The following is a 57671-nucleotide window of genomic DNA, read 5'->3' on the forward strand; positions in this document are numbered from 1 at the left end:
TCGGATAGCTCCAGTTCGCGACGATATTCATTTCGTGACCTTCTTCAGGTGGTAGGATTTCGGGCGAGTCAGGTTATGGAAGCCGAGGACGGAGAGCGAGCCGCCCCGCCCGGTTTCCTTGACGCCGGTCCAGACCAGCGCCGGGTCGAGATAATCGGCGCGGTTCATGAACACCGTGCCGGTTTCGAGCTGGCTGCCGATCCGGTTGGCGCGATCGACGTCAGGCGTCCACAGCGACGCCGTCAACCCGTAGCGGCTGTCGTTCATGTAGCCGATCGCCTCATCATCGGTCTTCACCTTCATGATGCCGACGGCCGGGCCGAACGTTTCTTCGCGCATGATCTCCATGGAGTGGTCGACATCGACCAGGATTTGCGGCGCAAGATAAGCGCCGCCGTCATCGGCCGGGAAAAGCTTCGGATCAACGAGCGCCCTGGCGCCGCTCGCCACCGCGTCAGTGATCTGCTGGCGCACCACCTTGGCGAAGCGCTTGTTGGCCATCGGCCCGAGCGTCGTTTCCTTGTCGAGCGGATTGCCGAGCTTATAGTTCGACACCCAGGCAACCGACTTCTCGACGAAGGCATCGTAGAGCGATTCGTGCACGTAGATGCGCTCGATGCCGCAGCAGCACTGGCCGGAATTATAGGTCGCGCCGTCCATCAGCGTATCGACGGCTGCGTCGAGATCGGCGTCCTCCATCACATAGCCCGGGTCCTTGCCGCCGAGTTCGAGGCCGATGCCGGTGAAGGTGCCGGCAGCGGCGCGCTCGATCGACCGCCCGCCTTCGACCGAGCCGGTGAAGTTGATGAAGTTGAACAGCCCCTCGGAAATCAGCTTGGCCGTCGTCGCATGGTCAAGGAAGACGTTCTGGAAGACGTCTTCCGGAACGCCGGCCTCGACAAAGGCGCGCACCATCCGCTCGCCGACGAGCAGCGTCTGCGAAGCGTGTTTGATGACGACGGCATTGCCGGCCATCAGCGCCGGCGCAACCGTGTTGATCGCCGTCATATAAGGATAGTTCCAGGGCGCGATGACCAACACGACGCCATGCGGCTCTCGCTCGATACGCCGCTCGAATGAGGCGCTGTCCTCGACGCGCAGCGGCGCCAGCGCATCGGCGGCGATCGACGCCACATAATTGGAGCGCTCATTGAACCCCTTGAACTCGCCGCCATAGCGCACCGGCCGGCCCATCATCCAGGCAAGCTCGGGCACCACTTCGTCCACCATCTCGTTGAGCCGCGCCACACCCCTGAGCACGAGCTGGACACGCTCCTCGAGCGGCCGTCTCGCCCAGGCCTTCTGCGCCGCGCGGGCGCGCCCGACAGCTTCCGCTGCGGCCTCCGGCGACATGGCCGGCCGCTCGGCGTAAACCGAACCGTCCACCGGCGAGATACATTGGATCATTGTCATCTAATCATACTCCAGGAATTCAACAGGCAAGCGTGCGGACATGCCCCGCCGCACCATAGGAAAGGATCGCGCGGTCGCGTGTGATGATGGTCAGGTCGTGTTCGCGAGCGGTGGCGATCAGGATTCGGTCGATCGGGTCCTTGTGGATGGGATGGGGCAAGATACAGGATGCCATGAAAAGGTCGGCAGTCACCGACTTTTCGGCAACCTCTGTTTCCTGCCTGAAACTGTCGTACCAGCGTTTGGCATCCCTTGTCTCATGGATACGCCCTCGGGCCACCAGCATGGACATTTCCCAAGCCGTGGCAGTGGATACATAAACAGGAATGCCCATGGCTTTGGAGCCGTTGACGGCATCGGCAGCCCTGGCGGCGAGGAGTTCGTTGTGGGTCATCCATATGACCGCACATGTGTCGAGCAGATAGGACTCACTCATTGTAGAGCTTCTCGCCCCATTCATAATCCCAGTCCATCGGCGCCGTCAGGTCGACGCCGGGCATGACCGTGATCGTTCCCTTCATGCTGCCGAATATGGGATGCAGTTCGATCAGCGTACCGTCCTCCCGCTCCATCCAGCGCTTGCCTTCCTTGTAGATGATGTCGTCTTCCGTGAACATCTTCTCGGATGGATCGGGCATAGGGGAACCGCCCTCCGCCAGATAGGCGTCCTGCTTCTTTTCGGCAAAACCATAGGCCCCACCCTCCCCTCTACGGTGAATAGCAACCACGTCCAGAGGAATACCAAGAAAGGCCGAAACCCCGTCCTGCTCGTCCGCGCTCATCTTTCGCTCGCCTTTGAGCATGCGGGAAACTGAGCTTGGGTCGAGCTTCAGGAACCTGGCAAGTTCGACATTGGACGACCCCATCTCCTTCAGCTTTTCGTAGAACCAGTCGCTGTCGATCTCAGCCATGACATCAGCCCTCAATGAACCAATTCAACCTAGCCGATTATTGATTAAATCTCAACAACCGAAAGATCGATTGCGATTATCTCAAGCTCTCTCGAAACCGCGTGCCACTTCCCAGTCGGTCACGCGACGGTCGTATTCCTCCTGCTCCCACTGGCCGGCACGGACATAGTGGTCGATGACATCGTTGCCGAAGGCGGAGCGCAGCAGTTCCGAGCCGTCCATGAGCTCGATCGCGTCACGCAGCGTTCGCGGGATTTCCCGAACACCCTTGCCGCCATAGGCGTCACCGACGAAAGCGGGTTCCAGCGCCATCTTCTTCTCGATCCCGTCGATGCCCGCCGCAATCAGTGCCGCCATGGCGAGATAGGGGTTGAGGTCGGAACCGCCGACGCGGCATTCGATGCGAATCCCCTTGCTGGCCTCGCCACAGAGACGGTAGCCCGCGGTGCGGTTGTCTTTCGACCAGACGGCCTTGGTCGGCGCGAACGTGCCAGCCATGAAACGCTTGTAGGAATTGATGTAGGGCGCCAGGAAGAAAGTGATCTCGCCAGCATGGCTAAGCAGCCCGGCGACGTAGTGTCTCATCAGTTCCGACATGCCGTGCTCGCCGTCCTCGTCGAAGAACAGCGGGGTCTTGCCGTCGGCGCTCCACAGCGACTGGTGGATATGCGACGAACTGCCGGCGGCCGCATAGTTCCACTTGGCGAGGAAGGTGATCGCCTTGCCCTTGCCCCAGGCGATTTCCTTGGCCGCATTCTTGATGATCACGTGCCGGTCGGCCATGGTCAGCGCGTCGGCGTAACGAACGTTGATCTCCTCCTGGCCGGCAGACGCCTCGCCCTTGGAATTCTCCACCGGAATGCCGGCGCCCTGCAGCCCGGTGCGGATCGCCCGCATCACCTCCTCTTCCTTGGTGGTCTGGAAGATGTGGTAATCCTCGTTGTAGCCGCTCGCCAGTTTGAGGTTGCGGTAGCCGCTTTCGCGGGCCTGGTCGTAGGTCTGGTCGAACAGGAAGAATTCGAGTTCCGTCGCCATGAAGGCGCTCATGCCCATGTCCGCAAGCCGCTGGACCTGCCTCTTGAGAATGGCGCGTGGCGAATGCGGCACTTCCGCATGGGTGTGGTGGTCGAGCACATCGCAGAGAACCAGCGCCGTGCCTTCGAGCCAGGGCAATTTCCGCAATGTCGAGAGGTCCGGCTTCATCGTATAGTCGCCGTAGCCCTGTTCCCAGCTCGTCGCCTTGTAACCGGAGATGGTCTCCATCTCGATATCCGTCGCCAGCAGATAGTTGCAGCTATGGGTCTCCTTATAGGCGCTCTCGACGAAATATTCCGCCTGGAACCGCTTGCCCATCAGGCGGCCCTGCATATCCACCTGGGCGGCGATGATCGTATCGATGCGGCCGTCGGCGACATCGCGTTTCAGATCGTCGAAAGAGTAAATCGGGGTCATGCCTCACATCCGTTTCAAAAGGGTGAACCGCCACAACCCTGCGAAGGTCGTGGCGGCGGGATCATTGGGCCGTCAGCCCGGTCGCGCTTACGTTTCTCCGACAGCCGCTTCCGCAGCAGCGATCTCGGCCTGCCGCTTGGCGATGGCATCGCCGATCGGCGGCCCCATGAAGCGGCGGTTCTCGAAGGCGAACCAGACGATTCCGGTCAGCACCAGGAAACCGACGGTGATTTCGAGCGCCCAGTCGTTCGGCGGCTGGATACCGATGAAGAAGATGACGATCATCAAGATGATCGCCAGGACGGCGACCAGCCTGTAGACCGGAATACCCATGTTCCAAGGTCCCATATTCGGCCATTTCGCCGTGCCGATCGTGAACAGCCCGAGCGCGATCGGCAGGGCGAAGGACAGGAACAGGAAGATGACCGTGCAGGACACCACGATCGAATAGGCCGGCGTGCCGGCAATGGTGATCGCCGAGGTGAACCAGACGAACAGGACGGCGAGGATGGAGCCGGTCCAGATCGCCGCGACGGGCGAACGGTATTTCGGGCTGACCTTGGCCAGCACCGACGACGCAGGCAGGCCCTTGTCGCGCGAGAAGGCGAAGATCATCCGCGATAGCGAGGTGACGGTAGCCAGTCCGCAAAGCAGCTGAGAAATGAAGATCAGGAAATACAGGATGCTCTTCACGGTCGGGTTCATCTGCGCGTCCATCGCCCAGAAGAACACGTTCCAGCCCTGCTTGGCCGCATCGTCCATGTTGGGGATCATCAGTACGAAGGCGCACAGCATGATGTAGCCGAACACGGCGGACCACACGACGGCGGAGACCATGCCGCGCGGCACCGATTCCGCCGCCTTGACGGTTTCCTCGGATGTATGGGCCGAGGCGTCATAACCGGTGATCGTATAGATCGGCAGGAGCAGGCCGAGAAGGAATGCCATTACGCCGGAAACGCTGTTCGGCCAGACGAGCGCCGCCCCTTCCGTGCCGGTATAGTTGGCGAAGGTGAAGAGCCGCGCGAAATCGAAGCCCGGGGCTGCGATAAGGCACGCGATCGTCAGGAGGATCGCGGTCGCGAAGATCAGATAGCCGGAAAAGTCGGTGAGCTTAGCCGTCAGACCTATGCCGAAATGATTGATGCCGGCCTGCAGCCCGGTGATGAGGGCAACGAAAACCACGCGGTGCGTTAGCGTATCCTCGATGCCGAAAGCCGGCCCGAAGGCGCCGAAGAAGAAATAGAATGTCCCGACATTGATGGCGCCGAGCACGGTGACGAGGCCGAGCAGGTTGAGCCAGGCGGAAAGCCAGCCGGTGAAGCGGTTGCCGAGGATCGATCCCCAGTGATAGAGGCCGCCCGCCGTCGGATAGGCCGAGCCGATCTGCGCGAGCCCGAGCGCGAAGATGCCGGAAATCAGGCAGCCGAGCGGCCAGCCGATGCCGATTGCCGCGCCACCAGCGCCGGCGGTCGCCTGGCCCAGCGAGTTGATGCCGCCGGAGAGAATGCAGATGATGGAAAACGAAATTGCAAAGTTGGAAAACGAGCTCATGCGGCGCTCGAGTTCCTGCGCATAGCCCATGGAATGCAGGATATGAATATCCTGCTTTTTGTCGCCTTCGGTATACTCGGACATGACTTCCCCCTGTTGGCAGAAAGACCGCGCCATGCGGCCATCCGGTTTGTCCTTCCCGCGGCAATCCACCGCGGGCATGCGAGCTGCTGCTCCCCGGGTCTTATCTTTGGATGTCTGCGAGGCTTTCCCGCAGCAATCCTGTCAGAAAATCGGCCACGACCCCCTGGCCGGTTTCGTCTGTTATGAGATCGTTCCTGATTTCAATCATCACGTTGAGAAGCCCTGCCGGCAAGGCGTGGACCTCCAGCGTATGCGTCACGCCGTCCGCCGGCCCGTAAGGCTCGTTGCGCTCGACGCGGTAGAGATGCGTATCGGATGCGGCCTGCAACATCCGGTCGGCAAGCCGGCTATCGGTATCGTGAAGCACGCCGATCTCAACCGGCCGCTCCTTCCCGAAATAGACCGGCGTGAAGCTGTGAATGGTGACCAGCACCGTCTTCTGCCCCCTTGCCCGGCGCGCCGCGATCTCCTCGCGTATGCGGCCGTGGAACGGCATGTAGAGCGCCGTGGTCCGACGGGATTTCTCTGCCTCGGACAGGTTCTCGTTGCCGGGGATCCGGAAGATCTCGGACACGTCGCGGATGGCAGCAGGTGATTCCGGCGGCCGGTTGCAGTCGTAGATAAGGCGCGAAAACCGCTGGTGGATCAGCGTCGCGCCGAGGCTCTTCGACATCAGCCGGGAGACTGCAAGCGCCCCCGGATCCCAGGCGATATGCGAGGCAAGCGCATCCTTCGAAAGCCCGAGATCGCCGTAACGTTCCGGCAGGCGCCGCGAGGCATGTTCGCAGACGAGAAGCACCTCTCCGCGGCCGCCGGCATTGTCCACGGCAACGGGCTCGCCATCCGCCTCCGAGAAGAATTCCGACTGGACCAGCATGAACGCGTTCCGGGAAAAATTGTTTAAATTGGATTAAGAAGAGAATTCTTCACTTTCCGGCTGCCGTCAACGTGATTCTGAAAATTTCTCTTCAAAGGCACCGTTGACTTCTCCGCAGAAACGATTGTTAATCTTTTCTATAACCGGCGAAGACCGGAGGGAACAGCTTTAGTGCCACCAACTGCGCGCACCGTATCCGATGTCATTCGTGTTCGTTACGACAGCCTTACGCGTGCGGAAAAACAGTTGGCGGACAGCCTATTGGAGAACTATCCGGTGTCGGGGCTCGGCAGCATCACTGTGATCGCGGAGAATGCCGGCGTTTCCACGCCGACGGTTGCGCGCATGGTGCAGAAGCTTGGCTACAAGGGTTATCCGGAATTTCAGTCGCATCTGCACCACGAGCTGGAGGCAACGATCTCCAACCCGATCGCCAAGCATGACCGCTGGGCGTCCAATGCGCCTGGCACCCATATTCTCAACCGTTTCGCCGACGCGATCACCGCCAATCTGCGCGATACGCTTTCCGCTCTCGACACCACGACCTTTGAAGGTGCGGCTGCACTTCTGCGTGATCGCGACCGCAGCATCTATTTCGTCGGCGGCCGCATTACCGGGGCACTGGCAGAGTACTTCTTCACGCATATGCAGGTCATCCGCCCCAGGACGACCTTGATCTCAACCAATTCCAGTTCCTGGCCGCAGCATGTTCTCAACATGAGCGCCGGCGACGTACTGGTGATCTTCGACATCCGCCGCTACGAGCAGGAGATGGCGACGCTGGCGGAGGCCGCACGGGCCAACGGCGTCGTCATCATCTTGTTGACCGACGTCTGGGCCTCGCCCGTTGCCAAACATGCGCAGCATACATTCAAGGTGCGGATCGAAGCGCCGTCGGCCTGGGACAGCTCCGTCATTACTCTCTTCGTCGTCGAGGCGCTGATCGAGGCGGTCCAGAGCGCGACCTGGGAGGAGACCCGCGAACGCATGAACTCTCTGGAAGGTCTTTTCGAGCGGACGATGCTGTTCCGCCGGCCGGGCCGCCAGAGCCGTCCCGACTGACTTGTCGGGGTTAAGAAATATGCCGGCAATCCGGGAACAACATGAGCAAATGCTCATCCTCCGGGCTGTCACATACGATACATGAACTGGCTCTACGAGTCGCGCCGAAACGATCCGGACTACACGACCTGAACCCTCAAGGAGGATACCGTGCTCAACAAGACCCAACGTCTTCTTTCCCTGACGACCGCCCTCGTCATCGCCTCCACCGCCATCGCCGCCGCCGAGCCGAGCGCCGAGCTGATCGCAGCCGCCAAGAAGGAAGGCACGCTGACCACGATCGCCCTGCCCCATAGCTGGTGCGGTTACGGCGACGTCATCGCCGGCTTCAAGGCGAAGTACGGCCTCGAAGTCAACGAACTGAACCCGGATGCCGGTTCGGGCGACGAAATCGAAGCGATCAAGGCCAACAAGGGCAACAAAGGCCCGCAGGCTCCCGACGTCATCGACGTCGGCCTGTCGTTCGGCCCGTCCGCCAAGACCGAAGGCCTGATCCAGCCCTATAAGGTCTCCACCTGGGATTCGATCCCGGCCGACGCCAAGGATGCAGACGGCTACTGGTACGGCGACTATTACGGCGTTCTGGCCTTCCTGGTAAACAAGGACCTCGTCAAGACCTCGCCGAAGGACTGGCCTGATCTCCTGAAGTCAGACTACGCCAATGCCGTCGCGCTCGCCGGCGACCCGCGCAGCGCCAACCAGGCCGTCCAGGGCGTTTTCGCCGCCGGCCTTTCCGGCGCCAAGGGCGACTCAGCCAAGGCCGGCGACGAAGGCCTGAAGTTCTTCGCCGAACTCAACAAGAAGGGCAATTTCGTTCCGGTCACCGGCAAGGCCGCGCCGTTCGCGCAAGGGACGACGCCGATCATCATCGCCTGGGACTATAATGCCCTGTCCTGGGGACAAAGCCTGAAGGGCAACCCGCCCTTCGAGGTCGTGGTTCCGGCAAGCGGCGTCGTCGCAGGCGTCTACGTCCAGGCGATCTCCGCCTTCGCGCCGCATCCGAACGCTGCGAAGCTGTGGATGGAATACCTCTATTCCGACGAAGGTCAGCTCGGCTGGCTGAAGGGATATTGCCACCCGATCCGCTTCAACGACCTTGCCAAGAACAACAAGATCCCGAAGAACCTGCTCGACGCCCTGCCCCCGGCAGCGGCCTACGAGAAGGCCGTATTCCCGACGCTCGCCCAGCAGGCCGCCGCCAAGGAAACCATCACCAAGAAATGGGATAGCGTGGTCGGCGCCAACGTCGCAAAGTAATCGGAACAAGACTGACCTCCCGCGCCACCCGGCGCGGGAGTTTTCCCGTTTTTCCCTGGATGGCCAGCATTCATGACCACCGCTTCCACGTCATTCATCGATCGCCGGACAGTCATCGACTGGCTCGGCATCGTGCCGTTCATGGTGTTTGCACTCGCCTTCCTGATTGTTCCGACGCTCTATCTGATCGTCGGCGCCTTCTTCAATCCGGCCGGCGAATTCACGTTTCAGAACATTGTCGATCTCTTTTCGCCTTCCATCCTCGGCGCCTACTGGATCAGTATCCGGGTATCCGTCGCGTCCGCGCTCGGCGGCGCATTGATCGGCTTTTTCCTCGCCTGGGCTGTCGTGCTGGGCGGCGTGCCGTCCTGGATACGCTCCAGCCTGCTGACATTTTCGGGCGTTGCCTCGAATTTCGCCGGCGTTCCGCTCGCCTTCGCCTTTCTGGCGACGCTCGGCCGGACCGGGCTCGTCACCGTCTTGATGCGTGACTGGCTGGGCTTCAATCTCTATTCGACAGGCTTCAACCTCCTCTCGTTCTTCGGCCTGACGATCACTTACATGTTCTTCCAGATCCCGCTGATGGTGCTGATCCTCACCCCCGCGCTCGACGGGTTGAAAAAGGAATGGCGCGAAGCATCCGAGATCCTCGGCGCGTCCAGCTGGCAATATTGGCGCATGGTGGTGCTGCCGATCCTCTGGCCGAGCCTGATGGGCGCCACGCTTCTCCTTTTCGCCAACGCGTTTGGCGCAATCGCCACCGCCTTTGCGCTGACCGGTGCCTCGCTCAACATCGTGCCGATCCTGCTCTACGCCCAGATCCGCGGCGACGTGCTGCATAATCCGAACCTCGGCTATGCGCTTGCTCTCGGCATGATCGTCATCACCGGCATTTCCAACATCCTCTACATCTGGCTGCGCACCCGCGCCGAACGGTGGCAGAAATGAAGGCGCACAAGATCTTTGCCTGGCTCGCGATCGCCATCGGCGCCATCTATTTCTTCGTGCCCCTGATCGGCACGTTCGAGTTCTCGCTGCGCATGCGGCGCGGCGTCTATTCCTTCGACGCCTATCAGTCGGTCTTCACCGACGCCCAGTTCCGCGCGACCTTCGGCTTCTCCATGCTGATGGCAATGGTGACGATCGTCGTCGGCATGCTGCTCATCGTGCCGACTGCCTATTGGGTGCGGCTGCGGCTTCCGCAGATGCGGCCGGTCGTCGAATTCATCACGCTTCTGCCGCTCGTCATTCCGGCGATCGTCATCGTGTTCGGCTACCTGCGCCTCTACAATTCCTCGTCCTGGATCCCGTTCACGGGCTCGACGCAGGGCACCAACATCCTGCTGACCTTCTCCTACGTGACGCTGGCGCTCCCCTACATGTACCGTTCGGTCGACACGGCCATGCGGACCATCGATGTGCGGACGCTGACGGAGGCCGCCGAAATCCTCGGCGCCAAGTGGCCGACGATCATGTTCCGCTGCATTTTCCCGAACGTCATGTCGGGCGTGCTCTCGGGCGCCTTCATCACGTTTGCGATCGTCATGGGCGAATTCACCATGGCGGCCCTTCTCAACCGTCCGGCCTTCGGTCCCTACCTCCAGCTCGTCGGCGCCAACAAGGCCTACGAGCCTTCGGCGCTCGCCGTCATCGCCTTTGCGATCACCTGGCTCTCCATGGGTCTGATCCAGCTCGTTTCCCGCTTCAGCAAATTGACGCCTTCCAGGCCTTAAGGAATTTTTATGTCGTTCCTCGTTCTCGACAGTATCAAGAAGAGTTTCGGCCAGACCCAGGTCGTCAAGGACTTCAACATGTCCATCGAGAAGGGCGAATTCGTCTCCTTTCTCGGACCGTCGGGCTGCGGCAAGACGACCGTGCTGCGCATGATTGCCGGCTTCGAAAGCCCGAGCGATGGCGCCATTTCGATCAACGGCAAAAACCAGAACACGCTGAAGACCAACCAGCGCAATATCGGCATGGTCTTCCAGGCCTATGCGCTGTTTCCCAACATGAACGTCTTCGACAACGTCGCCTTCGGTTTGAAGGTGGCCGGCAAGTCCAAGACGGAGATCGAAACGCGCGTCAAGGAAATGCTGAAACTGATCAGCCTCGACCATCTGGCCGACCGCTACCCCTACCAGATGTCCGGCGGCCAGCAGCAGCGCGTGGCGCTCGCCCGCGCGCTTGCGCCGAAGCCGCAGGTCCTGCTGCTCGACGAGCCGCTGTCGGCGCTCGATGCCAAGATCCGTGTTTCATTGCGCGAAGAGATCCGTGAAATCCAGCGCCAGCTCGGCATCACCACCGTCTTCGTGACGCACGACCAGGAGGAGGCCCTGTCGATCTCCGACCGCGTCGTCGTCATGAATGCCGGCCGCGCCGACCAGATCGGCACGCCGTCGGAAATCTACAATCGTCCGACTACCCGCTTCGTCGCCTCCTTCGTCGGCACGCTCAACATCATCGAAGCGACCGTCATCGATCCGGCCGCCAATACCGTCAAGGTCGGCGAAAACACCATCCGGTTGCGGGAATCGATCGGTGCCCTGAAGGGCGGTGACAAGCTGTCGATCGCGCTGCGCCCGGAAGCCGGTTCGCTCTTGGAAAACGCCAAGGGCGACACCTCGCTGACCGGCCAGGTGATCTCCTCGCATTTCCTCGGCTCGGTCATCCGCACCAAGCTCGAAGTCGGCGGAAACCAGATTTCCTTCGACATGTTCAATTCGCCGGACGCGGTCCTGCCGCAGTCGGGAGAAACCCTGACGCTGCGCTTCAACGCCCACGATTTCCTGATCATCCGCGACTGATCGCGGAGGACTGACGGTCCGCAGACGAAAACGGCATCCTCGCGGATGCCGTTTTGCATTTGAGCCGTCTCAGGCGGCGGCAATCTCAGGCAGCGTCGTCAACCGCATCCTGAACGGACTTCGGCACGTAGTTGAGGACCGGGCCGAGCCAGCGCTCGATCTCCTCGATCGACATCCCCTTGCGCTTAGCATAATCCTCGACCTGATCCCGCTCGACCTTGGCCACGCCGAAATAATAGGACGCCGGATGGCCGATATAGAGGCCGGAGACCGACGAGCCGGGCCACATCGCATAGCTTTCCGTCAAGACGACGCCGGTCGCCGCTTCCGCGTCAAGCAGCCGGAACAGCGTCGCCTTTTCCGTATGGTCGGGCTGTGCCGGATAACCGGGCGCCGGGCGGATGCCGTGATAGGCCTCGGTGATCAGGTCCTCGGAGGAAAAATTCTCATCCGGCGCATAACCCCAGAACTCCTTGCGGACCCGCTCGTGCATGCATTCGGCAAACGCTTCGGCAAAGCGGTCGGCCAGCGCCTTGACGAGGATCGAGGAGTAGTCGTCGTTCGCCCGTTCGAACCGTTCGGCAATCGCCACTTCCTCGATGCCCGCCGTGACAACGAAACCGCCGACATAGTCGTCGAGACCCGTCGCAACCGGTGCGACGAAATCCGACAGCGCCACGTTCGGTCGGCCGTCCCGCTTCGAAAGCTGCTGACGCAGCGTGAAGAAGGTCGCGAGCTCCTGATTGCGGCTCTCGTCCGCATAGACGCGGATATCGTCGCCGACGGCGTTAGCCGGCCAGAAGCCGATCACCGCCCGGGGCCGGAACCATTTTTCCGCAATGATCTTGTCGAGCATGGCCTGGGCGTCCGCATAAAGCTGGCGTGCCGCCTCGCCCTGTTTCTCGTCTTCGAGGATAGCCGGGAAACGGCCCTTCAGTTCCCAAGTCTGGAAGAACGGGGTCCAGTCGATATATCTCGCCAGTTCCGCGAGATCGTAGGTCTCGAACACTTTCGTGCCGGTGAACTGCGGCTTCTTGGGCTGGTACGACGACCAGTCGACCTTCTCGGCATTGGCCCGCGCACGGGCGATCGGCAGACGGGTCTTTTCCGCCTCGGAGCGGGCATGTGCGGCGGCAACCTTGGCGTATTCTGCCTGTACGGTGCTGATATAACCCGCCTTTGCATCCTCCGAGAGAAGCGACGACACCACGCCGACTGCACGGCTGGCATCGGTCACGTAAATCGCCTGGCCGCGATCGTAGCGCGGATGGATCTTGACCGCCGTGTGGACGCGGCTGGTCGTAGCCCCGCCGATCAAGAGCGGAATGTCGAATCCCTGCCGCTCCATTTCGGCAGCCACATGCACCATCTCGTCGAGCGACGGGGTGATCAGGCCGGAAAGCCCGATGATATCGACCTTCTCGGCAATCGCCGTCTCCAGGATTTTTGTCGAGGGCACCATGACGCCGAGATCGATGATCTCGTAATTGTTGCAGGCGAGCACGACCCCGACGATGTTCTTGCCGATATCGTGGACGTCACCCTTGACGGTCGCCATCAGCACCTTGCCGGCGGACTTCTTCTGGTCCCCGCCGTTCAGGCGCTTTTCCTCTTCCATGTAGGGCAGTAGCACGGCCACAGCCTGCTTCATGACGCGGGCGGATTTCACCACCTGCGGCAGGAACATTTTTCCGGAGCCGAAGAGGTCGCCGACCACGTTCATACCCGCCATCAGCGGACCCTCGATGACATGCAGGGGCCGTTCCGCATTCTGGCGGGCCTCTTCCGTGTCAATGTCGATGAACTCGTTGATGCCGTTGACGAGCGCATGCGAAAGGCGCTTCTCCACCGGCCATTCGCGCCAGGCGAGATCTCTCTCCTTGGCTTCCTTGGCCCCAGTCCCGCGATAACGCTCGGCGATGTCGAGCATCCGTTCCGTCGCATCGTCGCGGCGGTTGAGCACGACGTCCTCGCAGGCCTCGCGCAGTTCCGGATCGATGTTCTCGTAGATCGCCAGCTGGCCGGCATTGACGATGCCCATGTCCATGCCCGCCTGGATGGCGTGATAGAGGAACACCGCATGCATCGCCTCGCGCACCGGCTCGTTGCCGCGGAACGAGAAGGACAGGTTCGAAACGCCACCCGAGACATGCACGAGCGGCATGCGCTCGCGGATCGTCTTCGTCGCCTGGATGAAGGCGAGCCCGTAGCCGTTATGCTCCTCGATACCCGTCGCCACCGCAAAGATGTTCGGGTCGAAGATGATGTCTTCCGGCGGGAAATCCGCTTCCTCGGTCAAGAGCTTGTAGGCGCGTTCGCAGATCGCCACCTTGCGCTCGTAGGTATCCGCCTGCCCCTGCTCGTCGAAGGCCATGACAACGACCGCGGCGCCGTAATTGCGCAGCAGCTTGGCCTGGGCGATGAACTTTTCCTCGCCCTCCTTCATCGAGATCGAGTTGACGACCGGCTTGCCCTGCACGCATTTCAGGCCTGCTTCCATGATCTCGAACTTCGACGAGTCGAGCATGATCGGCACCCGGGCGATATCCGGTTCGGCAGCGATCAGATTGACGAATTCGACCATCGCCCGCTGCGAGTCGATCAGGCCTTCGTCCATGTTGATGTCGATGACCGAAGCGCCGTTTTCCACCTGGTCGCGGGCAATCGCGAGTGCTGCGGTAAAATCGCCAGCGGTGATCAGCTTGCGGAATTTCGCCGAACCGGTGACGTTGGTGCGCTCGCCGACGTTGACGAACGGCACGTCCTTGGTGAACTCGAAGGGTTCGAGGCCCGCAAGCGACATGAACGGCCGGTGTTCCGGCACCTCGCGCGGCTTGAACGGCGCGACCGCCTCGGCAATCGCGCGGATATGCTCCGGCGTCGATCCGCAGCAGCCGCCGACGACGTTGACCAGGCCTTCCTCGGCAAAGCCTTTGATCTGGCGGGCCATGTCGTCCGGCGATTCGTCATAGCCGCCGAACGAATTCGGCAGGCCGGCATTCGGATAGGCGGAGATGAACGTGTCGGCGACGCCCGAAAGTTCCTGCAGGTGCGGCCGCATCGCATCGGCGCCGAGCGCACAGTTGAGGCCGACGGTGAAGGGCTTCGAATGACGGATGGAGGACCAGAAGGCCGACGGCGTCTGGCCGGACAGCGTGCGGCCGGAAAGGTCGGTGATCGTGCCGGAGATCATCACCGGCAGGCGGATGCCCTTGGCCTCGAAGCGTTCGGCACAGGCAAAGATCGCTGCCTTGGCGTTCAGCGTATCGAAGATCGTCTCGATCAGGATGATGTCGGCGCCGCCGTCGATCAGGCCGTCGAGCTGTTCGCCATAGGCGATGCGCAAGTCGTCGAATGTCACCGCCCGGTAACCGGGGTTGTTGACATCGGGCGAGATGGAGGCGGTACGGTTGGTCGGACCGATGGCGCCGGCGACGAACCGGCGACGACCGTCTTCCTTCTGTGCCCTGAGCGCTGCCCGCCGGGCCAGCCGCGCGCCGTCACGGTTCAGGTCGTAGACCGCGTTCTCCATCTGGTAATCGGCCTGGGCGATGCGGGTCGAGGAGAATGTATTCGTCTCGATGATATCGGCGCCGGCCTTGGCATAACGGTAATGGATTTCCTCGACCGCCTGGGGCTGCGAGAGAATCAGAAGGTCGTTATTGCCCTGCTGGTGACACGCGCATCCGGCGAACCGATCGCCGCGAAAATGGCCTTCGTCGAAACCCAGGCCCTGGATTTCCGTGCCCATCGCACCGTCGAGGATGAGGATGCGCTCACGAGCCGCGGCCTTGAGTGCCGAGAGAATCTCCGCGCCATCGCGAGCGGCGGCCTCGGGACCAAAGAGTTCGTCGAACATGGCACTGCCCTTCATCGTTTCCGGATCACTCAATAACCGCATAAAGATATGTTTATGTCAATATATAACCGTCATATCATGCGATATAAGCTGATGGCGGTCGGACGGAGAATAGTCGATGACATGAAACCGGCCGGGCGTTATAGGCGTTCTGATCCCAATGCCCCGCCATAGCGATTCCGAGGTTTTCATGAGCGACACCGGTCAGACAGAAGCCAAGTGGGCAAGCCTTCCCTATCATCGTCGCTGGCTCCTGAATGAGGCCGACGGGCTTTTCAATTTTTTCCAGTACCGGGCGATGAACCCAAAGGGCGGTTTCTTCGATCTCGACGACCAGGGTTCGCCGATCGGCGGCGCCAATCCGACGCGCGGCATCCATGCCTCGGCGCGCATGGTGCACTGCTTCTCGATCGCCTACCTGCTCGGCCGTCCCGGCTCGGGTGACATCATCGACCACGGCATGCGCACCCTCTGGGAGCGTCATCGCGATACCGAATATGGCGGCTATTTCTGGCAGGTCAATGATGACGGAGCAGCCGATTCCGCCAAACAGGGCTACGGCCATGCCTTCGTGCTGCTTGCCGCCTCCTCCGCCAAGGTCGCCGGCCACCCCCTCGCCGACCGGATGCTAGCTGACATCACCGAGGTTCTGGAGACCCAGTTCTGGGAGCCGCGTCACGGCGCGATTATGGAAGAATTCAATCGCGACTGGTCGCCGATCGATGGCGGCGGCTATCGCGGCCAGAATTCCAACATGCACCTCACCGAAGCGCTGATGGCCGCATACGAAGCGACCGGCGAGAAGGCCTATCTCGACAAGGCGGAAAGCATTGCCGACCTCGTCATCCGCCGCTCCGCCGGCAGCGTCGGTTTCCGGGTCGCCGAACATTTCGATCCGGAATGGACGATCGACAAGGACTACTACCATCCCGACGAGATGTTCCGCCCCGCCGGCACCACGCCCGGCCACTGGCTGGAATGGTCGCGCCTGCTGCTGCAGCTCTGGACGCTCGGCGATAAAAAGCACGGCTGGATGCCGGACGCTGCGAAATCGCTGTTTGTCCAGTCCATGTCACTCGGCTGGGACAAACAGAAGGGCGGCTTCTTCTATACGCTCGACTGGAACGACAAGCCCGCCAAGACCAACAAGCTCTGGTGGCCGATGTGCGAGGCAGCGGGCGCCGCGCATTTCCTCAACGAGCATCTGCCTGCCGACAATTTCCACGAGGACAGCTACCGGCTGATCTGGGGCACGATCGCCAACCGTTTTATCGATCACAAAAACGGCGGCTGGCACGAGGAACTGACCGAGGATCTCGTCCCGGCCCACACTCTCTTCCCCGGCAAGGGCGACATCTACCATGCCCTGCAGGCCTGCCTCATTCCGCTTTTCCCCGCGAACGGCAGCCTGACGAAAGTCATCGTCGAGGCCGAAGGGCGTATCTGAGGGTTTTCGCCGCAACGTCACCCGCCGGTGACGGAACTATCCAAGCCCGCGCCAGTTTCCGATGTCATGTCACTGTGACATCGGAAGTTCGCGACCATGCTCAATACGCTTGCCGAAGAGTTTTCGCACGAGGCGCCCGTTGCGATCGAGGTGCTCCTGGTCAGATTGATCGGCGCGGCTGTTCTCTGCGGCTTTATCGGCCTCGAACGGGAGTTGCGCAACAATTCCGCCGGCCTGCGCACCAACATGCTGATCGGTCTCGCCGCCGCCGTCTTCACGCTGGCAGGCCTGCAGATCATGCATGAATTCGGCAACCAGCCCAATACGGTCCAGATCGACCCGATCCGCCTCATCGAGGCGGTCACCGCCGGCATTGCTTTTCTCGCCGCCGGCGTCGTCTTCCAGATGCGCGGCGATGTGAAGGGCCTGACGACAGGCGCCAGCATGTGGCTGTCCGGCGCGATCGGGCTCTGCGTCGGCCTCGGCATGTGGATCGTTGCCGTGGCGGCGACCGGCGCCGGCATCCTCATCCTCTGGCTGCTGCGCAAGACTAAAGTGGCCGCGGGCATGAAGGACGAATAGCGGCCCGCCCGCGGGAAAGGATTGGCTCAGCCCGCCGTGCGTGGCGCCACCATTGCCCGGATACGGCTCGTCAACTGCTCGTAATCGTAGGGCTTGGTAATGAGCGCCGTATCGCCGAGCCCCTCCGATCCCGGCACGTTGCGGTCGCCGGTCGCGAAGATCACCGGCAGGTCGGGGAGCGTTTCGCGCAATTTCAGGGCGAGCTGCAATCCGCTCATTTCCGGCAGATGCACATCGGTGACGAGGATGTCGATCGGATCGCTGCCGGCCGCGGCAAGCGCTTCGGAAGCCGATCCGGCCTCGATCACGGTCATGCCCGCATCCTGCAGGAAATCGGCCGTCGAGATCCGGATCAGCGCCTCGTCCTCGACAAGCAGGACGGCTATCGGCAGATCCGGCGCCGACGGTTGTTCGACGGCAGGCTTGGCCGAAGCCGCCTCCGAAGGGCTTTCCGGTAAACCCGCCGGCGGCGGAGCCTGCCGGTTCTGATCGATCACCTGGCGGATCTTTCGGGCGAGCGCCTCCCGCGTATAGGGCTTGCTCAGCAGGTTGACGCCCGGGTCGAGCCGCCCGCCATGGACGATGGAATTTTCGGTGTAGCCCGAGGTGAACAGCACGCCGAGATGCGGCAGCCGCTCCTTGGCCCTCTTGGCGAGATCGCTGCTCTTCAGCCGCCCCGGCATCACCACGTCGGTGAACAGGCAGTCGATCGGCACGCCGCTTTCGACGATCGCAAGCCCGCTGTCGGCATCCTTGGCCCGCAGGACCCGGTAGCCGAGTTCAACAAGCAGGCTGACGGTGATTTCCCGCACCGCTTCGTCGTCTTCGACGACCAGGATCGTCTCGTGACCGCCAAAGGCAGTACTACCGGCATTTTCGGCGACCAAATCCTCGTCCTCCATCGATCGCGGAAGATAGATCGTCACGGTGGTGCCATTTCCCGGCTCGCTGTAGATGCGGATATGCCCCCCCGACTGTTTGACGAAACCGTAGACCATCGACAGGCCGAGCCCTGTCCCCTTGCCTTCCGGCTTGGTGGTGAAGAAAGGATCGAAAACCTTGTCCAGGATGTCGGCCGTCATGCCCGTACCGGTATCGGTGACGGCAAGCATCACGTATTGGCCGGTCTCGATGTCGAACGTGCGGCGCGCATACTCGTCGTCGAGGTAGGCGTTGCCGAGTTCGATCGTCAGCTTGCCCTGCCCGTTCATTGCATCGCGTGCGTTGATCGCAAGGTTGAGGAGTGCATTTTCGACATTGCTCGGATCGACCAGCGTGTTCCACAGCTCGCTTCCGACGATCGTGTCGATCTCGATCGCTTCGCCGAGGCTGCGCCTCAGGAGATGATCCATCTCCCGGATCAGGCGGCTCAGATTGACCACCTTCGGCGAAAGCGGCTGGCGCCGGCCGAAGGCGAGAAGCTGCGAGGCAAGCCGGGCGCCGCGCGACGCCCCCGCAAGCGCGCTGTTCAACCGCCTTTCGGCCACTTCGTCGCCCACGAATTCCCGGCCGAGAAGCTGAAGGTTGCCGGTAATCACCTGCAGGAGGTTGTTGAAATCATGAGCGATGCCGCCGGCGAGGTTGCCGATCGCCTCCATCTTCTGGCTCTGGCGAAGCACTTCCTGCGTCCGCTCGAGCTCGATCGTTCTTTCCTCGACGCGGTGGCCGAGGGTTTCCGCGAGGCTGGAAAGCTCCGATTCCGTCTTCTTCTGCTCGTCAATATCGGTATTGGTGGCAACCCAGAGCGTGATCTCGCCTTCGGCATTCTTGATCGGCACAGCACGGCTGATGAACCAGCGATAGACGCCGTCGTATCGGCGAAGGCGGATTTCCGTCTCCAGGCGGTCTCCGGTGCGCAAGGCCTCGGCCCAGGCGGCGGCAATCCGAGGGGAATCGTCCGGATGCAGCATCTCGGAGCGCCGCTCACTGTCGAAATAGAAGGACTCCAGGCCGCTATAGGTGAAGATCTGGTCGTTGCACCATTGCATCCGGCCATCCGGCGTCGCCGTCCACACATGTGTCGGCAGGGATTGGGCGAGCGTCCGGAAACGGTCCTCGTTTTCGCGGGCCGCCTCCTGTGCCCGGCGAAGCTCCGTAACGTCCTGGCCCTGCACGAAAATGCCGCTGACCATGCCATCGCGGTCACGGATCGGCTGATAGACGAAATCGAGAAAGCGCTCCTGCGGCTGACCGCTGTCGGAAGGCTGGAGAACGACGCGCGCACCATAGGCGCTATAGGGCATACCGGTCCGGTAAACCTCGTCCAGCAGTTCGTAAAAACCCTGGCCGGCGATATCCGGCAGAGCCTCCCGCACCGTCTTGCCGATCAGATCCTCGCGGCCGACGATCGTCCGGTAGGACCGGTTGACGATCGAGAAAACATGCTCCGGTCCGCGCAGCACGGCCATGAAGCCGGGAGCCTGCTCGAACAGCATGCGCAGATATTCCCGCTCCTCGCCGAGCGCGGCATTCTGCCCCTGGACGGCATCGGCACGGCGCATCAAATCCGTATGAACCCTGAGGACGCCGTCGCCCGCGAACCGGCCGCGCAGCAGGTGAAGTTCGGTCACATCCACCGTATGCTGCAGGATGAAGATCAGCCGCCCCGCCTCGTCCTTGATCGGCGTATGGGTTGCGCTCCAGTAACGATCCTCAAGTTCTCCATCGGGACCTGGAATCGGATAGGGGAGGAGCGGCAGGTGATCCACCTCTCCGGTGGAAAGCACTTTGGCGAAGGATTGGCGCAGCAGCCGGCCGGGGACCGAGCCCGGTTCGCTTGGAAACGCGTCGAACATGGTATTGCCGACAAGCTCTTCGCGGCTACGCCCCGTCACCGCCAGATAAGCGTCGTTCATTCCGACAAGCCGCAATTCCCGGTCGAATATGACATAGGGATTGGGCGAGAGATTGAACAACTGATTCAGATCGATTTCGGAAAGCTCCGTCAGTCTGAACATGCGCCGTCCCTGATGCCAATGCGCCCCCAGTTATAGGGTTTCCGCGATTATTGACAATTGAAATCAAGAGGGGTCCGGAAATCTCCCACGGGATCATCGCAATACGCTAAAAGATATCTAACACCCCGATTTTGCTTCCGGTTCCGGCACCGCCTCGTGTGGCAACAAGCCGAATTACTTAGCTCGGATAAGCCGCGTTTCGATCGGCTGGACGAAAAGCTGGGCAACCTCGTCAGCGGGCATCGCCTTGCCGTAACGATAGCCCTGCCCCGCCTCGCAGCCCATCAGGCGAAGCGCCGCCTCCTGCTCCTCGGTCTCGATGCCTTCGGCAATCGTCTTCAATCCCAGCTCCCTGCTGAGCGCGATCAGAGCCCGGGTAATGGCCGCGTCGCGCGGCTTGGTCAGGAGATCTCGCACGAACCCCATGTCGATCTTGAGCGTCGTCAGCGGATAGCGCTGCAGCGAACCAAGCGAAGCATAGCCCGTACCGAAATCGTCGAAGGCGATGCCGACGCCGAGTTCACGCAGCGCCAGGATCGATTCGAGCGACTGATCGTCGTCGTTGAGCGTCACGGTTTCGGTGATCTCGATCTCCAGGAGGTGCGGATCGAGCCCGTAGCGGGCAATCAGGTCGGCGACGCTGCGCGCCAGACCGCCGGCCCGGACCTGTGCGGGAAACAGGTTGACGCCCATCTTGATCGGCGGATAGCCGGCCGCATTCCAGGCGGCCATCTGACGACCCGCCTCGTCCAGCACCCAGAAGCCCACGTCGAGCGCGATCGAACTCTGCTCCAGGGCCGGGAGAAAAGCGGCCGGCGACAGGAGGCCGCGCTCGGGATGCTGCCAGCGAATGAGCGCCTCGACACCGAATACCTCACCGGTGTCGAGCGTCACCTGCGGCTGGTAGTGCAACACGAGTTCGTGTCTGTTCAGCGCCCGCAGCAATTCGTCCCGCAGCATTCGCCTTGCCAGGGTCTCGTTGCGCATCGACTGTTCGAACATGCGCACGACGCGGCCGCCGGCCTGCTTGGCCCGATAGAGCGCGAAGTCGGCACTGGCGATGAGCTCCTCGGAATCGGAACCATGGTTCGGTGCAAGCGAAAAGCCGACGCTCGCGCCGACGCGGAACGTGTGCCCGGCGACCTCGAACGGTATCTTGAAAGCTTCGATGACCGCATTTGCGGTCTTCTGAGCGACAAGAGGATCCCCGGTTCCGGGAATGAGAATAGCAAATTCGTCGCCGCCGAACCGGGAGACCGTGACGTTGCGGTCGAGAACGGCCGGCAATCTCACGCCGATTGCCTGCAGCAGGGAATCGCCGACGCCGTGCCCCAAGCGATCGTTGACATCCTTGAATCCGTCGAGGTCGAAGAGCAGCACGGCGAGCGGTTGTTTACGTGCCAGTTCCTCCCGCAGAAGGTCTTCGAAACGGTGCCGATTGCACAAGCCGGTGAGCGTATCCTGGCTTGCCAGCCTCAGGAGCCGAACGTCCCGGTCGCGGCGTTCGGATATGTCCTTGATGATGGTGCCCACGCCGATGCCACGCTGGTCGTGCCAGATCGAAAGCGCCATCTCGACCGGAAACTCCGTGCCGTCCTTGCGGCATGCCGAAATCTCGACGGTCTTGCCCTTGAGCTTGGAACTGCCGCCCGCGGCCACCCGCGCGAAGCCGGCATTGTGAGCGGCGCGGAAGCGTTCGGGCACGATCAGATCGAGCGAGCCGCCGATCATCTCCTCCCGGCTGAAACCGAACATATCAAGCGCCGCCTGGTTGACGAACTCGACCCGGCCGGAGGGATCGACGGTAATCAGCGAAAGATCGGTGGCATTTGCAAAGTTGGCAGCCGTCGCCTGCGGTATACCCTCGCGACGCAGTTCCATATGCTCCATGACCATGGCGGCAAGACCCGCGAGCGCCCGCCTTTCCCGCTCGGAAAAACTATCCCGCACCTGCGTGTCGGCGATGCACAGCGCTCCGAGCCGGAAACCGTTCGGCGACATCAGCGGCGCGCCCGCATAAAACCGGATGAATGGCTCGCCGGTGACGATCGGCAGGTTCGAGAACCGCGCGTCCAGGCGCGCGTCGGACACCACGAGAACATCGTCCGTGCGGATCGTGTGGTCACAAAAGGATTCGGATCGGTGGGTCTCCTCGATAGCGAGACCCGAACAGGCTTTAAACCATTGCCGATCCTCTTCGATCAGCGTCACGAAAGCCATGCGCGTGGAAAAAAGCTCGGAGGCAAAACGGCAGATTCGGTCAAAACGGTTTTCAGGCCCGGAGCCCGCAATGCGGTAGTTGGCCAGAGCGTCGAGCCGTCTGCGCTCTGCAATATCGATGCTATCGGCGTAGGACATCTCTGCTCCGGAGGAGGGCGGTGGTGCCACCACCATAAAAATCCATCCATTAGAGAAAACATAACGAGTGCCCCCAAGAAATGAATGGCATTTGGCAGGGGACTCACCCGTTTAGCGGGATGGAAGAGAGCTTTCTCGACTTAAAGTGAAAAACCTCCCGGATTTGTACCCGGAAGGCCGTTTCGGCAAGACACAATGTCCCGAAATGGATCATCCTATCGGGGGAGATAGTAACGGCCGCGCTCGTCGCGCTCCAGCCCCTTGGAGCGGAAGGTGTCGAGTTCGCGGACGACCTCACGGCCATCGCGGCTGCCGACGGCGGCCATCAGCTCCTCGAAATGTTTGGCGCCATCCTTCAGAGCCGCTTCGAGCGACGGAAAACGCTTGCCGGGATAGGACGGAGCCTGTGGCGTGACGAGCTCCCAGTTCTGGGCATGCTGCATCGGCCAGGTCAGGTCGTAGCCGGCCTTGGCGCCGGTGCGGGAACCGTGCAGCGACGGATCGAGCGGCGACAGCCGAACGCCGGTCGCGATCACCAGATCCCGATCCGCCTGGAAGCGGGTACCGAACGCCCATTCCATCTGGCTGTCGTCGAAGATGTCGATATCCGGATCGACGACGAAGACGTTCTTGACACCGACGGCGCCGAGAACCGCATAGAGCGCCGAACGGGCCTCGCCCGGATAAGTCTGGCGGATGGAGAACCGCATGCTCATCGAGCCGCCGGCGGCGACCGGCGCGTAAACGGCGACCGGCTGGCGCACGACGTCGCCGAGCGTCTTCCAGACGTTCATCTCCATGCGCAGCGCCTCGAGATTGGACGTATCGGTGAAGTCCATGCGATTGCCGCTGATGGTCGCGGTCTGGAAGAGCGCGTCCTTGCGGTGGGTGATGGCGGTGACGTGGAAGACCGGATTTGTCTTCACGACGCCGTAATAGCCGAGGTATTCGCCATACGGACCTTCCTTCTCCATATAACCGCGTTCGTCGAAATAGCCTTCGATGACCATTTCGGCGTCGGCCGGGACCATGATGTCGTTGGTGACGCATTTGACGACCGGCAGCGGCGCCCCGCGCAGGGAGGAGACCAGCTCCAGTTCGTCGACCGGCTCCTTCATGGTGGCCGACACCATGTCGATCGGGTGGCAGCCGACCACGTAGGCCACGTTCAGCCGCTCGCCGCGCCCGGAAGCGGCCATGTACATGACGCGCAGGTCGCTCGGCGCAATCAGATCGACGCCGGCTTCCTGCGGGCCACGCAGCATCAGCCGGCGCATGCCGCAATTGTAGCGGCCGTCCTTCGGGTCGATCGTATAGTCGATCGTCGCCGAAATGTAGGGCGCCCCATCGAGCGCGTGCTGCACATGGACCGGCAGCTTGAGGAGATCGGCGTCCGTGCCGGTCAGCACGACCTGTTGGACGGGCGCTTCGTCCCGGGAAAGTTTCACCAGTTCCGGTTTCAGCGACAGGCGGCGGCGCATCTCGAGCGCCACGTCACCGGCGGGCACGCCGAAAGCCTTTGCGAGACGGGAACGGCTGCCGACCACGTTGCCGATCAATTGCTGGCCTTCCGGACCGGCATTTCTGAACCAGACGGCCTTCGGGTTGTTCTGCAGGATGGCCGCGACATCGGCCAGATCGACCTTCTCCTCGCGGATCTCCAGTTCGTCGGCGCTCAGGCTCTCGACGAAATTCTTCAACCGGAAACGATCGAGATCAAGCGCGGCGGCGGATTGAGTTGTCGTATTGGCGGTCATTCTTCCTCTCCCGAAAACGCGTTTCTGCGTGGGACGTTTTCTACCCAGAACAGTTGATTAAATCAAATATAATTATACATTATCGCATGAGGTCGCATCGGGGAGGTGTGGCCGACCGGCGTCCGCTGCGAGACCTGGTCATCCATGGGAGGAAATTCATGCAGACTGTCACTCGTCGTTTCATGCTTGCCGCATCGGTCGCCGTTGCGGGTAGCGCCTTCGGTCTTTCGCCAGCCACGGCCCAGGCGGATTATCCAAACCAGACCATCAGCATGATCTGTGCGTTCCCGGCAGGCAGCGGTGCCGACGTCATCGTCCGCTTTTTCGCCGAAAAGATCGCGAAGGTTTCGGGCGCCACCATCATCGTCGAAAACAAGCCCGGCGCCGGCGGCAACATTGCCGGCCAGTACGTCACGCGCTCCAAGCCGGACGGCTACACGATCTTCTTCCACACCGGCAGCGCCGTTGCCGGCAACATGCACATGTTCAAGACGCCGCCCTTCGACGTGGTGAAGGACCTGCAGGTCGCAGCCACCGTCAACAAGCAGCCGCACATGATCGCCGTTCCGGTATCGAGCCCGATCAAGACCATGAAGGAACTGACCGAATACCTGAAGAAGGAAGGCTCGAACGCGAGCTACGCCGTCAACAACACGTCGGGCAAGGTGCTGGCAGCCATCTACAAACAGGAAGCCGGCCTCGAAACGGTCGAGGTCGCCTACAAGAGCAGCGCCGATTCCATGAACGACATCATGAGCGGCGCCATGGCCTTTGCGGCCCAGGATCCGGTTTTTTCCCTGTCGCAGCTCCGCGAAGGCCGCTACCGCCTGCTGGCGGTCAGCTCCGCCAGGCGCATTCCGGGCGCTCCCGACGTTCCGACCATGACGGAAGCCGGTTATCCGATGGACCAGGTCGGTTGGTTCGCGATGATGGTTCCCTCGGCGACCCCGAAGGATATCGTCAACAAGATCAATGGCTGGACCCGGCAAGTCCTAAGTCAGGAAGACGTCAGGAAGTTCGTGACCGACCAGGGCGGCGACGTCTTCGCCTCGACGCCGGAAGAAGGCCAGGAATATCTCAAGAACGAGGTCGCGGCCTGGGCCGGTTATGTCAAGGTGGCCAATATCCCGCAACAGTGAACCGTTTGGCCCCGCGGTTCGGTGCATTGGCGGAAGCGGCGCATCGTCGCCGCTTCATTCGCGCCGGCACCCGCGCACGTCGCATAAATAAACGCGCAAAAGTATAGGCTTTTTAAGCTACAACCGGTTCGGCGTTGGACGCCGCAGCCGTGCTCATGCTAGAACGAATTCAGGGACAGGTAGTCAGGTTTCAGATGCACAAAGGAATGGGGTTCCTCCTGCAGACGATCGGCTTCGGGTAAGCATCATGGCTTCCAAAACGTTCGCCGATAAGAAGGATGACTATATTCAGTCTTTCTTGAGCCGTCGGTTTTCCCCCGCCGAGGTCTATGTCATTGCGACCCTCGGCGTGCTGATCGCGTTCGGGCTGCGCATCTCGCTGCACGGCGTCCTCGATGAAAGGGCGCCTTTCACGTTCTTCATTCCGCCGATCCTGGTTGCCGCCCTTATCGGTGGCATGCGGGCCTCGCTTTTCGCAGTGGCCCTTTCCGTTCTGGCGGCCTACGTCATCAAGGAATTGACGCCGCGGGGGGCCCATTTTTCGGAACTGGCCATGATCGCCATCGTCGGCGTGGTGATCGCACTGCTCGGCGAAATCCTCCACTCCGCCCGCAAGGCGATCGGAAAAGCCCAGGCGAAGGCTGAGTCCCGCGAAGCCCATCTTCGCTCCGTCCTCGACACCGTTCTCGATGCCAGCATCGTCAGCACAAGGGACGGGACGATCGTCTCCTTCAACGCCGCTGCAATCCGCCAGTTCGGCTACAGCGAAGAAGAGGTGGTCGGCCAGAACCTGCGCATGCTGATGCCGGAACCCTACCGCCGCGAACATGACGGTTACATGGAAAGGTATCTGAGGACAGGCGAGAAGCGGATCATCGGCATGGACCGCGTGGTCGTCGGGCGACGCAAGGACGGCTCGACCTTCCCGATGAAGCTCGCTGTCGGCGAGACCCATACCGGCGGGGAAACCTTCTTCACCGGCTTCGTGCGCGATCTGACCGAACGCGAGGAATCGGCTGCGCGCCTGCAGGAGATCCAGGGAGAGCTCGCACGGCTCGCCCGCCTCAATGAAATGGGTGAAATGGCATCTACCCTCGCCCATGAGCTGAATCAGCCCCTCTCGGCGATCGCCAACTATGTGCATGGTTGCGCACGCCTTCTGCGAGACATGGACGAAGCCGTCGCAGTGCGCATGCGCGAAGCTCTGGAAGAGACTGCGCGTCAGTCGCTCAGGGCAGGCCAGATCATCAAGCACCTGCGGGAATTCGTGACCAAGGGCGAGACTGAAAAGGCGCCGGAGAACATCCGGCGACTGGTGGAAGAAGCCGGCGCCCTGGCGCTGGTCGGCTCGCGCGAAAAAGGTGTCCGAGTGATTTTCGACTTCGCGCAAGGACCGGAAATGGTCACCGTCGACCGCATTCAGGTCCAGCAGGTGCTCACCAATCTGATGCGCAACGCCATTGAGGCGATGCGCGACAGCCAGCGGCGGGAACTGGTCGTCCGCACTCTCCAGGAGGGCGAAGACATGATCCAGGTGATCGTCCAGGATACCGGCCCCGGCATTCCCGAAGAGATCGCCGAGCAGCTTTTCAAACCCTTCGTCACCACCAAGGCCGGCGGCATGGGGATAGGGCTTTCGATTTCCAAGCGCATCGTTGAAGCGCATGGCGGCGAGATGACGGTGACGCGCAATGCTGCCGGAGGAGCGACGTTCCGTTTCACACTCCCGATCGACAAGGAGGAATGCGAGAATGCAGACGGGTGACTACACGATCCATATCGTCGACGACGAGGAGCCGGTCAGAAAGTCCCTTGCCTTCATGCTAACCATGAACGGCTTCGCCGTGCGCATGCACGAAACCGCCTCGTCCTTCCTGCAGTTCGCGCCGAGTGTGCGAAACGGCGTTCTGGTCACCGACCTCAGGATGCCGGACATGACCGGCGTCGAACTGATCCGCAAGCTGACAACCAGCCGGACCGGCATTCCTTCGATCGTCATCACCGGCCACGGCGACGTGCCGATGGCGGTGGAGGCCATGAAGGCAGGCGCCGTCGACTTCATCGAAAAACCGTTCGGCGACACGGTCATCATCGAAGCGATCCAGCGGGCCGCCGAGCTGCTGTCGGATAAAATGCTCGACACGGACGACCTGGCCGAGGTTCAGACGCGGCTTGAAAGCCTGAGCGACAGGGAGAGGCAGGTTCTTGCGGCCGTGGTTGCCGGTCTGCCAAACAAGTCGATTGCCTATGATCTCGACATAAGCCCCCGGACCGTCGAGGTGCATCGCGCCAATGTCATGGCCAAGATGAAGGCGAAAAGCCTGCCGCAACTCGTCCGCATGGCGATAGCTGCCGGTTTCGGTCCCAAGTGAACGCCGGAAAAATTTATTGGAATTTCTTGATCTATCGCAAAGCGCTGCTCCCAACGCAGGCACTAGATGTCTGATTTGAGCGGCTCTCCGGCTGCCCCACCCGCGCGGTAAGTTTGGTGTTATCACAAGCGAGAAACATAGTCGTCATCGCGCCCGATCTCGGTCTCAGGCAGTCGTTGACATTCGCACTCGAGGTAGAGGGCTACCGCGTCGAGGCCCATGAATCCTGGCGCAAGAACACCGTCATCCTCGCTCCAACGCTTTGCATGATCATCGACGACCAGGTGCTGCGCTCTTCGAGCGATACCCTGCAGCGCCTGCTCCAGTCGGGTCAGGCAGTGATCCTGCTCACCGACGGCATGTCTCCACCCATAGAAGGCGAGCTCGGCCCGATCCTGAGCCTCGCCAAGCCGTTCAACGGCGCCGACCTTCTGGGTCTCGTCAAGAACCTTGCACTCACGGCCTGAGCCGCTTCGAAGCTGTTCTCCCGCCTGCCCCCTACGTACATCCCCCTAGTGATACAACCCAATTTTTTCCCTGCACGTGTTCTGTCATCTTGAACCTGCAGCAAGGGGAGACGTGAACATGCACACTGCAGCCGCACATGCGACGAAGTTGGAGCTCACCAAGAGCCAGATCGTGATCGCACCCCAGACCGCGGGTCTCTTCCGGGCCAACTCTGTGGCGACCTTCAGTGCCGGTGCCGAAATCTACGCCCCCGGCGACAAGGCAGGAACATTCTATCACGTCGAATTCGGTGCCGTGCGGATCCACCGCCTGTTGTCGGACGGAAGGCGGCAGGTCATCGCCTTCCACCTGGCCGGGGAAACGTTCGGGTTCGAGGCTGACCGGACCCATAGTTTCTTCGCCGAAGCCATCGCTCCGACCGGGCTGCGCGCCATCAGCCGCTCCGCCAACGAGCAGGCATTGCCGGAACTGCTTTCTCTGGCGCTGCGCGGGATGCTGCGCGCCCAGGAACATATCATGATGATCGGCCGCCAGACGGCGGTGGAACGGATCGCCGGCTTCCTCGTCGATATGGCGGAACGCCAGGGCGGGCTCGAGCATTTCGACATACCCATGACCCGGCTGGATATAGCCGACTATTTAGGCCTGACGATCGAAACGGTGTCGCGCGTGTTCGCAAAACTCCGGACGGCCGGCCTTATCAAACTGCGGAGCATTCGTTGCATCGAGATCAAAAAGCACGAAGCACTCCGCAGCCTCTGCGCATGACAGTGAATGAAAGTGCATAGCAGTGCATGAGCGGACGAACGGCGGTCGTCCGTGGACTTTGAAAGTGCATCCCCTCCTCGATTGCATGGCATCTCCCGGACTGCTGAGCGGCAGGTCGTCGTCCCCCGACGGCCTGCCGCAAAGTCGTGCCTGACCATCGGCAGACGCCTGAGGATCAGTCGCGCGCCGCGCCAAGCTCATCCAGTAAGCTGCGCATCTTCCGTACGATGTCGCCGCTCGTCTCGTGGGAAAGAGGCGCCTGGAAACCGAAGGCAATCGCGCGTTCGTCCTTGCTTTCGACGGGCCGCCGGCAGGAGCTGTGGACCTCGTGCACGCCGGTTTCGCGCACTACCCGTTCGACGGTCGTCAGGTTGATGCCGCCGCCTGGCATGATCGACATTCTATCCCCTGCCCGCTCCACCAGCACCTTCAGCATCTCGACCCCATCGGGACCGCTGACCTTGAGGCCGGAAGTCAGCACCCGCTCGACGCCGAGCTCGATCGCCTGTTCCAGGGCTTCGAACGGGTCCGGCACAAGATCGAAGGCGCGATGCAGCGTCACGCCCAACCCTTGTGAATGCGCCATCAACCGCCCGAGCATCGGCATGTCGAGCGTCATGTCGGGACGGCTCGCACCGATCACCACACCCGCAAGACCGGCCGCCCGCACCGCATCGATATCGGCCATCATCGCCGCCTCGTTGTCGGCGTCGTAGATGAAGCTGCCGGCCCGGGGCCGGATGATCGCATAGGCGGGGATCGGCCCTCTGGCGGCAAGCGCGATCATGCCGGGCGGCGGTGTCAGTCCGCCGACATCGAGCGCGGCACAGAGTTCGATGCGATCGGCGCCGCTGGCGATGGCCGCCGCGAGACCTTCGGGACTATCGACGCAGACTTCGAGCAGGATGGACAGGATCAGTCTCCTTGATGATCGGCACTCTCGTAACAGCAGGCGCCTCTGAAAGGTACTTTAGTGACCCTAAACGGCACTCTGATGGCCAAGCACGGCGGCGCCGACCAGCCCGCCGTCCTCCTGCCGCAACGCAGGCGTCACCAGCGGGTGATCGAAGCGGTTGAGGATACGCTTGCGAACCGCCCGGTCCAGCGCATCGATGAGCGGCGTGACCGAGGCGAGCCCGCCGCCGACCGGCACGATCGAGGCGCCGGTGACATTGACCGACAGCGCCAGCGGATCGGCGATCAGTTCGAGATAGACGGCGACAGTCCTTGCGGCCCTTGCCTCGTCCGCCTGCCAATCCTCGAGAATCCGATAGCTCGTTTCCTCGCAGCCATGCAGGAAATGATGCAGCCGCTCGATGCCGCGCGCCCCGCCGATCGTATCGACACAGCCGGACTGGCCACAGCCGCACGAGAAGCGCGGAATATGAAGCGTCTCGCCGTCGAGTTCGACACTCGTGTTGAGGATCGGGCCGTGACCCCACTCGCCGGTGACCCCGCCCGCCCCACGCACCAGCCGTCCGTCGATTGCGAGACCCCCGCCGATGCCGGTGCCCATGATGGCGCAGAAGACCACGGAATGACCGCGGCCGACGCCCTCGTTGGCTTCCGCCAGCGTCAGGCAGTCCGCATCATTGGCAGCCAGAACCGGCCGTCCGAGGATGGCCGACAATTCGTCGCCGATCCGCCGTCCGGTAATGCAGGGAATGTTCGCCGAGGTCGCAATGCCGTTTCTGGGATCGATGAGCCCTGCGATCGACAGCGCCAGCGGCGAGGCCGGATCGCCCGATTGCGCATGGCGTACGATCAGCGCAGATAGCGAGGCTGCGAGATCGTCCCAACTCGCGGCCGGCGTCGCCACCTTTTCGAGCGGCAGGAGCGCGCCCGGTGCCGGCGAGACGGCGAATTTCATGAACGACCCGCCGATATCGACGCAGAAGACCGGCCTTGCCGGCCCGGTCTGGCCTGATGTTCGGGACGTGGCGGCGGCAATACTCATTTGCGCGGATCCAGAAGATCGCGAAGACCGTCGCCGAGAATGTTGAAGCCGAGCACGGTGATCATGATCGCTAGGCCCGGAAACAGCGACATCCAGATGTTGAGGCCGAGATAGTTGCGGCCGTCGCTCATCATCGCGCCCCATTCGGGAAGCGGCGGCTGGGCGCCGAGGCCGAGGAACGACAGGCTTGCTGCCGACAGGATGACGGTGCCGGCAGTCAGCGTCGATTGCACGATGATCGGTCCGATCGCGTTGCGCAGGATATAATGGCTCATGATGCGGCGGCGCGAGATGCCGAGCGAGACGGCGGCTTCGACATAATCCATGCCCTTCAGGCCCAGCGTCAGGTTGCGGCTGAGGCGGGCGTAGACCGGCACGGAGAAAATGGCAATGGCGATCAAAAGGTTGATCAGGCTCGAGCCGAGCACGCTGACGATCAGGATGGCGAGCACGATGCCCGGAAAGGCAAACAGGATATCCATCGTCCACATGATCGCCTGGTCGACGTAACGCCCGCTCATGCCCGACAGGATGCCGAGCGGCACGCCGACAAGCACCGCCAACCCGACAGCCAAGACCACTTCCGCCAAGGAAATGCGGGCTCCAAAAATGACGCGGGCGAAGATATCGCGGCCGTTGTCATCGGTGCCGAACGGATGGGCGAGAGACGGCGGCTCCATGGTTGCCAGCAGATCCTGGACATAGGGGTCGGCTGGCGCGATCAGGGGCGCGAAGATCGCCGCAAGAACAATGATGCCGATCAGGAAACCGCCGATGGTGATGCTGCGATGGGTCGCCATCCAGCGCAGCCCCCGGTAGACCGCCGGTCGGCGCGACGCGATATCGGTGTCAACAGATGCCATCAGTCGAACCTTATCTTCGGGTTGAGGAAGGCGATCAGCATCTCCGCCAGGAAATTGATGACGACGACGCCGGTGACCGCGACAAGCGTCACGCCCTGGATGACCGGATAGTCGCGGTAACGCACCGCATCGACGAGGAAACGTCCGATGCCCGGCCAGTTGAAGACGGATTCGGTCACCACCGCCCCGCCCATCAGGCTGCCGAAATTCAAGCCGACGATGGTGATGATCGGCAGCAGCGCATTGCGCAGCGCGTGGCTCCAGTAGATGTTCCTCGGCAGGACGCCCTTGGCGTAAGCCGTGCGGATATAGTCCTGGCTCATCACCTCGATCATGCTGGAACGGGTCATGCGGGCGATGACCGCCGTCGGCAGCACGGCGAGCGTGATCGACGGCAGGATGAAGCTCTTCCAAGACGCGGCGCCGAGCAGCGGCAGCCAGCCGAGCTGCACTGAGAATGTATTCATCGCCATCAGCGCCAGCCAGAAATTGGCGATCGAGGCTCCGGCAATGGCGAGGATCATCACGAACTGGTCCGGCCAGCCGTGCCGATAGATCGCCGCGATCATGCCGGCCGGTACACCGATGCCGATGGCGATCAGATAGGCGGTGATCGCCAGTCCGATGGTGAACGGCAGGCGCTCGGCAATTTCGGCAACGACGGGCAGCTTGGACTTGATGGAAATACCGAGATCGCCCCTCACCGCGCCATAAGCGAAGGAAGCGTATTGCGCCGGCAGGCTGCGGTCGAGACCGAGCCGGACGGTCATGTTGTCGACGGCCTCCTGCGTTGCCTCGGGTCCGGCCATCAGCCGCGCCGGATCGCCCGGCAGCGCACGGATCGCCACGAAGACCAGCAGCGACACGCCGATCAGGATCAGCGGCAGGGCCAGCAATTTCTTGGTGATATAGGCTTTCATCCGCCTGCTGTCTCTCGAGGCACCGGACGGGCCTCATTCACTGAAAAAGGAAACGGCGGGCGGATTTCTCCACCCGCCGTCGTTTCTCGATCCTACTGCTTCTTGGCGTCCTTGACGACGATCAGGCCGCCGGGGATCACCCAGGTGCCCTTGACGCTGGCGCGCGTCGCAAACAGGTCCTGCTTGGTATAGAGCAGAACATGCGGAGCCTGCTCGTTCACCACCTTCTGGGCGTCCACGTAGATCGCGTTGCGGGCCTTCTCGTCGAGCGTCGAGGCGGCCTTGTCGATCAGCTCATCGAGCTTTGCGTCCGAGAAGAAGCCGAGGTTGGCGCCGGCCGGCGACGCGCTCTTCGTGTAATAGAGCGGGCGGAACTGCAGATCGGCGCCGTTGACGCCCGACGACCAGGAGGCGATCGACGAACCGATATTGTCCTTCTCCTTGCCGGCCGGATCCTGGAAAGCCGCCTTCGACCAGACGCCGCCTTCCATCTTGCGGACTTCAAGCTTGACGCCGGCCTTCGCCCACATCGCCTGCAGCAGTTCGCCGATGCGCGATTCCTGCTCCTGCACGATGGTCGACATGGCGAAACCGTCCGGATAACCGGCTTCCTTCAGGAGCTGCTTTGCCTTCTCGACATTGTACGGATAGGGATTGAGCGTCTTGTCGTAACCGGGGGTGACAGGTGCGAGCGGCGAGTTGGCCGGCGTCGCATAACCGTTCATGAACGCCTTGACGATGCCGTCGCGGTCGGTCGCATAGTTCAGCGCCTGGCGGACGCGCACGTCGTCGAGCGGCTTCAGCTTGGTGTTGAGCGAGACCCAGAAGACGGCCGAACCGTCGGTCGTCGAAAGCTTCATCTCCGGGTTCGCCTTGACCTGCGCGGCAAAGGCGGCCGGGAACGGGTTGATGACATCGGCATCACCCGTCTGCAGCGCCATGTTCATCACCGAAGGCTCGGCCGTCCAGGTCCATTTGATCTGGTCTTCGCCCTTCGGCGCGCTGCCCCACCAGTCGGTGTTCTTGGCCTGGATCACGTATTCGCCGGACTTGTATTCCTGAAGCTTGTAGGGGCCGGTGCCGACCGCCTTCGAGCCGATCGTGCCGGCCGCATCCGCCGTCGGGCTGACCATCAGGCAGGGACCTGTCGTCAAGAGCGCGATGAAGGCCGGATACTGCGTCTTCAGCTTGAACTGCACGGTCATCGGATCGACGGCGGTGACGCCTTCGAGGAAGGTGCGCAGACGACCGCTGGCGGCAAGGCCGCGCTTGGTATCGAGATGGCGGGCAAAATTCTTGACCACGGCATCGGCATCGAAGGCGGTGCCGTCATGGAACTTGACGCCCGGACGCAGCTTGAAGGTCCAGACGAGACCGGAGGCATCTGCCGACCATTCGGTGGCAAGCGCCGGCTTCAGCGACAGATCGGGATCGCGCTTGACGAGGCCTTCGTACATCGGGTCGAGCAGGGCTGCCGTATAGGTCGCCGTCTGGTCGCCCGGATCCATCGAGCGCGGCGCCTCGGTCTGCATCACGTTGAGCGTCGCGGCATTGACCGTGATCGGAAACACGAGGCCTCCCGCAACCGCGCAGGCAAGCGCAAAATGACGGCTTCTCAGGAACATGGTCATGATTGTTCACCCTTGGTTTTGTTGACATGAGGGCGGTCATTGCCGCCTTAGATCATTTTTATAATTTATTGGCGTTGATTTGTTCATTTCCTGAACTTAGTGTCAAGCCACATTCACAAACAGAAAACGACCGCCTTGAACGCCTTGCTCACCTCCTCCCAGCGCCAGCTCGTGCGCGTCATCAGCACATCCGGCCCGCTCAGCCGGACCGAGATGGCGAACATGCTTGGCCTCAGCAAAGGCGCAATGAGCGGTATCGCCCGCGATCTGATCGACCTCGGCGTGCTGCACGAGACCGAGACGGTCTACGGCCAGGGCCGGCCGTCGGTGCGGCTCGACCTGCACCCGGAATGCGCCTTCTTCGTCGGCATCTCGCTGCTCGAAGACCCTGCCCCGATGATCCTCTGCGACCTCAACGGCAAGATTATCGCCCGCCGGTCGATGCCGCTGTCGCGCGATCCGCAGGTCATTGCCGAGGCGATTACCGAAGGTCTGCCGGGCCTGCTCGAAGGCCATCCGGAGGCGAAGGAAAAACTGTCCGGCATCGGCGTGGCACTCTCCGGCTTCGTCGACGAGACCCAGTCGCACTGCGTCCAGTCGACGCTGCTCAACTGGCAGGACGTGCCGCTGGCAAAAATCATCCGCGAACGCTCCGGCGTCGAGACCTTCATCGAGAACGATGCGAAGGCGGTCGCCGTCAGCGAAAAACTGTTCGGCAGCGCCCGCGAAATCCAGAGTTTCAGCGTCGTCTCGCTCGGCGACGGCATCGGCTGCGCCCATTTCATCGACGGCAAGCTCTATCGCGGCAATCACGGCGGCGCGGGCGAAATCGCCCATTGCACCATCGAACCCGGCGGCACGCCCTGCCGCTGCGGCAAGCGCGGCTGCCTCGACACCGTCTCCTCGATGAAGGCGATCAAGGAAATGTCGCGCGCCGAGGGGCTGGAATGCACCTCGCTGTCGGATATCGAATACGAGGCCTCGACCGGCAATGCCGCCGCGATCCGCATCCTGCACCGCGCCGGCTCGGGGCTGGGACTGGCAATCGCCAACCTCATTCAGATGAACGACCCCGGCCTGATCCTGATCACCCATGTCGAAGGCTCGTTCGACGGCCTGTTCGGCACGGTGGTCAACCAGGCGATCGAAACCAACGTGCTGCCGCGTTACGCCGGCCAGACGCCGATCCGCATCAAGCGCGTCGATGGCGATGTCTGGGCGCGCGGTGCGGCGAGCATCGCAGCCCATAATTTCCTGCTCGGCCCCAACTCCAACTGAGGTTTCCCATGCGCATCGCTGTCGGCGGCATCCATATCGAATGCAGCACCTATAATCCGGTCCTCAACGAGGAGAAGGATTTTCGCATCGTGCGCGGCGAAGAACTGACCGCGGCCCCCTATTTCGCCTTCCTGAAGGATTACGACGCGGAGTTCCTGCCCACGATCCATTGCCGCGCGATTGCCGGCGGCCCGGTCTCCCGCTCCACCTACGAGCGCTTCAAGGCGGAATTCCTCGATCGTCTGAAGCCGCTACTGCCGCTCGATGGTCTCTATCTCGCGATGCACGGCGCCATGTATGTGCAGGGCATGGAGGACGCCGAGGGCGACTGGATCACCGCCGCCCGCGATCTGGTCGGCCCGGACTGCACGGTCTCCGCCAGCTACGACCTGCACGGCAATGTCAGCCAGCGGATCATCGACGCGCTCGACATGTATTCCACCTATCGCACCGCGCCGCATATCGACGTCGAGGAGACGATGCGCCGCTCGGTCAAAATGCTGGTTGAAAGCTTGAAGACGGGCGTCAAGCCGGTGCTGCTCTGGGCGCCGATACCGGTCGTTCTGCCGGGCGAACGCACCTCGACGGTCGATGAGCCGGCCAAGAGCCTCTACGAGATGATGCCGGAAATCGACGCGATCGACGGCGTCTGGGATGCCTCGCTGATGGTCGGTTACGTCTGGGCCGACGAACCGCGCGCCACCGCCGCCGCGATCATGACCGGCACCGACCGCGCCGTGCTCGAACGGGAAGCCAAGCGCGTCGCCAGGGCCTATTGGGATGCGCGCGAAAAATTCGTGTTCGGCTGCGAGACCGGCTCGATCCAGGAATGCGTCGACAAGGCGATCGCCTCGAAAACCGCCCCTGTCGTGCTCGCCGAATCCGGCGACAACCCGACCGGCGGCGGCGTCGGCGACCGCGCCGACGTGCTGGACGACCTGATCGCCAAGAAGGCCACTGGCGTCGTCTTCGCCGGCATCGCCGACAAGGCCGCAACCGAGGCCTGTTATGCCGCCGGCGTCGGCGCCGAACTCGACCTCAAGATCGGCGCCTCCCTCGACACGATCGGCAGCAAGCCGGTCAAGGCCAAAGTGAAGGTGCAGTTCCTGCACGAAACATCCGACCTTGCTGACCGCCAGGCGGTCGTGGCGATCGGCGGCATCGAACTGGTCCTCTCCGCCAAGCGCCGCCCCTACCACTACATCGCCGACTTCACCCGCCTCGGCCTCGACCCGAACGGCGCAAAAATCATCGTCGTGAAGTCCGGTTACCTTTCCCCGGAACTGGCGCCGATCGCCAACCCCAACCTGATGGCGCTGTCGCCGGGCGTGGTCGATCAGTTCGTGGAGCGCCTGGAGCGCCACCGTAAGCTGAAGCCGACCTACCCGTTCGACAAGGATTTTACCTACGAGCCGCAGGTATTCGTTTCGGCGCGTTCAACGGGATGATGCTCCTTGACACGTTGAGGCTAGTTTAATGACGAAATATAGTCGCAAGCAAAGGAAGACCTGCCGGTTACCGGTACGATCGTCGATCTCATACCCTTGAATATTGCCAATGCAGTTTGAGCCATTGCCACAGTTTTCATCTCAGGTTTGGTCAATTGAAGTTCAACCAAGCTTGCAAGCGTGTTACCACACTCCCAAGAGCCCATCTTGAGTTCTGTGAGCGATGTGTCAATCATAACGGACAGAGGTGCCATGGCATAGTCTGCCCGCCCCGTTTGCTGACGCTTGAAGGCCGCCTTAAGAGCCAACTTGTAGCTTTCTCTGGCTTTCTGAATGGAACCTGCCCCATCTCGGCCGGTTGTGGCATTGGCGATACCGGTATACGCTTCAAGAGGCTCTATCTTCTCGCGGCTGGCCGCAACAATTGCTGCTTTGTTATATCGCAGCGCGTCATCATACCTCTGAACCTGAAAAGCCAAGCCGGCAAGTGCCAGGTTCTCGAAGTAACTTGATTGATCAAAAATCTGATCGGGATATTTGCTGATTTTATCCAGTTGGTGACCGATTTGCACAATAGCAACTGAATTCAACATAAAGCGGGCTTGGTCATTCAGGTTAGTCGCCTGAGACAAGGCATACTCTTTATAAACAGATGCCATTTGCACTATGGCTTCATTGACATCCTCCTCCATTTTTACCTGGCTACTAAAGTAAGCTTCCCAAATCTCACTTGGAAATGTCCAAGTTACACCTATAACAAGACCAAGCACACCACATACATTGGCTGTGCTATTCCAAAGTGAACCCAGCGTGACCTTCTTTGTTGTCGCCGTATTTTCTGGATCCGAATTGTTATCGACACTACTCATTTCTTACCCCACCGCACGTCTGCCCAATGGTAGATTAGTCTTACTTTTCCAGGTTGTAAGTCAAGATCATTCACAACCCTTTATGGAGATATGATCTGCAGCGGTTCAAAGAGTCTTCAGGGGCTGCCTCTAAGCAGAATCGGTTCCGACGAACCTTTGGAAGGCCGCCTATTCCCCGGCCGTCGCGAACACCGCGCTCGCGTCGCTGACGATCGCCACATGCGAATAGGCCGCCTGCCCAGCCGCTACCGCATCGGCGCGGATGATCGCGGTGACGATCTGGTCGTGTTCCTCGTAGGATTTCGCAAGACGCCCCGGCAGGCGGAATTGCGCCCGGCGGAAGGGTGCAAGCCGCGCCCGCGTCTGGGTCACCATCTCGAACACATGGTCGTTATGGGCACCGCGATAAAGCCGGGTGTGGAATTCGGTATTATGCGCCGCATACTCTTCTTCGGCGCCGGCATGCACCAGCCGCATCGAGCCGCGATGTTCGAGCTCCAGCGCCCGCCTCTCGTCCACCGTCATCCGCTCCGCCGACAGCCGCGCGCAGATGCCCTCGAGCTCGGCCATCGCCTCGAACATCGAATGCAGATAGGTCCCGCTGACATTGGTGACGACGGCGCTGCGGTTCGGCTCGCGACCGACGAGGCCCATGGCCCCGAGCTCGCGCAGAGCCTCGCGCACCGGGGTGCGGGACACCTCGAAACGTGAGGCGAGCGAGATCTCGTCGAGCTTCTCTCCCGGCAGGATGGCGCCGGTGACGATCATGTCGGCAATCGCCCGCACCATCTGTTCGACGGTGGTTCCGGTACGGATGACTTCTCTGCGCCTGACCTGCTTCACGGGACGATTCTTAACTCTCACAACTTGCATACAGATGCCGCTCCGGACTCCATAAGTCAAATGACCGCTGCAAGATATTGGTAATTTTAGGTTTTCGAAGTTTGAAAACCGGCACCGGCAATTGCCGTATTGCCCCGCCCTCCGGATTGCTGAACAAATAATGCCTATTGATTATTTCTTAAGCGGAATCGCGATGAATCTGTATGCACTTTTCGTCGCGCAGTTTTCCGTGTGTAAAATTACACTTCAATAACAATGCGTTAGTTTCTGGCACACGCATTGCATGCACTTTACCGTACCCGTTCGAAACCGGCCAAGCGCCGCAAGGAGCATTCCGATGACCAAACTCCTTTCTATGAACCGCCGCAATTTTCTCCAGGCTTCCGCTGCCGGCGTCGCTGCCGGCCTGATCGGCTCGCCGGCCGCAGCCCAGACCGCCCTCACCGTCGGCTTCATCTATGTCGGCCCCAAGGACGACTATGGTTATAACCAGGCCCATGCCGAGGGTGCGGCCGTCATCAAGAAGATGCCGGGCATCACGCTGGTCGAAGAGGAAAACGTTCCGGAAACAGTCGATGTCCAGAAGACCATGGAATCGATGATCAACCTCGACGGCGCGACGCTGCTGTTCCCCACCTCGTTCGGTTACTTCGACCCCCATATGCTGGCGATGGCCGCGAAATACCCAAAGATCCAGTTCCGTCATTGCGGCGGCCTCTGGCAGGAAAGCAAGAACCCGATGAATACCGGCTCCTATTTCGGCTATATCGGCCAGGGCCAGTATCTGAACGGCATCGCAGCGGCTTATGCAACGAAGAGCAAGAAGATCGGCTTCGTCGCTGCCAAGCCTATCCCGCAGGTGGTCCAGAACATCAACTCCTTCCTGCTCGGCGCCCGTTCGGTCGATCCGACCATCACCTGCCAGGTGATCTTCACCGGCGAATGGTCGCTCGCCGTCAAGGAAGCCGAAGCCACCAACGCGCTGGTCGACCAGGGCGCCGACGTCATCACCTGCCATGTGGACAGCCCGAAAGTGGTCGTCGAGACGGCCGCCGGCCGCGGCGCCTTCGTCTGCGGTTACCACGCCAACCAGAGCGCGCTCGCCAAGGACAAATACCTGACCGGCGCCGAATGGGCCTGGGGCAATGTCTATACCAACTTCATCAAGGCGGCCCAGAGCGGCGGCAAGCTCGGCAATTTCGTCCGCGGCGGCCTCAAGGACGGCTTCGTCAAGATGAGCCCGCTCGGACCGGCCGTTTCCGCCGAAGGCCGCAAGAAGTTCGAGGCGACGCTTGCCGAGATCATGTCAGGCAAGTTCTCGGTCTTCAAGGGGCCGATCAAGGACAACAAGGGCAATGTCGTCGTCACCGCCGGCACCGCCTTTGCCGAGGATGCGATCGAGCTCGAAAGCATGGGTTATCTGGTCGAAGGCGTGGTCGGCTCGACCTCTTAAGCCCAACGTTCCCAAACCCTACCTCAAGGGAGAAGCGCCATGACGGTCGAAGCGAACGATCCGGGACTATCGATAGCATCGGGGAGCGGCGCGTCGCTCCGCCCCATCCTCGAATGGCTGGCGCGACGGGCCGAGCCCGTGGCGATCGGGCTCGTGGCGATCCTGATCGGCCTGGCGCTTTTCTCCCTCTTCATCCTGGCGGTCGGCAAGTCGCCGGTCACCCTCTTCCAGCTCATGTACACGGGGGGCTTCGGAAGCTGGTTCTCGATCCAGAACAGCCTTTCCCGCGCCGCCCCACTGTTGCTGACGGCGCTCTGCGTGGCGCTGCCGGCACGGCTGGGTCTCGTCATCATCGGGGCTGAGGGTGCCGTGGTGCTCGGCGGCGTTTCGGCGGCGGCAAGCGCCATGCCCTTCGTCGGCATCGTGCCGCCGATCGTGCTTTTCGTCTTCATGGGTTTCGCCGCCATGGTCGTCGGCGGCATCTGGATCGGCTTTGCCGGTTTCCTGCGCCACTATCGCGGCGTCAACGAGACGATCTCCTCGCTGCTGCTCGCCTATATCGCCATCGCCCTGATGAACCAGTTCGTCGAGGGGCTGCTGCGCGATCCGGCCAGCCTCAACAAGCCGTCCACCAAGCCCCTGCCGAAGGAGTATATGCTCGGCCACATCCCCGGCATGGACGTGCATTGGGGCCTCGTCATCGGCGTCGTCGCCTGCATCCTCTCCTGGGTGCTGATCGAGATCACCAGCTTCGGTTTTGCCGCCCGCATCGCCGGCGGCAATGTTCGCGCGGCACAAATCCAGGGCCTGCCGGTCGGCAAGCTGATCGTTGGCTTTACCGCGATTGCCGGCGGTTTTGCGGGTCTGGCGGGCATGATCGAGGTCGCGGCGGTGCAGGGCAGCGCCAATGCCTCGCTCGCCGCCGGCTACGGTTACACCGGCATCCTCGTCGCTTTCCTGGCGCGGCACAATCCGCTGGCGATCATCCCGGTCGCCATCCTGCTCGGCGGCATCGCTGCATCGGGGGGCCTGATCCAGCGGCGCATGGGCCTGCCGGATGCCACCGTCCTCGTGCTGCAGGGCACGCTCTTCATCGTCATCCTCTTCTGCGAGACCTTTTACGGCCGCTTCAAGATCTTCAATCCCGACCTCTGGAAAAGGAGCCTCTGATGGAAGAGACAGGTATCGGCCTCTGGGGCGTGCCGCTGGCGATCTTCGCAGGCGCCATCCGCGTCTCGACGCCCTTCATCTTCGTCTCGCTCGGCGAGACGATCACCGAGCGTTCCGGCCGCATCAATCTCGGGCTCGAAGGCACGCTCGTCTTCGGCGCCATGACGGCTTACGCGGTCGCGGTGATGACCGGTTCACCGACGCTTGGCATGCTGGCCGCGATGGCGACGGGCGCGATGTTCGGCACGATCCACGGCTGGATCTGCAAATGGCCCAAGGTCAACGACATCGCCATCGGCATCGCCATGATGCAGTTCGGCCTAGGGCTCGCCTTTTTCCTCGGCAAGTCCTTCATCCAGCCGGTGGCGCCGAAACTGCCCTCCATCCCGCTCGGTGGCTGGTCAGCCACGCCGCAGGTCCAGGCGGCGCTCAACATCAACGTCCTGTTCTTCATCGGCGCCGCACTCGCCCTCTTTCTCTGGTGGGCGTTTAAAAACACCCGCGTCGGCCTAACCTTACGCGTCGTCGGCGACAGCACCGATGCCGCCCGCGCCATGGGCATCAGCCCGGACCGCGTCCGCCTTCTTGCGACCGCCGTCGGCGGCTCGCTTGCCGCAATCGGCGGCGCCTATCTGTCGCTCTATTATCCCGGCTCCTGGAACGAAGGCATTTCGTCCGGCCAAGGCCTGATGGCCGTGGCACTCGTCATCTTCGCCCGCTGGAACCCGATCGGCTGCTTCCTCGCGGCCCTGCTGTTCGGCGGCGCCGGCGCGCTCGGCCCTGCCCTGCAATCGGTCGGCGTCACGCAGGGCTATTACCTGTTCTACGCGGCACCTTACGTGCTCACCCTCATCATCCTGATCGCGACCTCGTCGCCCACCCGCTCGCTTGCCGGTGCGCCAGGCGCGCTGTCGCTGACCAAATAAGGGAGATCGGTCATGAACGGATTGGGCGGCCTCAACAAATCGGAGCACGGCGTCGGTATCGGCCTCGTCCAGCTCCAGCTTCCGGTGACGGTCACCAGGGCGGATCTTGCAAAGCAGACACAGGTGATCGTCGATATGGTCGCCAAGGCGCGTCGCAACCAGCCGGGCATGGATCTCGTGGTCTTCCCCGAATATGCGCTGCACGGACTGTCGATGGACATCAATCCGGAGATCATGTGCTCGCGCGACGGCCCGGAAGTCGCGGCCTTCCGTAAGGCCTGCAGGGACAATGGGATCTGGGGCTGCTTCTCGATCATGGAGCTGAACCCCGGCGGCATGCCCTACAATTCCGGCATCGTCATCGACGATAACGGCGACCTGAAGCTCTATTACCGCAAGATGCACCCCTGGGTGCCCGTGGAACCCTGGGAGCCGGGCGATTTCGGCATTCCGGTAATCGACGGACCGAAGGGCGCAAAACTCGCCCTGATCATCTGCCATGACGGCATGTTCCCGGAAATGGCCCGCGAATGCGCCTACAAGGGCGCCGAGATCATGATCCGCACGGCAGGCTACACCGCGCCGATCCGCGACGCGTGGCGCTTCACCAACCAGTCGAACGCCTTCTGCAACCTGATGGTGACGGCGAGTGTGTGCATGTGCGGCTCGGACGGCACGTTCGATTCCATGGGCGAAGGCATGGTCTGCAATTTCGACGGCACGATCATCGCCCATGGCACGTCTGGCCGGGTCAACGAGATCATTACCGCGGAAGTGCGGCCCGACCTGGTGCGCGAGGCCCGGCTCGGCTGGGGCGTCGAGAACAACATCTACCAGTTCGGCCATCGGGGTTACGTCGCGGTCGCGGGCGGCGCAGGCGATGCGCCCTACACCTACATGCACGATCTGATCGCCGGAAAATACAGGCTGCCCTGGGAGGACGCGGTGAAGGTCACCGACGGCACCTCCTGCGGCTTCGACAAACCCGTGCGATCTTATGGCGAGACATTCAAGCTGGCTGGCGAATAGGAGAGACAATGATGGACGCGATGGTTGAAACCAAAGGGCATTATATCGACGCCGATCCCTATGCCTGGCCCTATAACGGCGATTTGAGACCGGAAAACACCGCCCTCATCATCATCGACATGCAGACCGATTTCTGCGGCAAGGGCGGTTATGTCGATCACATGGGTTACGACCTGTCGCTGGTGCAGGCGCCGATCGAGCCGATCAAGGCGGTGCTCGCCGCCATGCGCGCCAAGGGCTACCACATCATCCACACCCGCGAAGGCCACCGCCCCGACCTCGCCGACCTGCCCGCCAACAAGCGCTGGCGCTCGCAGCGCATCGGCGCCGGCATCGGCGATCCCGGCCCCTGCGGCCGCATCCTGACGCGCGGCGAGCCCGGCTGGGACATCATACCCGAACTCTACCCGATCGAGGGGGAAGTGATCATCGACAAGCCGGGCAAGGGCTCGTTCTGCGCCACCGATCTGGAACTCATCCTCAACCAGAAGCGCATCGAAAACATCGTGCTGACCGGCATTACCACCGATGTCTGCGTCTCGACGACGATGCGTGAGGCGAACGATCGCGGCTTCGAATGCCTGATGCTCGAAGACTGCTGCGGCGCCACCGACTACGGCAATCATCTGGCCGCCATCAAGATGGTCAAGATGCAGGGCGGCGTCTTCGGCTCCGTCTCCAATTCCGTTACCTTTGTGAGCCAGCTGCCATGAACAACATTGTCCGCGATACGCCCCTACCCCAGGCCGGCAAGGCGGTCGGCATCGAGACGCTCGGCATGACCATGCGCTTCGGGTCCTTCACCGCGCTCGACAACGTCTCGATCAGCGTGCCGGCCGGTTCGTTCCACGCGCTGCTCGGCGAAAACGGCGCCGGCAAGTCGACGCTCGTCAAATGTATCATGGGCTTCTACCACGCGACCTCGGGCTCGCTCTCGGTTGACGGCCGCGAGGTCGCGGTCGCCTCGCCGAAAGATGCGGCAACCTACGGGCTCGGCATGGTCTACCAGCATTTTACGCTGGTTCCCTCGCTGACCGGCGCCGAAAACCTGGTGATCAGCCGCACCTCGGTGCCCTCGGTGATCAACTGGGCGAAGGAACGCAAGGATCTTGCCGCCTTCATGGAACGCATGCCCTTCCAGATCCCGCTCGAACGGCCGGTCAGCGAACTGGCGGCCGGCGAAAAGCAGAAGCTGGAAATCGTCAAGCAGCTTTATCTCGGCCGGTCCTTCCTGGTGCTCGACGAACCAACCTCCGTTCTCACGCCAGCGGAAGCCGACGAAATGCTCGGTATCGTGCGCGGCATGACGGAACGCGGCGAACTGACCGTGCTGATGATCAGCCACAAGTTCCATGAGGTGACGAAGTTTGCCGATGCGGTGTCGATCCTGCGCCGTGGCAAGCTGGTCGGCACCGGCAAGGTCAGCGAACTCTCGACCTCCGACATGGCGGGAATGATGATCGGCGACGTAAAGCTCGCCGAACTCGACAGCCGCCTGCCGGTGCCGGAAGCTGCGAAAGCGGTACTGAAGGTCGAGCAGGTCAAGGCGCCGGACCGGTCCGGCCTGAAGACGATCGAGATCGACAGCCTGACGGTCCGTTCCGGCGAGATCGTCGGCATTGCCGGCATTTCCGGCAACGGCCAGAAGGAGTTGACCGAAATCCTCGCCGGCCAACGCCCCACCGACAGAGGCAGCGTGACCGTCAATGGCGAGACTTATGGCGCGACGAGGCCGGAGACCCGCAGGAACAATGTCCGCTTCATCCCCGAAGAACCGCTGCAGAACGCCTGCGCGCCAAAAATGACGGTCAGCGAAAATCTCGCCTTCCGCACCTTCGACCTGAAGGGCGACGGCAAGGATGCGATCTGGCTGAACAAGGGCGAGATGAAGAAACGCGCCTCCTCGCTGATCTCGGATTTCAAGGTGAAGACCGCTTCGTCCTCCTCGCCCATCGCCGCCCTCTCCGGCGGCAATGTGCAGCGCGCGGTGCTCGCCCGCGAACTGACCGGCAATGTCGATCTGCTGATCGTCTCCAACCCCTGTTTCGGCCTCGATTTTTCCGCTGTGGCAGAAATCCGCGCCCGCATCATGCGGGCCCGCAATTCGGGTACGGCCGTGCTGCTGCTCTCGGAAGACCTCGACGAACTGCTCGAAATGTCCGACCGCATCATGGTGATCTCGGAGGGCAAGTTGGTCTACGAAACCCCGATCCGCGCCGCCGATATCGGTGTGATCGGCGCCCATATGGCGGGGCATCACTGATGGCCGAGGGGATAATCGAGATCAAGGCAGAACCCTTTGCCTTCCCGGCCAAACCAGATGCACTGGCGCTCATCGTCATCGACATGCAGCGCGATTTTGCCGAACCTGGCGGTTTCGGCGCCAGCCTCGGCAACGATGTCGGGCGCATCACGAAAATCGTCCCAGACGTCAAACGCCTCATCCAGGGTTTTCGCGATGCCGGCCTGCCGGTCATCCACACGATGGAGTGTCACAAGCCGGATCTCTCCGACCTGCCGCCCGCCAAGCGCGACCGCGGCAATCCTTCCCTGAGGATCGGCGATGAAGGCCCAATGGGGCGCGTTCTGATATCGGGCGAGCCCGGCACGGCGATCCTGCCCGAACTCGCACCAATCGACGGCGAGGTGGTGATCGAAAAGCCCGGCAAGGGCGCCTTCTATGCCACGGAGCTTGGGGAGGTGCTGAAGGCGAAGGGTATTAGCCAGCTCGTCTTTGCCGGCGTGACGACGGAAGTCTGCGTCCAGACGACGATGCGCGAGGCCAATGACCGCGGTTACGAATGTCTCCTCGCCGAAGAAGCGACGGAGAGCTATTTTCCGGAATTCAAGGCGGCCGCCATCGCCATGATCCGCGCCCAGGGCGCGATCGTCGGCTGGACCGCCCATGTGGACGACATTCTGGAAGGGATCGCGCCAAAGGGGATGACCAATGCCTGAATCAACCCGCGAACTTCTGACGCTAGGCGGTTGGAAAGACTTGGAATTCGAGCCCTTCCGCGACGAGGTCACGATCCACTGGATCCGCCCTTTCGCAGGCGACCAGCCGGGCGTCGCGCTCCTGAAATACGAAGCCGGCGCCGGCGTTCCCCGCCATCGTCATGAGGGCCTCGAAACCATCCTGGTGCTCGACGGCGTGCAATCCGACGAGGCCGGCGACTACGGCCGCGGCAGCTATATCGTCAATGCGCCCGGCACCGAACACTCCGTCTGGAGCGATACCGGCTGCGTCGTGCTGATCCAGTGGGACCGGCCGGTGACAATACTGGAAGAGGAAATGGCATGAGCTTGCCAGAACAGACGCCCGCCTTCGATATCGCCTCGCTTCACGCGTTCTACCAGGATGGCGGCAGTGTCGCGGATATCGTCGAAGCGGTTTTCACGCGCATCGCGGAGGTCGACGATCCCGGCATCTTCATCCACCTGGCCGACAAGCAGGCAGTGCTGGCAGAAGCCGCCAAACTCGGCGCATTCGATCCCGCAAAACCGCTGTTCGGCATTCCCTTCGCCGTCAAGGACAATATCGACGTCGCCGGAATGCCGACAACAGCCGCCTGCCCGGACTATGCCTACATGCCCGCGAAGGACGCGACCGTGGTCGGCCTGCTCAAGGCAGCCGGCGCTCTTGTCATCGGCAAGACCAATCTCGACCAGTTCGCGACGGGCCTCGTCGGCGTGCGCTCGCCCTACCCGATCCCGAGAAACGCCGTCGATCCCAGGCTCGTACCGGGCGGCTCCTCCTCCGGCTCGGCGGTCGCCACCGCGCAAGGCATCGTCAGCTTCGCTTTAGGCACCGATACCGCCGGCTCCGGGCGCATCCCGGCCGGCCTCAACAATATCGTCGGGCTGAAGCCGAGCGTCGGCGCGCTGTCGACCACGGGCGTCATTCCCGCCTGCCGCACGCTCGACTGCGTCTCGATCTTCGCGCTCACCGCCGATGACGCCTGGAAGATCTTCTCCGTCGCTGCGAAATACGACGAGACGGACGCCTATTCGAAGGTTGTCCCGGCGACCGGTTTCGGCACGGCGCCACCGGTGCTGACGATCGGCGTGCCGGCCAAGGCCGACCTGCAATTCTTCGGCGACACGGTGATGCAAGCCGCCTATGGCGATGCCCTGTCGATGCTCGCGAGATTGGGGCATCGGATCGTCGAAGTGCCCTTCGGCGATTTCTACAAGGTTGCCAACCTTCTCTACGAAGGTGCCTGGGTGGCCGAGCGTTATGCGGCGGTGAAGGCGTTTTTCGATGCGAAGGAGGATAGTTTTCACCCGGTGACGCGAAAAATCTATGGCGGCGCCAAGTCGCTCTCCGCGGCCGACGCCTTCAAGGGCCTTTATGCGCTGCAGGCGCTGAAGAAGACGCTGGCGCCGCTGATCGCCTCCGTCGATCTTTTTTGCGTGCCGACCGCTCCGACCCACTACACGGTTGCCGACCTGGAGGCGGAGCCGATCCGCGAGAATTCCCGGCTCGGCACCTATACCAACTTCGTCAACTTGGCTGACATGTGCGGCATTGCCGTGCCGACCGGCGCCCGCGCCGACGGCCTGCCGGCAAGCGTGACGCTGCTCGCGCCCTTCGGCCGTGACGGTCTCACCGCGTCCGTTGCCCGTGATCTTCACCAGGCGAGCGGCCTTTCGCTCGGCGCCACCGGCTGGCCGCTTCCGGTGCCTTCTGAAACGCCCGTTGCCGACGCCGGTGGTAGCCTGATCGACATCGTCGTGGTCGGCGCCCACCTTTCCGGCATGCCGCTTAACCATCAGCTCCTCGAGCTCAACGGCAGCTTTTCCCGTGTCGCCAAGACCTCCGCAGCTTACAAGCTCTATGCTCTCGCCGGCACAGTGCCCCCGAAACCCGGAATGGTCCGCGTCGTCGAAGGCGAAGGCGGCGAGATCGAGGTGGAAGTCTGGAAGCTGACGCCGGCAGCCTTCGGCCTGTTCGTCGCGGCGATCCCGGCGCCGCTCGGCATCGGCACCGTCGCGCTCTCGGACGGCACAATGGCGAAGGGGTTCCTCGCCGAACCGTTTGCGCTTCAGGGCGCGCTCGACATCACCGCCTCTGGCGGCTGGCGGGCCTATCTCAAGGAATTCGCGTCGCTGCCGCGGGTCGGCAAGACCGGCTGACCTGGCATGCGCCGTCAGGCAGCCCGCGAATTCTCGGATGCCCCCGCGGCTGGCCGAGCATGCGCGCGGATATCCGTAAAAGATACGGATGGTGGGAACGCCTTCACGCGACGTCCGTTCGGTTGATGCGCCATGTCTGGCGCTGGAGGAGACGTCATGGGTATCGAACAGGCACCGACCGAAAAGGGCCGGGAATCCGCGCGCGGTTTCAAGCAGAGCACTCGCAAGGAAGAAAAGAAGGTCGAAGCGGAAAAGGGTTCCGATCTCGCCAAGGGCGCCGATCGTTTCGAGGAAAGGTCGAAAAGTTCGGACGGCAAGAGCGCTGGCGCCAAGCAGAGGTAGAGCGTAAATCGCCCCGCCCTGCCCTGCCCCTTACATGGTCCAGGTCTCGCTGATCTGGCGAATGCATCGCAGCAGGTTGACCGTCGGCGGCGTCATCAGGCCCTTCTTGCGGCGGTAAACGCGAAAGGTCCGTTGCCAGTCGAGTTCGGGCACATTTACGCGTGCCATATCGCCCCGTTCCACTTCCTCGCGCACCAAGGGCAGCGGCATCCAGCAGAACAGCGCTTCCGAGAGAACTGCGGCTTTCAAAACCGGCACCGAGCGTGAGATGATCGACGGGGCGTTCGGCTCCAGCGCATTGTCGTGGAACCGCCGCTGCCACTCCCTGACGGTCGGTGTTCCGGGTGGAGGCATGGCCCAGTCGAAGCCCGCCGCTTCGGCAAGCGTTACATGATCTCGCTGGATGATAGGGTGATCGGATCTGGCAAAGACCGACACCATGTCGTGCATGATATCAGGCGTCGCGATGATGATGTCGTCGTCGAGATAGGGTTCGGGAGAGATTGCAATGTCGATCGTGCCGCCCTTCAGCCCTTCCAGCACCCGGTCCTCGAGGTCCTCGATGACTTGGTACTGCACTTCCGGATGCTGTTTGCGCATTTCGCCGATCACGGCGATGATGAAGCCGCCAACGACGCTCGCCACCCCGCCGATCCTGACCACGCCGCGGCTGGCGCCCCGCATTTGCTGGATCACGTCGGTCGCATTGCCGATCTCGGAAACGACCAGCTTGGCATAGGGCAGCAGTGCATCGCCGAACACGGTCGGCACCACGCCACGCGTGGTTCGTTCGAAGAGAGGAACGCCGTAGCTGTCCTCAAGCCGCTTCAGCATGCGGGTGATGGCCGGCTGCGTCATGTTCAAAGCCGTCGCGGCCGCGCCGAGGCTGCCGCGACGCGCGCATTCCAGAACGATTTGAGCCGAGCGCACATCCAAAGTCATGCCTTGGTGTAATGGATTGTTGGAAATTCTTCAATTCCAAGAGGAGGCGCTATCTGCAACACTTCCCGGACAGGTCATGCGCTCGGGGTGGGAGCCCTGAAGGCCGGGAGGAGGCCTCTGACAATGAACAAGATGTCGCTGGATTTCCTGTCCGGCAGCACCAAGCTGCGTGGACAAACCGTAAGCGAAGCGGTTTTCGACTTTCTGAGGCAGAAGGGCATAGACCGCATTTTCGGCAATCCGGGCTCGACCGAGCTGCCGATGTTCGTCAACGTGCCGGAGGATTTCTCCTATGTGCTCGGCCTGCAGGAATCGATCGTCGTCGCGATGGCGGATGCCTATGCGCAGGTGAGCCGCAAGCCGGCCTTCGTCAACCTTCATTCCGCGGCCGGCCTCGGCCATGCGCTCGGCAATATCTACACCGCCTATCGAAACCGCGCGCCGCTGATCATCACCACCGGCCAGCAGAGCCGCGAGCTCTTGCCGCACGATCCGTTCCTGTTTGCCGAAAGCCCGACCGAGTTTCCGAAGCCCTATGTGAAATGGGCCTGCGAACCGGCCCGCGCCGAAGACGTGCCGGCGGCGATCGCCCGCGCCTACCATATGGCAATGCAGGCGCCGCGCGGCCCGGTCATGGTCTCGGTGCCGTTGGGCGACTGGCAGGCACAGGCAGCCCCGATCGCCATCCGCGATGTAGAAACGGTGATCAGCGCGCCGGCCTCGGCACTCGACGATCTCGCCCGCAGGCTGAACGACGCTCGCGAGCCTGTCCTCGTCGTCGGCCCCGGTGTCGATCTCGATAATGCCTGGGATGCCACGGTGCGGCTGGCGGAAATCCTGCAGGCGAAGGTCTGGGTCAGCCCGCTTTCGTCGCGCTGCAGTTTTCCCGAGCGCCATCCGCTGTTTGCCGGCTTCCTGCCGGCCTTCCAGCCGAAGCTTGCCAATTGCCTCGGCAATGCCGACCTCATTCTGGTGCTCGGCGCGCCGGCCTTCACCTATCATTTTGCCGGTTCCGGCCCGGACATCCCTGCAGGTGCCGAACTCTGGCTGATCACCGACGATCCCGCCCAGGCGGCGAGCGCCATCGTCGGCAACGCGATGGTCTCCAACCTGCGCGCCGCAACCGAAAGCCTCGTCTACCGCCTGCGCTGCCGCGCGCCGCGGGCCGGCGGCCCGGCCCGCACCATTCCGCGTATCAAGCAACCGAAGGGCATTACCCAGGAATTTTTCTACCAGACACTGGCCGACGTCCGTTCGCCGGATAGCATCGTCTTCGAGGAAGCGCCCGGCGGCCGTGACGCGCTGCACGATTTCTTCCCGATCGAACGGCCGGTCGGCTTTTTCGCCACCGCTAGCGGCGGCCTCGGTTATGCCCTGCCCGGCTCGGTCGGCGCCGCTCTGACCAGGCCGGAACAGCCGGTCATCGCCGTCATCGGCGATGGGTCGAGCCTCTATTCCATCCAGTCGATCTGGTCCGCCGTCGAATACGATGCCGATCTGATGATCGTCATCCTCAACAACGGCGGCTACAAGGTGCTGAAGGCGATTGCCGAGCGGGCCGGCTCCGGCCGCATCGACGGCGTCGATATCGGCCACATGGATTTCGTCAAGATCGCCAAGGCGCAGGGCTGCAAGGCCGTCCGCTGCGAAAAGGGCGAGGAACTGTCGTCATGCCTGCGGGACCTTCTGAAGATGAAGGGGCCGCGCCTTTTGGAAATCATTCTATCAGAGGAGGAGACTGAAATGAATGTCGCTGTCAGAAACGAACAGGTTCTGAAAACCCCGGAAAAGTTCTTCATCGGCGGCCAGTGGGTCGCCCCGCTCGGCACCAGCAAGCTCGACGTCATCTCACCGGTGACGGAAGAAGTGCTGATGAGTTATCCCGAAGCCAGCAACGCCGATATCGACAAGGCCGTGGCCGCCGCCCGTGACGCCTTCGACAATGGCCCGTGGCCGCGCATGACCTTCAAGGAACGCGCCGGTTACCTGCGCAAGGTCGCCGACCTCCTGACCGCCCGCCTCGACGAGATCGCCAATGCCTGGACCACCCAGGTCGGTGCGCCGATCTTCCTGACCAAGAAGCTCGTCGGCCAGAACCCCGGCCTCTACAACTATTATGCCGGCCTGATCGAGAACGACGAGTTCGTCGATCAGCGCAAGCGCGCCGACGGCGGCGAAGTGCGTGTCGTGCGCGAACCGGTCGGCGTCTGCGCCGCGATCACGCCGTGGAATGCACCGATGGTGCTCTTGAACTACAAGGTCTCGGCAGCGCTTGCCGCCGGCTGCACGATCGTCGCCAAGCCTTCGCCGGAAACCCCGCTGGACGCTTACCTTCTGGCCGAATGCATCGAAAAGGCCGGGCTGCCGAAGGGTGTCTTCAACCTCGTGCCGGCCGGCCGCGAAGGCGGCGATTATCTCGTCCGCCACAAGGGCATCGACAAGGTCTCCTTCACCGGCTCGACCATTGCCGGCAAGGCGATCGCCGCCGCCTGCGCCGACCGCCTCGCCCGCGTCAGCCTCGAACTCGGCGGCAAGTCCGCAGCCGTGCTTCTCGATGACGCCGACTTCACCAAGGCCCTGCCGGCGCTGATGGTCTATTCCATGCCGATCACCGGCCAGGTCTGCTTCTCGCTGACCCGCATCCTGGTGCCGGAATCCCGCGCCAAGGAATTCACCGATCTCTATGTCGGCGCGGTGAAGAACATCAAGGTCGGCGATCCGGCTGACCCGACCACCCAGATGGGACCGCTCACCATGGCCCGCCAGCTTGCCCGCGTCGAAGGGTATATTGCCGCCGGCCGCGAAGGCGGTGCGACGGTTGCTTGCGGCGGCGGCCGACCGGCCGGTCTCGACAAGGGATACTTCATCGAGCCGACCGTCTTCACCGGCGTGACGATGGACATGAAGATCGCCCAGGAGGAAATTTTCGGACCGGTCGTGTCGATCATCACCTACAAGGATGAGAACGAGGCTGCGAAGATCGCCAACGACACGATGTACGGCCTGTCCGGCGCGGTCTTCACGTCTCAGCCGGAACGTGGTTACGCCTTTGCCCGACGCATGCGCACCGGCAGCGTCACGGTCAACGGCATGATCGTCGATATCCACCATCCGTTCGGCGGCTTCAAGCAGTCCGGCATCGGCCGCGAAGGTGGTCCGGAAGGTCTCGAAAACTATTTTGAGGTCAAGACGATCCATATGGCCTGAGGCCAGCTGGTTTCATAATGAACAAAAAGGCCGCCGGGTTCATGATCCGGCGGCCTTTCAATTTGTGGTCAGGACGGGCTCCCCACTCGTCGTCATCCTCGGGCTTGACCCGAGGACCCACGCCCCTGGCATTGCGGATGCTGGATCCTCGGGTCAAGCCCGAGGATGACGACGAGGTGGCCTACCTTCTGAACTCTCAGGAGGTCCGGAGCCGACTTAGCCTTCGTTCAGAGCACTTCGAAAACGCTGATGCGCACGGCACTTGCCAGACGCTCGCCGGTGCCGATGAATATCGTATGGTTCAGCCAGGCATAGCGCGGATCGCCGGTCTGCAGACGCGGCGTGGTGCGCATGTAGTAGAGCGCCGGATCGACCGCCTCGCCGGCCGCCAACCTCGCCAGCACGTCCGGCGGTCCATGCCGGAAACCGAAATTGCGGATGTCGATCATCGCCCCGTCATGGGTCTCGATCACGTAGCGCGTATCGAGCTCCGCATAACCGGCGTCATAGACGCTCTGCCAGTCCGCGCCGAGATTGAGGACGCGCCCGGACAGGCGCTCCCCTTCCACCACGCCGCCGATGATCGGGATGATCCGCCAGCGGCCGCCCGGGCCGCCTCCCTTCTCGATCGGCGCGCCGAGTTCCGCGCGGATTTCGCAAAGCGGCCTGAGGCTCGGTGCAATCATGTGCGTCACCTCATCGTTTGCGGCAGCCAGAGCGAGATCACCGGGAACGCCACCAGCAGGAAAAGCCGGATGATATCGTTGAGAATGAAAGGCATGACGCCGCCGTAGATCGTGGTGATCTTCACGTCCTTCGCGATCGAATTGATGACGAAGACATTGATGCCGACGGGCGGCATGATCATGCCGAGCTGGCAGGCGACGACGATGATGATGCCGAACCAGACGGGGTCGAAGCCAAGATGGCTGATGACCGGGAACACGATCGGTACGAGCAGGATGATCATCGCCATCTCGTCCATCAAAGCCCCCGCGATCAGGAAAATGACCAGGATCAGCGTGAGCGTCCCGTATGGCCCGAGATCCATTCCGACCAGCAGCGCCGTCAGCTTCTGCGGCGACTGGGTGATCGCCAGGAAATAGCCGAACAGGATCGCGCCGATCAGCACGCTGAACAGCGAAACCGACGTCCGGAGCGACTCCACGAGGCTCGCCATAATGGAGCGATAGTTCAGCCGGCCGCGCAGCACACCGATGACCATGGTCATCAAGGCGCCGACCGCCGCCGCTTCCGTTGCGGTTGCGATACCGAGATAGATGACCCCGATGACGGAAATGAAAAGAAGCATGACGGCCCAGACATCGCGAAGCGATGCGAGAGCTTCCCTGAGCTCGAACGGCTTTCCGGGCGGCAGGCGCTTGCCATGCGCGATCAACACGGTCGCCATGTACATCAAGGTCGCCATGATGCCGGGGATGATGCCGGCCATCAGCAGCTGCGCGACATCCGTCTCCGTCAGGAAGGCGTAGACGACCATGATCACCGAAGGCGGGATCAGGATGCCGAGCGTGCCGCCTGCGGCGATCACGCCGGTCGAGGTGGCATCGGCGTATTTCGCCTTGCGCATTTCGGGCAGCGCGATGCGGGTCATGGTCGCGGCGGTCGCAATCGAACTGCCGCAGATCGCCGCGAACCCGGCACAGGCGCCGATCGTGGAGAGGGCGAGCCCTCCCCGGAATTGTCCGAGCCAGGCATTGCCGGTCCTGAACAATTCCCGCGACATGCCGGAATTGGTGGCAAAGGCCCCCATCAGGATGAAGAACGGTACGAGCGTCAGGTTGAAGTCGGTAATGACCCGGATCGGCGATGTCGTCAGCAGGTTGAGCGCCGGCGACATGCCGCGCATGGCGGCAAAACCGAATATGCCGACCAGCCCCATCGAAACGCCGAGCGGAACGCGCAGGCCCATGAGCACGAACATGGCGACAAAGCCGCCGATAGCGACAAGATCAGCGGTATTCATACGCCATGGCCCTCAAGCGGATCGATGTCTTCAGGTTCGCGCCGAACGAAAGGCGAGATCGCGGTGGTGACGACGGCCGATGCGCAGCCGAGCCAGATCAGTCCGATCAATGGCCAGACGGGGATGCGCAGATCGAACGTCGCTTCATTGCTCCGATAGGCGCTGGCGAGGCGGAAGAACATCATGTAGGCGAGCATGGCCGTGAAGACGAGGAGCAGCGCCCAGGCGATGAAATTGAGGATCCGGCGCCCCCGCGGCCCCATCGGCTCGTAGAGCAGGTCGACCGCAATGTGCCCGCCGCGATAACCGAGCGACGCCAGGCCCCACATGATACAGGCGCCGATCAGATAGCGCGACACATCGAAGGAGTCGGGTATCGGCCACGCGAAGACATAGCGGCCAACGGTGGAAGCGACGATCAGGATGGTACATAGCCCCAGCAGGATGCCTGCCACAAGATCGACCAGGTCGCTGAAGCGTTCCAGATAGCGGTTCATGGACAGCACTCGATGGACGGATGGAAAAGGGCGGGCGCCGCGACAGCACCCGCCTGCGAATGGTCCCGCACGCGCTATTTCACGTCGGCGCCATATTTCTTGAGTGTCTCCTGCAGGCTCGCCCAGGCCGCCTTCGCGTCAATGCCGGCCTTGGTGGCTGCGGCTTCCCACTCGCCCTGCAGCGAACCCGTCGCCTTTTTCCAGAGGCCGACCTCATCCGGGGTCGGCTTGTAGAGGGTGTGGCCGCCCGCATCGATCATCTTCTGGCGCCCGGCCGCTTCCGCATCGGCCCATTTGCTGGCCATCTTCTCGGCCCATTCGGGCGTGCAGTGGTCGTCGATCACCTTGCGATCGGCGGCGGAAAGCCCGTCGATCTTGGCCTTGTTCATCACGAAGGCGAAGGTCGTGGCGTAGAACGGCAGGTCGAGATGATGCTTGGTCACGTCCTGCAGACCGAACGTATAGATCGAGTTCCAGGGCGAGGCGGTCATGTCGGCACCTCCCTTGGAGATCAGCTCGCGCATTTCGCCCGCCGGCACCTGCACCGATGCGGCCCCAAGCGAGCTCACCATGCGGGCCATGGTCGCGTGCGCCGGGCGGATGTTCTTGCCCTTCAGGTCGGCAGGAACCTGGATCGGCCCTTTGACGCCGTGCAGCGTTCCCGGGTCATGCAGATGTACCATGCAGACGTAGACGTCCTTCATTTCCTTCTGGGCGTACTGTCCATACCATTCGTCGAGCGCCCGCGACCCGCCCTTGGCATTGGCGATCAGGAACGGGATTTCGCCCGCCGCGATGATCGGGAAACGGCCCGGCTGATAACCCGGATTGATGAAGCCGATATCGACGATGCCATCGCGCGCCATGTCGTAATGGTCGGGTGCGGCGCCGAGCTGGGAGGCGGGGTATATGGTGATGTTGATGCGCCCGCCGGACGCTTCCTTGATCGATTTCGCCCAGGGCTCCATGCCGCCCGGCTGCAGCGCATGGGTGGCCGGCACCCAGTGCGACAATGTCAGTTCCACATCGGCGGCCCGTGCAGTTGTGCTGAGCGCGGACGCAGTCAGCGCCGCGAGGCAGGCCGACGCAAGCAATGCCTTCAGTGTCATGTGTTTCTCCTCCCGTTGAAATCATAGGCCAGCGGGCTCCCTCCCGTTCCGGCCGGTGAATATCCTTCTCAATCCGGACCGCGGACCGAAGTCCCCGGCGGATCGGCAAGGCCGTTGGAAATTCCGTGAACGGACGCAATTGCCGGCTGCGGGAAAACGGCCGGCGAGCGATGCGTCAAAGGGTCTGCGGAGACGAGGCTGCGCCCCATTTCCGCAGCCGAAACCGAACCTGCCATGTTCATGGCAGCCGCAACTGCTGCGCACAGTCGTGTATACATCGATTTCCTCCCATGCCCGGTCTCCCAAGGTGACGCCATCCTCCTGACATCGCCTACCCGAACAGATGAATTTCAACACATTCGGCCTGAAACGACAAGTTGCCATTTCGTTTTGGGATACAAAAAATCAGGGTGCCTGAGATTTTTCCGATAGGCTCTTCACCCGGAGTTCAAACTGTCTAGAATGCCACGGCATACATCCTCATGCATACACGGAGGATGGAATGCAGCAATCGAACGGGGCTGGGAGGCCTCACCTGCAGGACATTATGGTCGGTCGCGAGGAGCTGCGGGCCGATCGGTTGGGATACAGTATCGGCGCTCGAAACCGTTCCGCGGAAACGCCGGGACGCGCGGAAACTTCCGCCCCTGGTTGCCTTCGATCGGCATGCCGGGATCGAGCCTCGGGCACGGCCATTCAATGCATCATCGCGGCATCAGGGAGGAAAACACATGGATGATCTCGGCACGCCAGTCGGCAAGGCGATTGGAGAACTCAAGGGCCTGCTCGGCGACAGGCTGGTAACGTCGGTCTCCGTCCGCGAACACCACAGCCACGACACCTCGCGGCTCGCCCCTCACCTGCCTGACGCCGTCGTTTTTCCGCGTGACGAGGCAGAGGTCCAGGCGATCGTCTCGGCCTGTGCTGCGCATGGGGTGCC

General features: G+C 62.1%; 50 protein-coding genes (2 of these 50 cut by a window edge). 26 read left to right on the forward strand and 24 right to left on the reverse strand.

Annotated elements, in window-relative coordinates; translation table 11 throughout:
* The 7 genes from ABCW43_RS19245 to ABCW43_RS19275 form a co-directional block, all read right to left on the reverse strand.
* A protein-coding gene (locus ABCW43_RS19245) for an iron-containing alcohol dehydrogenase (protein WP_345927351.1) crosses the window boundary here: on the reverse strand, nt 1-31 show its start. 1115 nt of this gene lie to the left of the window's left edge; only the first 31 of its 1146 coding nucleotides appear in the window; its start codon is at nt 29-31; the stop codon falls past the left edge of the window.
* Nucleotides 28-1413, reverse strand: coding sequence for an aldehyde dehydrogenase family protein (locus tag ABCW43_RS19250; RefSeq protein WP_345927353.1), 1386 nt, complete (start codon nt 1411-1413; stop codon nt 28-30). The genes ABCW43_RS19245 and ABCW43_RS19250 overlap by 4 nt, the downstream gene beginning before the upstream one ends.
* 19 nt (nt 1414-1432) lie before the next feature.
* Nucleotides 1433-1849, reverse strand: coding sequence for a type II toxin-antitoxin system VapC family toxin (locus tag ABCW43_RS19255; RefSeq protein ID WP_345927355.1), 417 nt, complete (start codon nt 1847-1849; stop codon nt 1433-1435).
* Complete coding sequence (locus ABCW43_RS19260; RefSeq protein WP_345927357.1) at nt 1842-2324, reverse strand: helix-turn-helix domain-containing protein; 483 nt, start codon at nt 2322-2324, stop codon at nt 1842-1844. Before ABCW43_RS19260 ends, ABCW43_RS19255 begins: the two co-directional genes overlap by 8 nt.
* An 81-nt stretch (nt 2325-2405) precedes the next feature.
* Nucleotides 2406-3776, reverse strand: coding sequence for a glutamine synthetase family protein (locus ABCW43_RS19265; RefSeq protein ID WP_345927359.1), 1371 nt, complete (start codon nt 3774-3776; stop codon nt 2406-2408).
* 87 nt (nt 3777-3863) lie between these two features.
* A complete protein-coding gene (locus ABCW43_RS19270; RefSeq protein ID WP_345927361.1) occupies nt 3864-5414 on the reverse strand; it encodes an amino acid permease in 1551 nt (516 codons plus the stop codon).
* A gap of 100 nt (nt 5415-5514) precedes the next feature.
* Nucleotides 5515-6291, reverse strand: coding sequence for an N-formylglutamate amidohydrolase (locus ABCW43_RS19275; RefSeq protein ID WP_345927363.1), 777 nt, complete (start codon nt 6289-6291; stop codon nt 5515-5517).
* 171 nt (nt 6292-6462) lie between these two features.
* Between ABCW43_RS19275 and ABCW43_RS19280 the strand changes: the two genes are divergently transcribed.
* From ABCW43_RS19280 to ABCW43_RS19300, 5 genes are all read left to right on the forward strand, one after another.
* Nucleotides 6463-7353, forward strand: coding sequence for a MurR/RpiR family transcriptional regulator (locus ABCW43_RS19280; protein ID WP_046633455.1), 891 nt, complete (start codon nt 6463-6465; stop codon nt 7351-7353).
* A gap of 150 nt (nt 7354-7503) precedes the next feature.
* The gene (locus tag ABCW43_RS19285; RefSeq protein ID WP_345927366.1) at nt 7504-8610 is read left to right on the forward strand and encodes an ABC transporter substrate-binding protein; all 1107 of its coding nucleotides are present in this window, start codon (nt 7504-7506) and stop codon (nt 8608-8610) included.
* A 72-nt stretch (nt 8611-8682) separates the two neighbouring features.
* Nucleotides 8683-9558: an ABC transporter permease gene (locus ABCW43_RS19290; protein WP_345927368.1), complete on the forward strand. Its 876-nt coding sequence runs from the start codon at nt 8683-8685 to the stop codon at nt 9556-9558.
* On the forward strand, nt 9555-10343 hold the full coding sequence (locus tag ABCW43_RS19295) for an ABC transporter permease (protein WP_345927370.1): 789 nt from the start codon (nt 9555-9557) through the stop codon (nt 10341-10343). Before ABCW43_RS19290 ends, ABCW43_RS19295 begins: the two co-directional genes overlap by 4 nt.
* 9 nt (nt 10344-10352) lie before the next feature.
* Complete coding sequence (locus ABCW43_RS19300; RefSeq protein ID WP_345927372.1) at nt 10353-11414, forward strand: ABC transporter ATP-binding protein; 1062 nt, start codon at nt 10353-10355, stop codon at nt 11412-11414.
* Between the two features lie 85 nt (nt 11415-11499).
* On the opposite strand, the gene metH is transcribed toward ABCW43_RS19300, so the two are convergent.
* Nucleotides 11500-15273, reverse strand: a complete 3774-nt coding sequence (metH, locus tag ABCW43_RS19305; protein ID WP_345927374.1) for a methionine synthase — start codon at nt 15271-15273, stop codon at nt 11500-11502.
* A gap of 190 nt (nt 15274-15463) precedes the next feature.
* Here metH and ABCW43_RS19310 point away from each other — a divergent pair, with 190 nt between their 5' ends.
* The gene (locus tag ABCW43_RS19310; RefSeq protein WP_345927376.1) at nt 15464-16720 is read left to right on the forward strand and encodes an AGE family epimerase/isomerase; all 1257 of its coding nucleotides are present in this window, start codon (nt 15464-15466) and stop codon (nt 16718-16720) included.
* A gap of 96 nt (nt 16721-16816) precedes the next feature.
* Entirely contained in the window at nt 16817-17302 is a 486-nt protein-coding gene (locus tag ABCW43_RS19315; protein ID WP_345927378.1) for an MgtC/SapB family protein, read from the forward strand.
* Nucleotides 17303-17328: 26 nt separating this feature from the next.
* Here ABCW43_RS19315 and ABCW43_RS19320 read toward each other — a convergent pair whose 3' ends face one another.
* The 3 genes from ABCW43_RS19320 to ABCW43_RS19330 form a co-directional block, all read right to left on the reverse strand.
* Nucleotides 17329-20259, reverse strand: coding sequence for a hybrid sensor histidine kinase/response regulator (locus tag ABCW43_RS19320; protein ID WP_345927380.1), 2931 nt, complete (start codon nt 20257-20259; stop codon nt 17329-17331).
* Nucleotides 20260-20433: 174 nt separating this feature from the next.
* Nucleotides 20434-22617 (reverse strand): putative bifunctional diguanylate cyclase/phosphodiesterase, encoded by a 2184-nt coding sequence (locus ABCW43_RS19325; protein ID WP_345927382.1) that lies wholly within the window; start codon nt 22615-22617, stop codon nt 20434-20436.
* 215 nt (nt 22618-22832) lie between these two features.
* Complete coding sequence (locus tag ABCW43_RS19330; RefSeq protein WP_345927383.1) at nt 22833-24374, reverse strand: UbiD family decarboxylase; 1542 nt, start codon at nt 24372-24374, stop codon at nt 22833-22835.
* A gap of 158 nt (nt 24375-24532) precedes the next feature.
* Between ABCW43_RS19330 and ABCW43_RS19335 the strand changes: the two genes are divergently transcribed.
* The 5 genes from ABCW43_RS19335 to ABCW43_RS19355 all read left to right on the forward strand — a co-directional run bounded on the left by ABCW43_RS19335 (nt 24533) and on the right by ABCW43_RS19355 (nt 29121).
* Nucleotides 24533-25513 carry a Bug family tripartite tricarboxylate transporter substrate binding protein gene (locus ABCW43_RS19335; protein ID WP_345927385.1) on the forward strand — a complete coding sequence of 327 codons (981 nt, stop codon included), beginning with the start codon at nt 24533-24535 and terminating at the stop codon, nt 25511-25513.
* A gap of 247 nt (nt 25514-25760) precedes the next feature.
* Nucleotides 25761-27278 carry a PAS domain S-box protein gene (locus ABCW43_RS19340; protein ID WP_445738978.1) on the forward strand — a complete coding sequence of 506 codons (1518 nt, stop codon included), beginning with the start codon at nt 25761-25763 and terminating at the stop codon, nt 27276-27278.
* Nucleotides 27265-27885 carry a response regulator FixJ gene (gene fixJ / locus ABCW43_RS19345; RefSeq protein ID WP_345927387.1) on the forward strand — a complete coding sequence of 207 codons (621 nt, stop codon included), beginning with the start codon at nt 27265-27267 and terminating at the stop codon, nt 27883-27885. The genes ABCW43_RS19340 and fixJ overlap by 14 nt, the downstream gene beginning before the upstream one ends.
* 176 nt (nt 27886-28061) lie before the next feature.
* Nucleotides 28062-28352, forward strand: a complete 291-nt coding sequence (locus ABCW43_RS19350; protein WP_345927389.1) for a transcriptional regulator — start codon at nt 28062-28064, stop codon at nt 28350-28352.
* 118 nt (nt 28353-28470) lie between these two features.
* Complete coding sequence (locus tag ABCW43_RS19355) at nt 28471-29121, forward strand: helix-turn-helix domain-containing protein (RefSeq protein WP_345927391.1); 651 nt, start codon at nt 28471-28473, stop codon at nt 29119-29121.
* Between the two features lie 175 nt (nt 29122-29296).
* On the opposite strand, the gene ABCW43_RS19360 is transcribed toward ABCW43_RS19355, so the two are convergent.
* The 5 genes from ABCW43_RS19360 to ABCW43_RS19380 form a co-directional block, all read right to left on the reverse strand.
* A complete protein-coding gene (locus ABCW43_RS19360; RefSeq protein ID WP_345927480.1) occupies nt 29297-30034 on the reverse strand; it encodes a copper homeostasis protein CutC in 738 nt (245 codons plus the stop codon).
* A gap of 66 nt (nt 30035-30100) precedes the next feature.
* Nucleotides 30101-31078, reverse strand: a complete 978-nt coding sequence (locus tag ABCW43_RS19365; RefSeq protein ID WP_345927393.1) for an ROK family protein — start codon at nt 31076-31078, stop codon at nt 30101-30103.
* Nucleotides 31075-31941 (reverse strand): ABC transporter permease, encoded by an 867-nt coding sequence (locus tag ABCW43_RS19370; protein WP_345927395.1) that lies wholly within the window; start codon nt 31939-31941, stop codon nt 31075-31077. The genes ABCW43_RS19365 and ABCW43_RS19370 overlap by 4 nt, the downstream gene beginning before the upstream one ends.
* Nucleotides 31941-32861, reverse strand: a complete 921-nt coding sequence (locus ABCW43_RS19375) for an ABC transporter permease (protein ID WP_345927397.1) — start codon at nt 32859-32861, stop codon at nt 31941-31943. The genes ABCW43_RS19370 and ABCW43_RS19375 overlap by 1 nt, the downstream gene beginning before the upstream one ends.
* A gap of 92 nt (nt 32862-32953) precedes the next feature.
* The gene (locus tag ABCW43_RS19380; RefSeq protein ID WP_345927399.1) at nt 32954-34492 is read right to left on the reverse strand and encodes an ABC transporter substrate-binding protein; all 1539 of its coding nucleotides are present in this window, start codon (nt 34490-34492) and stop codon (nt 32954-32956) included.
* A 135-nt stretch (nt 34493-34627) separates the two neighbouring features.
* Here ABCW43_RS19380 and ABCW43_RS19385 point away from each other — a divergent pair, with 135 nt between their 5' ends.
* On the forward strand, nt 34628-35770 hold the full coding sequence (locus ABCW43_RS19385) for an ROK family transcriptional regulator (RefSeq protein ID WP_345927401.1): 1143 nt from the start codon (nt 34628-34630) through the stop codon (nt 35768-35770).
* An 8-nt stretch (nt 35771-35778) separates the two neighbouring features.
* Nucleotides 35779-37218, forward strand: coding sequence for a M81 family metallopeptidase (locus ABCW43_RS19390; protein WP_345927403.1), 1440 nt, complete (start codon nt 35779-35781; stop codon nt 37216-37218).
* A gap of 20 nt (nt 37219-37238) precedes the next feature.
* Here the strand turns inward: ABCW43_RS19390 and ABCW43_RS19395 are convergent, their stop codons facing one another.
* Nucleotides 37239-38087, reverse strand: a complete 849-nt coding sequence (locus ABCW43_RS19395) for a hypothetical protein (RefSeq protein ID WP_345927405.1) — start codon at nt 38085-38087, stop codon at nt 37239-37241.
* A 168-nt stretch (nt 38088-38255) separates the two neighbouring features.
* Complete coding sequence (locus tag ABCW43_RS19400) at nt 38256-38930, reverse strand: GntR family transcriptional regulator (RefSeq protein WP_345927407.1); 675 nt, start codon at nt 38928-38930, stop codon at nt 38256-38258.
* 337 nt (nt 38931-39267) lie between these two features.
* On the opposite strand from ABCW43_RS19400, the gene ABCW43_RS19405 reads away from it, so the two are divergent.
* The 10 genes from ABCW43_RS19405 (at nt 39268) to ABCW43_RS19450 (ending at nt 48989) form a co-directional block, all read left to right on the forward strand.
* Entirely contained in the window at nt 39268-40383 is a 1116-nt protein-coding gene (locus ABCW43_RS19405; RefSeq protein WP_345927409.1) for a BMP family ABC transporter substrate-binding protein, read from the forward strand.
* Between the two features lie 39 nt (nt 40384-40422).
* A complete protein-coding gene (locus ABCW43_RS19410) occupies nt 40423-41553 on the forward strand; it encodes an ABC transporter permease (protein WP_345927411.1) in 1131 nt (376 codons plus the stop codon).
* On the forward strand, nt 41553-42479 hold the full coding sequence (locus ABCW43_RS19415; protein WP_345927413.1) for an ABC transporter permease: 927 nt from the start codon (nt 41553-41555) through the stop codon (nt 42477-42479). Before ABCW43_RS19410 ends, ABCW43_RS19415 begins: the two co-directional genes overlap by 1 nt.
* Before the next feature lie 12 nt (nt 42480-42491).
* Nucleotides 42492-43508, forward strand: coding sequence for a formamidase (locus ABCW43_RS19420; protein WP_345927415.1), 1017 nt, complete (start codon nt 42492-42494; stop codon nt 43506-43508).
* Between the two features lie 11 nt (nt 43509-43519).
* Complete coding sequence (biuH, locus tag ABCW43_RS19425; protein ID WP_345927482.1) at nt 43520-44221, forward strand: biuret amidohydrolase; 702 nt, start codon at nt 43520-43522, stop codon at nt 44219-44221.
* Nucleotides 44218-45771, forward strand: coding sequence for an ABC transporter ATP-binding protein (locus tag ABCW43_RS19430; protein ID WP_345927417.1), 1554 nt, complete (start codon nt 44218-44220; stop codon nt 45769-45771). Before biuH ends, ABCW43_RS19430 begins: the two co-directional genes overlap by 4 nt.
* An 11-nt stretch (nt 45772-45782) precedes the next feature.
* Nucleotides 45783-46466: a cysteine hydrolase family protein gene (locus ABCW43_RS19435; RefSeq protein WP_345927484.1), complete on the forward strand. Its 684-nt coding sequence runs from the start codon at nt 45783-45785 to the stop codon at nt 46464-46466.
* Nucleotides 46459-46812 carry a cupin domain-containing protein gene (locus tag ABCW43_RS19440; protein WP_210009173.1) on the forward strand — a complete coding sequence of 118 codons (354 nt, stop codon included), beginning with the start codon at nt 46459-46461 and terminating at the stop codon, nt 46810-46812. Before ABCW43_RS19435 ends, ABCW43_RS19440 begins: the two co-directional genes overlap by 8 nt.
* On the forward strand, nt 46809-48647 hold the full coding sequence (gene atzF / locus ABCW43_RS19445) for an allophanate hydrolase (protein WP_345927421.1): 1839 nt from the start codon (nt 46809-46811) through the stop codon (nt 48645-48647). The genes ABCW43_RS19440 and atzF overlap by 4 nt, the downstream gene beginning before the upstream one ends.
* Nucleotides 48648-48803: 156 nt before the next feature.
* On the forward strand, nt 48804-48989 hold the full coding sequence (locus ABCW43_RS19450) for a hypothetical protein (RefSeq protein WP_345927423.1): 186 nt from the start codon (nt 48804-48806) through the stop codon (nt 48987-48989).
* A 30-nt stretch (nt 48990-49019) separates the two neighbouring features.
* Here ABCW43_RS19450 and ABCW43_RS19455 read toward each other — a convergent pair whose 3' ends face one another.
* On the reverse strand, nt 49020-49919 hold the full coding sequence (locus ABCW43_RS19455; RefSeq protein ID WP_345927425.1) for a LysR family transcriptional regulator: 900 nt from the start codon (nt 49917-49919) through the stop codon (nt 49020-49022).
* 135 nt (nt 49920-50054) lie between these two features.
* Here ABCW43_RS19455 and mdlC point away from each other — a divergent pair, with 135 nt between their 5' ends.
* On the forward strand, nt 50055-53138 hold the full coding sequence (gene mdlC, locus ABCW43_RS19460; protein ID WP_345927427.1) for a benzoylformate decarboxylase: 3084 nt from the start codon (nt 50055-50057) through the stop codon (nt 53136-53138).
* A 227-nt stretch (nt 53139-53365) separates the two neighbouring features.
* Here the strand turns inward: mdlC and ABCW43_RS19465 are convergent, their stop codons facing one another.
* From ABCW43_RS19465 to ABCW43_RS19485, 5 genes are all read right to left on the reverse strand, one after another.
* The gene (locus ABCW43_RS19465) at nt 53366-53824 is read right to left on the reverse strand and encodes a DUF3237 domain-containing protein (RefSeq protein WP_345927429.1); all 459 of its coding nucleotides are present in this window, start codon (nt 53822-53824) and stop codon (nt 53366-53368) included.
* A gap of 5 nt (nt 53825-53829) precedes the next feature.
* On the reverse strand, nt 53830-55125 hold the full coding sequence (locus tag ABCW43_RS19470; protein ID WP_345927431.1) for a TRAP transporter large permease: 1296 nt from the start codon (nt 55123-55125) through the stop codon (nt 53830-53832).
* The gene (locus ABCW43_RS19475; RefSeq protein WP_345927433.1) at nt 55122-55622 is read right to left on the reverse strand and encodes a TRAP transporter small permease; all 501 of its coding nucleotides are present in this window, start codon (nt 55620-55622) and stop codon (nt 55122-55124) included. The genes ABCW43_RS19470 and ABCW43_RS19475 overlap by 4 nt, the downstream gene beginning before the upstream one ends.
* A gap of 74 nt (nt 55623-55696) precedes the next feature.
* Nucleotides 55697-56731: a TRAP transporter substrate-binding protein gene (locus ABCW43_RS19480; RefSeq protein ID WP_345927435.1), complete on the reverse strand. Its 1035-nt coding sequence runs from the start codon at nt 56729-56731 to the stop codon at nt 55697-55699.
* Between the two features lie 68 nt (nt 56732-56799).
* Entirely contained in the window at nt 56800-57009 is a 210-nt protein-coding gene (locus tag ABCW43_RS19485; protein ID WP_345927436.1) for a hypothetical protein, read from the reverse strand.
* 453 nt (nt 57010-57462) lie between these two features.
* On the opposite strand from ABCW43_RS19485, the gene ABCW43_RS19490 reads away from it, so the two are divergent.
* Nucleotides 57463-57671, forward strand: partial view of an FAD-binding oxidoreductase gene (locus tag ABCW43_RS19490; RefSeq protein ID WP_345927438.1) — the start only. The gene runs 1180 nt beyond the window's last position; only the first 209 of its 1389 coding nucleotides appear in the window; the start codon lies at nt 57463-57465; the stop codon falls past the right edge of the window.

Origin of the sequence: Neorhizobium tunisiense (genome assembly GCF_039631515.1) — a bacterium.
GTDB lineage: Bacteria > Pseudomonadota > Alphaproteobacteria > Rhizobiales > Rhizobiaceae > Neorhizobium.

Excerpts from the sequence above, each read along its gene's own strand:
- ABCW43_RS19365 (WP_345927393.1), bottom strand. The coding sequence starts at position 31,078 with ATGAGTATTGCCGCCGCCACGTCCCGAACATCAGGCCAGACCGGGCCG.
- ABCW43_RS19295 (WP_345927370.1), top strand. The coding sequence starts at position 9,555 with ATGAAGGCGCACAAGATCTTTGCCTGGCTCGCGATCGCCATCGGCGCC.
- ABCW43_RS19475 (WP_345927433.1), bottom strand. The coding sequence starts at position 55,622 with ATGAACCGCTATCTGGAACGCTTCAGCGACCTGGTCGATCTTGTGGCA.
- ABCW43_RS19355 (WP_345927391.1), top strand. The coding sequence starts at position 28,471 with ATGCACACTGCAGCCGCACATGCGACGAAGTTGGAGCTCACCAAGAGC.
- ABCW43_RS19485 (WP_345927436.1), bottom strand. The coding sequence starts at position 57,009 with ATGTATACACGACTGTGCGCAGCAGTTGCGGCTGCCATGAACATGGCA.
- fixJ (WP_345927387.1), top strand. The coding sequence starts at position 27,265 with ATGCAGACGGGTGACTACACGATCCATATCGTCGACGACGAGGAGCCG.
- metH (WP_345927374.1), bottom strand. The coding sequence starts at position 15,273 with ATGTTCGACGAACTCTTTGGTCCCGAGGCCGCCGCTCGCGATGGCGCG.
- ABCW43_RS19380 (WP_345927399.1), bottom strand. The coding sequence starts at position 34,492 with ATGACCATGTTCCTGAGAAGCCGTCATTTTGCGCTTGCCTGCGCGGTT.
- ABCW43_RS19310 (WP_345927376.1), top strand. The coding sequence starts at position 15,464 with ATGAGCGACACCGGTCAGACAGAAGCCAAGTGGGCAAGCCTTCCCTAT.
- ABCW43_RS19290 (WP_345927368.1), top strand. The coding sequence starts at position 8,683 with ATGACCACCGCTTCCACGTCATTCATCGATCGCCGGACAGTCATCGAC.
- ABCW43_RS19450 (WP_345927423.1), top strand. The coding sequence starts at position 48,804 with ATGGGTATCGAACAGGCACCGACCGAAAAGGGCCGGGAATCCGCGCGC.
- ABCW43_RS19440 (WP_210009173.1), top strand. The coding sequence starts at position 46,459 with ATGCCTGAATCAACCCGCGAACTTCTGACGCTAGGCGGTTGGAAAGAC.
- ABCW43_RS19275 (WP_345927363.1), bottom strand. The coding sequence starts at position 6,291 with ATGCTGGTCCAGTCGGAATTCTTCTCGGAGGCGGATGGCGAGCCCGTT.
- ABCW43_RS19315 (WP_345927378.1), top strand. The coding sequence starts at position 16,817 with ATGCTCAATACGCTTGCCGAAGAGTTTTCGCACGAGGCGCCCGTTGCG.
- ABCW43_RS19390 (WP_345927403.1), top strand. The coding sequence starts at position 35,779 with ATGCGCATCGCTGTCGGCGGCATCCATATCGAATGCAGCACCTATAAT.
- ABCW43_RS19410 (WP_345927411.1), top strand. The coding sequence starts at position 40,423 with ATGACGGTCGAAGCGAACGATCCGGGACTATCGATAGCATCGGGGAGC.
- ABCW43_RS19375 (WP_345927397.1), bottom strand. The coding sequence starts at position 32,861 with ATGAAAGCCTATATCACCAAGAAATTGCTGGCCCTGCCGCTGATCCTG.
- ABCW43_RS19340 (WP_445738978.1), top strand. The coding sequence starts at position 25,761 with ATGGCTTCCAAAACGTTCGCCGATAAGAAGGATGACTATATTCAGTCT.
- ABCW43_RS19260 (WP_345927357.1), bottom strand. The coding sequence starts at position 2,324 with ATGGCTGAGATCGACAGCGACTGGTTCTACGAAAAGCTGAAGGAGATG.
- ABCW43_RS19370 (WP_345927395.1), bottom strand. The coding sequence starts at position 31,941 with ATGGCATCTGTTGACACCGATATCGCGTCGCGCCGACCGGCGGTCTAC.
- ABCW43_RS19415 (WP_345927413.1), top strand. The coding sequence starts at position 41,553 with ATGGAAGAGACAGGTATCGGCCTCTGGGGCGTGCCGCTGGCGATCTTC.
- ABCW43_RS19250 (WP_345927353.1), bottom strand. The coding sequence starts at position 1,413 with ATGACAATGATCCAATGTATCTCGCCGGTGGACGGTTCGGTTTACGCC.
- ABCW43_RS19320 (WP_345927380.1), bottom strand. The coding sequence starts at position 20,259 with ATGTTCAGACTGACGGAGCTTTCCGAAATCGATCTGAATCAGTTGTTC.
- ABCW43_RS19270 (WP_345927361.1), bottom strand. The coding sequence starts at position 5,414 with ATGTCCGAGTATACCGAAGGCGACAAAAAGCAGGATATTCATATCCTG.
- ABCW43_RS19480 (WP_345927435.1), bottom strand. The coding sequence starts at position 56,731 with ATGACACTGAAGGCATTGCTTGCGTCGGCCTGCCTCGCGGCGCTGACT.
- ABCW43_RS19265 (WP_345927359.1), bottom strand. The coding sequence starts at position 3,776 with ATGACCCCGATTTACTCTTTCGACGATCTGAAACGCGATGTCGCCGAC.
- ABCW43_RS19470 (WP_345927431.1), bottom strand. The coding sequence starts at position 55,125 with ATGAATACCGCTGATCTTGTCGCTATCGGCGGCTTTGTCGCCATGTTC.
- mdlC (WP_345927427.1), top strand. The coding sequence starts at position 50,055 with ATGAACAAGATGTCGCTGGATTTCCTGTCCGGCAGCACCAAGCTGCGT.
- biuH (WP_345927482.1), top strand. The coding sequence starts at position 43,520 with ATGGACGCGATGGTTGAAACCAAAGGGCATTATATCGACGCCGATCCC.
- ABCW43_RS19335 (WP_345927385.1), top strand. The coding sequence starts at position 24,533 with ATGCAGACTGTCACTCGTCGTTTCATGCTTGCCGCATCGGTCGCCGTT.
- ABCW43_RS19465 (WP_345927429.1), bottom strand. The coding sequence starts at position 53,824 with ATGATTGCACCGAGCCTCAGGCCGCTTTGCGAAATCCGCGCGGAACTC.
- ABCW43_RS19405 (WP_345927409.1), top strand. The coding sequence starts at position 39,268 with ATGACCAAACTCCTTTCTATGAACCGCCGCAATTTTCTCCAGGCTTCC.
- atzF (WP_345927421.1), top strand. The coding sequence starts at position 46,809 with ATGAGCTTGCCAGAACAGACGCCCGCCTTCGATATCGCCTCGCTTCAC.
- ABCW43_RS19430 (WP_345927417.1), top strand. The coding sequence starts at position 44,218 with ATGAACAACATTGTCCGCGATACGCCCCTACCCCAGGCCGGCAAGGCG.
- ABCW43_RS19325 (WP_345927382.1), bottom strand. The coding sequence starts at position 22,617 with ATGTCCTACGCCGATAGCATCGATATTGCAGAGCGCAGACGGCTCGAC.
- ABCW43_RS19330 (WP_345927383.1), bottom strand. The coding sequence starts at position 24,374 with ATGACCGCCAATACGACAACTCAATCCGCCGCCGCGCTTGATCTCGAT.
- ABCW43_RS19255 (WP_345927355.1), bottom strand. The coding sequence starts at position 1,849 with ATGAGTGAGTCCTATCTGCTCGACACATGTGCGGTCATATGGATGACC.
- ABCW43_RS19300 (WP_345927372.1), top strand. The coding sequence starts at position 10,353 with ATGTCGTTCCTCGTTCTCGACAGTATCAAGAAGAGTTTCGGCCAGACC.
- ABCW43_RS19395 (WP_345927405.1), bottom strand. The coding sequence starts at position 38,087 with ATGAGTAGTGTCGATAACAATTCGGATCCAGAAAATACGGCGACAACA.
- ABCW43_RS19420 (WP_345927415.1), top strand. The coding sequence starts at position 42,492 with ATGAACGGATTGGGCGGCCTCAACAAATCGGAGCACGGCGTCGGTATC.